This window comes from Halanaerobium saccharolyticum (genome assembly GCF_003259895.1).
Classification (GTDB): domain Bacteria; phylum Bacillota; class Halanaerobiia; order Halanaerobiales; family Halanaerobiaceae; genus Halanaerobium; species Halanaerobium saccharolyticum_A.
On the sequence record NZ_QLME01000012.1, the window covers coordinates 1 to 57,671 of the forward strand.

A 57,671-nucleotide genomic window follows, 5' to 3' on the forward strand; every position below is an offset into this window, starting at 1 on the left:
GATTCTATTTTTTTATTCAAAAAAATTTGAACTAGATTTACTGTTTAAAGACTATCATAACTGGATTCGGTATTTTTACTTGCCGAATTCAAGTTTAATAAGGTTGAATTAACTTTATGAATAGTGGTTAAGATAAAAAAATTAAGTTGATGTAATTAATTTTGGTTTGAAGGGAGTTAAAAAGATGAATTTAAAGCCAATGAAAGAACTTCTACAGGAAGCACACAAAAAGAATTATGCTGTAGGTGCATTTAATATCAATAATATGGAATTTTTACAGGCTTTTGTTGCTGGTGCAGAAAAAATGAATGCCCCTTTAATATTACAGGTAAGTGAAAGAATTATTCCTTACATAGGTCTGGATAATGTGAGCAAAATGACAGAAGCAATTATTAAAGATGTATCGATTCCAGTGGCTCTGCATTTAGATCATGGAAGTAAATTCACTACTATTATGGAGGCAATTAAAGTTGGATTTTCTTCTGTAATGATTGATGCTTCAACAAAAGAATTTAAGGAAAACATAAAACTAACTAAAAAAGTTGTAGAAGCAGCTCACAGTGTTGGAGTAAGTGTAGAGGCAGAACTTGGTACAATTGCTGGTACTGAAGATGGTCATACCATTGAGGAAAAAAATGCTATGTATACAAATCCTGATAAAGCAAAAGAATTTGTAGAGAAAACAGGTGTTGATGCTCTTGCAGTTGCAGTTGGTACAGCTCATGGAGTTTATAAGGGAAAGCCTGAATTAGATTTTGAACGACTTGAGAAAATAAAAAAGTTACTGGATATGCCTCTTGTTCTACATGGAGCTTCTGGGGTTTCTGATCAGGATTTAATGACAGCTGTTAAATGTGGTGTAAATAAAGTTAATTTTAATACTGATTTTCAGCAGGCATTCACTAAAAGAGTTAAAGAAATTTTGGCAGCAGACCCGGAAGTTTATGATGTTCATACTTATTGTGGACCGGGTAGAGATGCAGTAATTGAAAAAGTAAAAGAAAAAATAAGAATACTGGGTAGTTTTAATAAAAGTTATCTAAAATAATGAATTTAAGTATTTAATTTTTAGAGAATATAATCCAAAAATTATGTTTTTAAGTTTAAAGTATTATGTAAAGAAAACAATTTTAAGATAGTTATGGTAACAGTGCAGCAGCAGTTAAAAATTATTTTGTCGATATTCTACGGGTGAATAGCCAGTGTGCTTTTTAAATACCTGGCTAAAATAATTTGAACTTTTATAACCAATCTTTTCTGATATTTCATAAATCTTCAGTTGAGAATTTAGCAACAGTTCTTTAGCTTTTTTTATTCGAATTTCAGTTAAATAATTAAGAATTGTTTTATCCATTCTTTCTTTAAAAATATTGGCCAAATAATTTGGAGAAAGGTATACATGATCTGCAATTTCGTCTAAAGATAAGTCATTATAATAATTATTGTCGATATAATCACAAACACTTTTAATATAATTTTCTTTTTCAATTTTTTTTCTGCTGCTCACACTTTCGCTAATTTGCTCAATAAATTTCATTATATAATTTTCTAATTCATTTAAATTATTGCAGTTTTGAATTTTATTTTCAAGTTCTAAAATCTCTAAATGATAGTTCCATTCAACAGCCATTTTAGAAAGACTATATATTAGTTGAAGACAGGACCTTTTTAGAAAATCAGGATTTTTTTTATCCAAATTGTCATGAAATAAGAAGAATTTTTTTGTTTTTTGGTTTATATTCGAAGAATCCCCAATTTTTAAGGCAGTAATAATTTCTTCTTCAATCTTAAAAGGATAATTTAATTTCTTGTCTTTTTGGGGATTAAAATCTTTAAATAAATAAACTTCACCTGCTCCATAAAAAATTTGATATTCTAAAGCTTCTAGAGCTTCTTTATATGAACTAGAGATTTGCTCAGGGTCCTGATACAAATTACCTATCCCAATAGTTAGTTTTCTGTTGAAAATTTTCATTGAATAGATGATAATCCTCTTTGCAGCTTGAACTAATTCTCTATTCACAGCTGCTGAAGTTTTACTCTGATCATAATTTAAGATAATAATATATTTATCCGGATAACTATCAATAATTTCTTTTTTATATTCCTTTAATAGCTCATTTTTTAGAGTATCTTTAATTCCTAATCTTTCAATAGCTTTAATTTTACATTTAAATTCAATTGCAATTACTACAAAGTTATTATCATTTAGATTGAAATCCAGATAGTTATTTTCTGTTTTCATTTTTTGAAAACTTAAGCGTTTTGCCAGAAGATAATCTAAAAACCTTTCTTTAATCATTGGCTTGAATTGCTCTAATTGTTCTTGATAAACTTTGTAATTTTTTCTTTGTTCTCTCTCTTTTTTTATTTTTTCGGTTAGTTTAGTTAGTATTTCACTAAGTTTATCAAATTGAATAGGTTTTAATAGATAATCGAAAGCTTTATTTCTAATAGCTTTTTGTACATAATCAAAATCATCATAACCACTTAAGATAATTGATTTAACATGGGGAATGATTTTCTGAGCTTCCTTAATTAATTTGAGCCCATCAATTCTTGCCATATAAATATCAGTTATGATTATATCAACCGGATGTTTTTGAATTAATTCTAGAGCTATATCTCCATCTTCAGCTTCTGCAATAACCTGAATATTATATTTTTCCCAGTCGACACTCATTTTTAGAGCTTTTCTAACTCTTTTTTCGTCATCAACAATTATTAGATTATACATTTTAATTAACTCCTTTTTCAGTAATTGGTAAAGTGATTGTTACAATTGCTCCTCCGGTTTTTTGGGAATTATAAATTATAAGCCCATAATCTTTACCGTGATATAATTCGATTCTGCGTCTAACATTATTTAATCCATAGCCATTTTTGCTATTTCTGGTATTAAATTTTTTAATGAATTCATTTCTAAAACCACTTCCGTCATCTATTATCTGGAGAATTATTTTATTATTATCTTTAAAAGCTTTTATTAAGATATGTCCCTTTGATTTGTTAAATTTAAATCCATGTTTAAGTGAGTTTTCTATTAGAGGTTGAAGAATTATTTTAACACATCTATAATTATAGATGTTTTCATCTATTTCAAAACTATATTCAAATTTATCTGGAAATCTTAACTTTTGAATATTAATATAATTTTTAACATGATTAATTTCTTCTTTAATTGTATAGCATTCCTTACCTTTATTAAGGCCAAGCCTGAAAAATTGAGATAAAGAAATACACATTTCTGCAATCTCGTCATATTCACCAGTTTTTGTCATTAAAGAGATTGAATCCAGAGTATTATAAAGAAAATGGGGGTTAATCTGCTGCTGGAGAGCAGATAACTCAAGTTTTCTTATTTCTTCCTGATCTTCTTTTACTTTTCTCATTAATTTTTTAAGTTCAGCAATCATATTATTAAATTCTTTTGTTAGCACACCAATTTCATCATTTGCTTTGATTTCTAATTTTGTATCAAGATTACCATCCTTAATTTCCTGCATTTTATTTACCAGCTTATTTAATGGATGGAGCTGCCATCTCATTGTTATATAAATGATGAAGAAAGTTAAAATAATAGCTGCTATTAGAATAATAATATTGATAGTTCTAATTTTTTCAGCTGGAGCAAAAACATTACTTTTTTCCAGCTCTCCAACTAAATAAAGATTTTTATCAGCAATTTTATCTATAATTAAAAACTCTTCGTTATAAATATTATTAACAGGGAAAGTATTATTATTAATATTATTTATAATATTTTTATTATAATTAAATGTTGCCAGCTTATCAGAATTCTGATTGCTAATTATTCTTTTATTTTGATTTAATATTGAAACATTATCTGAATAAGCTCCTATATTAAAGTTGATTTGCTGATTAAACTTATCCAGGGAAAGGCCAACAACTAAATATCCAATAATATTATCATTATAATTATGAATGGTATTTTTTATTAATAAATAAGGAGAATTATTAAAATACTTGATTGAATTTAAATCTTTACCCCTGTAATCTTTCTCTGATAATTGAGTTCCTCGTTGTTTATTTGTGAAATTAGGAATGCTTTCTCTATAACTTTCTGCTACCACATAACCATTATTAAGAGTAATATAAAAAAAATCAACACTACTAACTGAATTTATTTCTGACCAACTAATGTTAGCAATATACCGTTCCAAATCGCTATTGATAATAGAATTTATTTTCAGTTGTTCTGAATTAACTTCAGAGATTAGATCTGAGTTATTAAGCAAATTTTGTGTTTTTATTAGCTGTTGGTAACGGAAATTTACAATTTCTAAGTATGTTATAACAGAATCATTATTGGTAATTTTATTAGTGTTTTTTTCAATTTCATCAAAAAAATTATTAACTCTAATATTAAATAACGAAAATGTTGTCTGTATATTTGAGGTAACTTCATCCCGGATTATATTAGTAGTTAAAAAATAATTAGAAGTACTAACTACTATCATAATTAGTAATAAAATAATTATAACTATAATTGTTATTTTCCATCTTAATTTTAAATGATTAATCATTTTCATCCTCCAAATTATTTCTTTGAATTTATAAGAAAATAATATTTTATTAGTTTGTCTATTAATATTTATTCAAGGAAAAAGACCCTTTCCCTTTTAAATAAGTAAAATATTAATAAAATTAAGTCATTTATATTTACAAATATATTATTTATTTTTTAGAATATTAAGATATATAACTTTTCATAAGAATTTGATATTTACCACAACATTTTTAATTGTTAGAATTATTAGTGTAATAACAATATTAGAAAAAAGGGGTGAATCGATTGTCATCATTTATTATTAGGAGATTAATTTATATGGTTCCAACCATTCTGGTCTTATCTATTGTTGTTTTTGTTATTATTCAACTGCCACCAGGTGACTGGCTAACTTCTTACGTTGCTGGTATGAGAGCTGCTGGAGACGAGGTATCTCCAGAAAGAATAGACATTTTAAGAGAAAGGTATGGATTTGATCAGCCAATGCATGTTAAGTATTTTAAGTGGATTACTGGAATATTCCGGGGAGATTTTGGATTTTCTTTTAGCTGGAATAAGCCTGTAGGCGAGTTAATTTGGAGTAGGATGGGACTTACTTTGCTGGTTTCTATTAGTACTTTAATTTTCACCTGGATAGTTTCTTTTGCTATCGGTCTCTATTCGGCAACTCATCAATACTCAATAGGAGATTATCTAGCTACTTTTATAGGTTTCATTGGTCTGGCAACTCCCAATTTTATGCTTGCTTTAATTTTGATGTATTTAAGTTTTGAATTTTTTGGCTATAGTATTTCCGGGCTGTTTTCATATGAGTATGCAAATGCTCCCTGGAGTATTGCTAAATTAATTGACTTATTAAAACATCTCTGGATTCCAATTATAGTTAGTGGAACGGCAGGTACAGCCGGTTTGATTAGAATATTGAGAGCGAATTTACTGGATGAACTTGGTAAACCATATGTAGTTACAGCTAAAACTAAAGGAGTTTCAAATCTAAAGATTTTATTTAAATATCCTGTTCGAATTGCACTAATTCCATTTATCAGTACTGTGGGCTGGACCTTTGCTTCTTTAATCTCGGGAAGTGTTATTACAGCAATTGTTCTTAACTTACCGACAGCAGGTCCAATGTTACTGCAGGCTTTAAAAACTCAGGATATGTATTTAGCTGGAAGCTTTATTTTCTTTTTAAGTATCTTAACTGTTATTGGAACTTTAGTATCAGATATTTTATTAGCTATAGTTGATCCACGGATTCGTTATAAATAAGCTGGAGAAGGAGGGAAAGAATTGGAAGAAAAAAAAGCAGTAGTAAATGGAGAATTATTAGAAGACGAAGAAATATATATGTCTTCACAATGGGAACTAGTCTGGAAAAGATTCAAAAAACATAGATTGGCTATGATTGCTGTTGGAGTACTGGCAGTAATATATATCCTTTCAATTTTTTGTGGTTTCTTTTCTCCCTATGATCCTCATAACTATGATAAAGGTTATATGAATGCACCACCACAGAGAGCGCGCTTTTTTGATGAGGGAGAATTTAATTTAAGACCATTTGTTTATGGATATCAATCTACTCGTGACCCTGAAACATTTCGCGAAACTTTTACAATTGATAAAAGTAAAAAGTATCCAATCTACTTTTTTTATCGAGGAGATACATATAAATTCTTGGGTTTTTTCGAAACTGATATACATTTATTTGGAGTTAAGGAAGGTAAAATATTTTTAATGGGGGCCGACCCCATGGGCAGGGATCTATTTTCTAGAATTTTATATGGAGCTAGAATTTCAACTTCTATCGGTTTTGTTGGAGTTTTCTTAAGCTTTACTTTAGGTATTACTCTTGGCGGTATTTCTGGTTATTATGGTGGTTGGATAGATATGTTAATTCAGAGAACCATTGAATTTTTGAAAAGTATTCCAGATATTCCGCTCTGGATGGGTCTGGGAGCGGCATTACCATCTGACTGGGGTGTAATTCAGGTTTATTTTGCCATTACTCTTATTTTATCTTTAAAAGGCTGGACCGGGATGGCAAGAGAAGTGCGAAGTAAATTTATGTCATTAAAAGAAGAGGATTTTGTTATGTCAGCTGAATTAATTGGAGCAAGCAAATTCAGGATTATTCTTCATCATATGCTACCTTCATTTCTAAGCCACATAATTGCAAGTTTGTCTTTAGCAATTCCAAGAATGATCTTAGGAGAAACTTCCTTAAGTTTCTTAGGATTGGGAATTAGACCACCTGCAATAAGTTGGGGATCTTTGTTACAGAGTGCTCAAAAGGTGAGAGTTATTTCGATGGCGCCGTGGCTGCTGCTTCCTGGAATTTTTGTAATTATTACTGTACTTGCCTTTAATTTTCTTGGTGATGGGCTTAGAGATGCAGCTGATCCTTATTCCTGATAAATATTTATTAAGAGAGTGGGTGGTGATAGTTTGAGTAAATTATTAGAAGTAAAAAATTTAACTGTGAATTTTAATACAGCAGAAGGTATAGTTCGTGCTGTCCGTGGTGTTGATTTTGAAGTTGATAAAAACCAGGTGCTGGGTATAGTTGGAGAAAGTGGATGTGGTAAAAGTGTTACTGCAAGAGCTGTTTTAAATGTTCTTGCTAGTAACTCAGAAATCATGAATGGTGAGGTAATTTATCATAAAAATAATGAAAAAATAGATTTATTAAAACTGGACAAAGATGGTAAAGAAATTAGAAAGATTAGAGGTAAAGAAATTTCTATGATTTTTCAGGAACCTATGACCTCTTTTTCTCCTGTGCATACTGTAGGAAATCAGATTATGGAGGCTATTTTATTACATACAGGGCTGGATAAAAAAGAAGCAAGACAACGAGCAATTTCCATCTTGGAAGAGGTTGGTATTCCAGAAGCACAGAGTAGAATTGATGATTATCCCTATCAGTTGAGTGGTGGCATGCGACAGAGAGCAATGATTGCAATGGCTCTTTCTTGTGAACCAAGTTTACTATTGGCAGATGAGCCGACAACTGCCTTAGATGTTACAATTCAGGCACAAATACTTGATCTGATGCGGGATATGAAAGAAGAATTTGGAATGTCAATAATAATTATTACTCATGACATTGGAGTAATTGCAGAAATAGCTGATCAGGTTGCAGTAATGTATTTAGGTAGAGTGGTGGAAGAGGCTTCAGTAGATGATATTTTCTATGATCCCAAACATCCTTATACTAGAGCCCTTTTAAAATCAATTCCTAAAATAACTAAGAAAGATCAAAAAGAAAAATTACTTTCAATTGAAGGGACTGTACCTGATGCTTATAATATCCCGAGTGGATGTACTTTTCATAATCGCTGTGAAGAATACATGGCAGGTAGATGCGATAAAATCCAGCCTGAGTTAATTGAAATCTCACCTTCCCATAAGGTTGCCTGTTTACTATATGAAAAAGAGGGTGATTAAAGTGAAAAGAAAAAAAATATTGAAAATAAAAAAGCTAAAAAAATATTTTCCTATAGAAAAAGGTTTTTTTAAGAAAACAGTTGCTCAGGTTAAGGCCGTAAATAATGTTAATCTTGATATATATGAAGGAGAAACTTTAGGATTAGTTGGAGAAAGCGGCTGTGGTAAGACAACATTTGGTAGAACAATTTTGCGCGCTATTGAACCAACAGCTGGTGAAATTGAATTTTTAAAAGATGGTGAATATGTAGATATCATAAAAGCTGATAAACAGCAGTTAAAAAAGTTGAGACGAGATATGCAGCTTATTTTTCAGGATCCATATTCCTCACTTAATCCAAGAATGACTGTTAAAGATTTAGTGGGGGAACCACTGGTGGTAAATAAATTAGCATCTGGTCAGGAACTTCAGGATAGGATTATTGATTTGCTGCGAAAAGTTGATTTAAGACCTGAATATATGGATCGATATCCACATGCATTTAGTGGGGGACAGAGACAGAGAATAGGAATTGCCAGGGTTTTATCTTTAAATCCTCGTTTTATAGTAGCAGATGAAGCAGTTTCTGCTCTTGATGTTTCTATTCAGGCCCAGATCATTAATCTACTGGAAGAACTTCAGCAGGAATTTAATTTAACTTATTTATTTATTGCTCATGACTTAAGTGTAGTTAAACATATCTGTGATAGAATTGCAGTAATGTATCTAGGTAGGGTTGTTGAAGTTGCAGAAAGTGATGAGCTATTTATGAATACTCTGCATCCATATACAGAGGCACTTTTATCGGCAGTACCGATTACTGATCCTAGAGCTCAAGGAAAAAAAATTAAATTGGAAGGTGAAGTGCCCAGTCCAATTAACATTCCCAGTGGGTGCAATTTCTATAACCGCTGTAATTATGCGGAAAAAAAATGTGAAAAAGAAGAGCCAGAATTGAAGAATTTAGGAAGTGAAGAAAATGAACATTATGTAGCCTGTCATTTTGCTTCTCAGCTTGATCTGAGAGAAGCTTTTGATTATTAAATTAAATTACTGTTAAGAAAGGAGGATGGATAGTTACCTTAGTTCGTTTATTACTAAAAATTATTAAGGGGGATATATTAATGAAAATGAGAAAAAGCTTAATTTTAGTTATGGTTTTATCTTTATTGATAGGTTTAACTGGTAGTGGCCAGGCTTCCTGGTATGGTTTGGAAGGAATGTATTCGGATTCTGCCGTTTTATTCAGTACACCTGAAGAATATGAAGAAGAAACAGGTAATCAAGTTGGGAATTATAATGAAGCGCCTATTTTAAAAGAAATGGTAGAAAATGGTGAAATTGACACTATTAAAGAGCGCTTACCAAAAGAACCAGCAGTATTTTTACCAGCTGAGTCAATAGGTAATTATGGGGGGACAATTAAAAGAACCTGGGCGGGTCCTTCCGATCACTGGGGTTTAAGAAAGCTGATTGGAGAAAGATTTGTAACAGGTGGTCCAGATGGATTAATTTATCCAAATGTGGCTAAAAGTTGGGAAATTATTGATGAGGGGAAAGCTTATATTTTTCATTTAAGAGAAGGAATGAAATGGTCTGACGGTGCCCCAGTTACAGCTGATGATGCTATGTTCTGGTGGGAAATTAATACTGATACAGATTTAGAGGGTCCTCCCCACAGCACATTCAGAGTTGGTGGTGAAACAGCTAAATGGGAAAAACTTGATGACTACAGTTTTAAAATAACTTTTGCCGAGCCAAATGCTACTTTTTTAGAGTTTCTTGCTTCTGAAGGTAGAGCTCGTTTATTGGCGCCAAAACATTATTTAAAACAATATTATCCAAGATATAATTCAGAAGAAGAAGTTAAAAAGTTGGTTGAAGAGGCCGGTTATGACAGCTGGCAGCAGTTATTTGATTTTAAATTTCAGTGGCCAGATAAAAATCCTGACCGTCCTGTTATTACTGCCTGGTATTCTACAAATGACCCAAGTTCAACATATTTTGAATTAAAAAGAAATCCATATTACTGGAAGGTTGATACTGAAGGAAACCAGCTTCCATATATTGATGAAATGGTACACGAGATTGTAACTGATCCTGAAATGGTAGTTATGAGAGCTATCAGTGGAGAAATTGATTTTCAGGGTAGAGGATTTGTATTTTCTGATTACCCGTTATTAATGGAAAATAGAGATAAGGGTGGTTATGAAGTAATGGCTTTAGATACACCTGATGGAGGAACAACAATATATTTAAATACTACTCTGCAGGATGATGAAGTTAAAAGAGAACTTTTTGATAATGATAAATTCAGAAAGGCTTTATCACTGGCAGTAAATAGAGAAGAAATTAATGATATGTATAGTTTTGGACAAGGGGTAGTTCGTCAATCGGCTTTTCCACAGGCGAGTCCATTTTATGATAATGAATGGGCAAAAGCTTATGCAAAATTTAATATTGATCAGGCAAATAAAATGTTGGATGAACTGGGACTAGAAAAAGGTGAAGATGGAATTAGAGAAATGTCAGATAGTAGAGACTTAACTATTAATCTACTTGATAGTGATGGTATGAATGTCCCGGTTTTAGAGTTAGTAAAAGGTTACTGGGACCAGATTGGTGTTGAACTTTTAATTAATACTCCTGAACGTTCTCTATTCGAGACTCGTTTAGAGAATGGTAATTATGAAGCGCTTGTCTGGCATTTTGACAGTAGGGATAGACCTGATATTATGGCCAAAGGTTGGTCTCCCGATGGTAATAACAGATGGGCTGCTCCCTGGGGTCCACAGTACAGCATCTGGCTGCAAACTGATGGTGAGCAGGGTATAGAGCCTCCTGCAGGTGTTAAACGGATGAATGAAATTTTAAAAGAATTACCAGAAGTTACAGATTTTGAAAAAAGAAAAGAATTAATGGCTGAGGTGTCTAAATTCCACAGAGAACAGCTGTATCTTATTGGACTATCTGGTCCTGTTCCTGCTGTCTTTGTTTATGATGAAAATCTTGGTAATGTTACAGAATTCCCAAGAGGAGTTTTCTCACGTGATGTTGGTCTTTCATTCCCACAGCAGATATATTATAAAAACCAATAGTAAGATTATCAAATTTAGTTATTTAACTGTACTTTTCAGGATTAATTTTCTGGGAAGTACAGTTTTATAAAAAATGAAAGAGAGGAAATGAAAAAATGCCTGACAGCTATGATTTGATACTAAGAAAAATAAAAGGATCAATTTATGATCTAGCTATTAATTTAGATCATTGGGACAAACAGGAAATAGAATACCTTGCACCAAATGAATATGAAAAGATAGGCAAGAAAGAAATTATAAATCTTGGAGATGAATGGGATAATAGTGGTAAAAACTTTTATTTTTCCAAAGAGGTAAATCTTCCTAAATCAATGAGAAGAAAAAAAGTGTTTCTTGAGTTTGATATTGGTGGTGAAAGTGCCATTTATGTTAATGGGAAGCTTAAACGTGGATTAAATGAAGAATTAATTTTATTATCCAAACAGGCAAAAAAAAGTTATTTTCTTCAAATCGAAGCTACTTATCATATTCATGACTATAATCGTCATCAGCGTAAAACAGGTGAAAAATATTACCGACACTATTTTAAAAAGGCTAGAGTGGTTTTAATAAATGAAGCTGTAAAAAAATATTATTATTTATTAAAAAATACAATTGATAGTTATAGATTTATTAAAGATGATAATTATAAATATTTGCTGGCACAGGCTATTGAAAACTCTATAATGGCTGTAGATTTTCATGTTAATGAAAGAAAAAACTATTTAAAAATGATTCAAAAAGCAGATCATATTTTGAATAAAAATTTATCCCAAATTAAAACTAGTTATCCGGGTAAAGTATATTTTACTGCTAATTCTCATCTTGACCTGGCTTTTAAATGGCCTATCAAGGAAACTATTCGTAAGTGTAAAAGAACATTTTCAACAGCAGTTGAACTTATGGATCAGTATGATGATCTTTTTTTTGTTCAAAGTCAACCTTTATTGTACAGTTTTGCAAAAGATTATTATCCAGAACTTTTTGAAAAAATTAAAGCTAGAGTAAAAGAAGGACGCTGGGAATTAATTGGTGGAATGTGGGTAGAGGCAGACGCAAATTTGCCGTCAGGCGAATCTTTTGTTAGACAGCTTTTATATGGCCAGAAATTTTATCAGACTGAATTTGATCAGATCCCCAAAATTTGTTGGCTGCCTGATACTTTTGGTTTTACAACTTCTCTACCCCAAATTTTAAAAAAATCAGGTATTAATTACTTTGCAACTGCTAAGATTAGACAGAATACTGTTAACGAATTTCCCTATAATGCTTTTAAATGGGAGGGACTGGACGGCAGCCAGGTTCTGGCTTACTTCAGCACTCAAAGCTCTACAGCTGACATTGAAGCAGAGAAAATATATCAGAGTTGGCATAATCTAAAAGAAAAAAATGAAATTAAAAAGTCTTATTATGCTTATGGATACGGGGATGGTGGGGGTGGTGCTACATCAGAGATGATGGAAAACTTAAGCGCCATCAGAAAGAATCCAATTCTGCCAGAGGTTGAAACAGGAAAGCTTGAATCAGATATTAATAATTTAGATGCTGTTGCTGACAGATTACCTTTATGGAATGGTGAAATATATTTTGAGCGCCATCGAGGAACTTATACTTCACAGGCTTTAATTAAAAAGTATAATCGTCGATTAGAATACTTATATCGAGAGGCAGAACTAATATCCTCACTGGCAGAATTATTGGGCGCAGAAATTGATTTATCGAATTTAGAGTCTGGCTGGAAAAAACTGCTTGCAAATCAATTTCATGATATACTACCTGGTTCCTGTATTAAGGAAGCTGTTAGTGATGCCTATCAATATTATCAGGAAGCAGAAAAAATAGTAGAAGAAGTTATTGAAGCCTCTTATAATTATTTGATATGTCATTCTGGTTCAGAAGAAGCAGAAAATGATTTATTTGTTTTTAATCCCTTCAGTTATTCCAGAAGTGATCTGATCGAATTTAACTTAACTGAAGTTCAGATGCGAAAAGATTTTGATGCATTAAAAAGTGAACTGGGCGAAATTGTGGAAGTTCAAAAAGATGGTAATAAATATTATTTTAAGGATACAGTTCCAGCACTGGGATATAAAAAATATAAATTTGTTAAAGTAGATATTCAGAATGAAATAGAAGATCCGAGAAAAGAGTTTGTTCTGGAGAATGAATTTTTGAAAGTTGTAATTAATGGTGAAGGAAATCTGGCCGGTATTTATGATAAAAGATTTAAGAGAGAAATTCTAGCAGCTAAAGAAGCAAATTTATTTGAGTTATTTAAAGAAACGCCCTGTTATTATGATGCCTGGGATCTTAATATAAAGGAATCAGATAAAGTAATTATTAATAATCTGGAAGAAATTAAATATCAGGTTCAGGGACCAGTTTATGATTCTATCTTAATCAAAAAGAGATATCAGGAAACTGTAATTGAACAGGAAATTATTTTAGCTAAAAAAAGCAGCCGGATTGATTTCAAAACAAAAGTAAACTGGCAGGAAAGACAAAAATTATTAAAAGTTTCTTTTCCACTTGCTCTGAATACTAATAAAGCAAATTATGATATTGCTTTTGGTAATCTGGAAAGATCAACCACAAATAATACAAAGTGGGAACAGGCTCAGTTTGAAGTTCCAGCTCATAAATGGGCAGATCTCTCAGAATATAATTATGGAGTTAGTTTATTAAATGATTGCAAATATGGTTATGATATAAAAAATAATATAATGAGATTAACTTTACTTAAAGGTGGAATTTATCCAGATCCAGAAGCAGATTTGGGAAAACATAAATTTGTTTATTCACTATATCTTCATCAGGGAGATTTTAGAAAGGGTAAGACCATTGAAGAAGCGACAAATATAAATACGCCTTTAAAAGCCAGGGTGATTGAGAATAGAATTAGTAATCAGCTTGCTGGTAATTCAACTTTAATTAAGATTAAAGGAGATAATTTAATTTTATCTGCTTTTAAAAAATCTGAATTTGATCAGGATTATATTTTAAGAGTTTATGATAGTTATGGACAGAGAAATAAGAGCACGGTTTCATTTTTTAAAGAATTGTGGCAGGTTAAAGAGGTTAATTTAATGGAAAGAGATATGAAAACAGATAATGAGATTATAATTAAAGATAGTAAAAGTTTTACTTTTGAAATTAAACCATATGAAATTAAAACATTTAAAATATCTTTCAAAAAATAATAGAGGTGAAAATATTGAAAAATATAAAAGCGATTTTCCTGGATTTAGGAGATGTCATAATGGAAGAAGCAACAGAAGTTAAGGATGAGAACGGGGTTACACTGAGTGCTGAATTAATTCCCGGAGCTAAAGAAGCAGTTAAGCAGATTAAAGAAATGGGTTATACTCTAGCTCTGGTAGCTGATACTTATGTTGGAACCTATAATAATGTGCTAAAAGCTCATGATCTTTTTGCTTATTTTGATGCTTTTGCGATCTCTGATGAAGTTGGATGTTTAAAACCTGATCCGCGAATGTTTAAAAAAGCTCTAGATGATTTAGAGATAACTGAAGCTGATTATAACAGGGTAATTATGGTGGGAAATAATTTAGAAAGAGATATTGCTGGAGCCAATCGGGTTGGACTGATAACTGTCTGGAGTAACTGGAATGATAATGATGGTTATAAAGAAAAACCTGAAAAAGAGTTGGAATTTCCAGATTATGAAATTGGAATCCTGACTGAAATTATTGCCCTGCTGCCAGAAATTGAAGAAAGTTTAGATCATGAAAAATAAAGAAGAATTAGAAATGGCAAAGAAATATGCGCCCAGAATATTTTTTGATACCAGGGAACCTTTTCTGCCAGAATTTGTGGGTTATACTGTAGTTAAAAATAATAATATTAAATCTCCTTCTTTTCAGCGGCAGTTAATAGCTGAAGAAAATAGTTTTATAATCGAATATGCAATTTACTGGGACTGGGATATTGGACATCATTATGATTTAGAACATCTCTGGGTTAAGGTGAATTCAAAGGGAGAAGTTACTGCTTTTGAAGGTAGTGCTCATGGTCTGTATATCAATCTCTGGCCTTCACCTCCGAAATTGGAAACTTTAGTAAAAGCTTTAAAAAATAAGGATGCTAATCATAGATACTGTTCGGCGGCAGAAGCATCTAATCTTCCTGAGATATATAAATCAGGAGAGGGACTGATCTGTTATTCACAGCCCGGAAAACATGCTTTTGCACCAACCGGGGACTGGTACAGAAAACAGAAACAATTTGTAATAAAAGAATGTACAGAGAGAAGTGGTCATTCTGCTTTGATAGGTGGAGTATATGGAGAGCAGATTTTAAATAAGTATTGTGATTATCAGGATTTAGCTAGAAAATATTTGAAAGAAGCTTCTTTTACACCAACTTTAGAGTTTAACAATTTAGTAGATTTAAATAAAGATGTAGAGTTGATACCCTGGAATAAATTATATCAACTAATTCCAGAGCGTATAGATTACTGGATGCATAGGCTTAAAATTTTATATAAGTAGTGTATATTTAATTATGATTTTAATACATAAAAAGAGGTGTTAACTTTGATCAATCATTATCAGAAAGTACTAAAAAATGCGGAAGAACTTGTAGCAGATCTACTTAAAATGCAGGTTTTAGAAGCAAATAAAAGAGATCACGGTGGATTACAGAACTTGGAAAACAAAATTGTTTCTCCTAAGTTCTCAATTTATGGACTAAAAACAATGAGTTCAGTTTATTATAATCAGGATTCAATTTATTATAAAGATCAAGACTTATTTAATTCTATCAAAATACTTTTAAATTATATTGAGAATGTTCAGCGGGAAGATGGAACATTTGATTATTTATCTGTTAATTTTTATTCTAGTCCAGATACAGCATTTATGGTCCAGAGACTCTGTATGTCTTATAAAATTATCGCTAAATTTTCTGTTACAGGTGCCGAACAACTAAAAAACATATTGGAAAGAGTTATTAAAAAAGCGGCTTTTGGCATGGCAGAGGGAGGTTTTCATACCCCCAATCACCGCTGGGTAATCTCCTCTGCTTTGATGATGGCTTATAATATATTAAAAATCGATGACTTTAAAATTAATGCTGAAAAATATTTGGGTGAGGGAATAGACTGTAATCAGGATGGTGAATTTACAGAAAGATCCACCGGTATTTATAATGTAGTAAATGATAACGCTTTAATTATTTTGGCAGAAGAAACAAAAGATTGGACCTTATTAGAACATGTTAAGAGAAATTTAAAAATGATGTTAAAATTTATTGAGCCTGATGGTACAATCTATACCGGAAATTCTACCCGCCAGGATAAAGGAGAAAAATATTATCCAGACAATTATTATCACTTATATTTATATATGGCAGATAAATTAAAAGATAAAGAGTTTTCGTATATGGCTCAAAAAATTATTGAAAGACCAAATAGAAATACAGATGTACAGTCTTTTGCTCAATCATTATATTTATTTATGCTTAATCCGGAATTAAAAGATTTTGATGTTCCAAATCAAGAAATAGAGAATAATTATGAAAAATTTTATCAGCAATCCGGGGTTTTACGGGTTAGAAGAGACAAGATGAGTTTTACTTTAAGTGAAAACAGTACTCAATTCTTTGAGTTTAAAGCGTTTTCTTTATCTTTAGCCTTAAAAATAAGTACTTCATTTTTTGAAATTGGTCAATTTAATCTAAATAAGGTTGATCAACAATGGCAGCGGGAGTCTAAAACCAGCAAAATTGTTAAAAAGGATGATATTTATCAGATGAGGTTTCATTCACATGGCACCTATTATCTTCCTTTTGAAAAAGGAAAAGAAGTCGAATGGGGAGAAATGAATTATGAACAGCGAAAAATAGGAAGAGAAGTTGATTTATATATAAATCTTAATTTTAAAGAAATTGAAAATGGTGTTGAAGTGAGTCTTAAGACTGAAGGATGTGATAGAGTTCCTCTTAAAGTGGAATTTGTGGTACCAGCGAATTCGGTTATTGAAGGAGACTCTTTTCTACTTAAAGGCAAGGCCGGGAATAGTCTGGCTGCTAAAAATGGAGAAATTAAAATTACTAAAGGAACAGATACTATAAAACTTGATTCTGCATTTGCAGAACATCTTTATACAGAAGACATGAGAGGAACTGAAAAGATGAGTGAACATCACTTCACCATTTTTTATACAGACTTTACTAATCTTGAAAAGAGTTTTTCTATAAAAAAGGTATAGTATGAATAATTTTAATTTTATGGACTTTAAAATAATAGAAAAATAGCTAACCGTTTAGCTATTTACCCTATGGAAGGAGCAGATGCAAATATAGATGGAACTCCCGGAGAGCTAACAAAAAGAAGATATTTAAACTTTTCCAGGGGTGGAGCTGGCTTGATTTGGATGGAAGCAATTGCAGTTAATGAAAGTGGTAGATCAAATAATAAACAATACCTGGATCGGCTTAGCTTTTCTGATAACGATTTCCATATGCTCAGTGATAATGAATTAGAAGATTTAAAATATGATTTTTTAAACGCGGCCAAACTGGCAAAAAAAGCTGGTTTAGAAAACAGGCCCCTGGTTATGATAGAGAAAAATTGAATAACTATGGCTGGTTTTGGGAGATTAGCTTTTGCATATCCAGATTTTGCAAATGATATAATTAACAAAGCTGGGTTAGATGCTAAAAAAGTATGTATTACTTGCAGTAAATGTGCAGAACTAAAAGGTGCTGGCAAAAATGTTGGTTGTGTTATCAGAGATCAGCAAATATATCTTCCACTTTATAAAAATTAACTAAAATAACTAATAAATAAAATGTTAATAATAAAAGTGCAGTCTCCTTTATTTGCGGGGAGGAGCTGCACTTTTTTATTAAACTAAAAAATCTCCACTTAAAACAATTACAGCATAAACTGTAGGACCAACATGACATCCCAGAGTAGCACTAATGCGGCTGTTAAAAGTTTTAAGATTCAAATTGTTGTCTTGTTTGATCATTTCTATTAATTTATCTTTTGTGTCTATAAGATCAGATTCTCGGTCTCCATGAGCAAATCCAAACCAGATATTTTTGTCATCGCCTATTTTTTCTTCAATTTCTTCAATAATTTTATCCTGAGCTCTATGTTGACCTCTAACTTTCGCAATTGGTTTAACTTTTCCGGTTTCAGTACTAATTGAAATTACAGGGTTAATACTAAAAATAGAACCTAAGAATGAACTGGCTTTGCCGATGCGGCCGCCCTTTTCCATAAAAGTTAGGTCTTTAACAGTAAAATATAAATACAAGTTATCTTTTGCTTTCTTAATAGTTTTTATTACCTCATCCATTTTTTTATCTTTTTCAATTAATTTAGCGGCGAGAGTAACCAACATTCCCAGACCCAGAGAAATAGTGGAGGAATCAAGAACGGTGATTTTTTCAGCTGCTACCTCGCGAGCTGCTAATTTTGCTGATTCAAAAGTACCACTTAAGGCAGCAGAGACATGAATAGAAAGCAGCTGATCATGTTTTTGCAGCATTTTTTTATATTTTTTCATAAAAAGAGCTGGGGCAGGTCTTGAGGTATGTGGTAATTCTTTATTCTGATCAAGTTTTTTAAAGAAAGTTTCTGGATTGATATCAACCCCATCCTGAAACTCTTCTTCTCCAAAATGGACTGAGAGAGGTATAACCTCAATCTCATATTTTTCTAGTACTTCCTGATTTAAATCACAGGTACTGTCAGTTATAATACCAATACTCATTTTTCTGCTCCTTTCCTTAATTAAAAATTAAATTGCAGTGGTGACAAATACATTTCTGACTAAATTACAAAATTATTCTTTTAATTAATTTTAGCATCTAAAATTAGATTTGTCCATTTTTATACAGACTGGGGGATTTACCCATTATTTTTTTAAAAATTTTGGAGAAACTAAAGGGATCTTCATAGCCGACACTCAAAGCAGCAGATCGGACCTTTAGATTATAATTTTTTAATAGCAGCGCAGCCTTTTCCATCCTAAATTCAATTAAATACTGCTGGGGTGAGACATTGAGGAGTTCATCAAATAACTGCCAGAGATAAGAGCGATTCAAATTCAAATAGCTGGCAATATCTGATATTTTTAAATCAGGCCTGGAATAATTGCGGTCAATATAATTAACAGCTTTTTTGAGATATTCCCCCTTTAAATTTTCATTTCTATTTACCCGCTGTTTATTATCTTCAATTATTTCAGCAAAAAAGAAGTACAGCAGACCCAGTAATTTAATTTCTTTAGATTTTTTTAAATTACCTGTCTGACTCATCTCCAAAAATATATTTGACATTTTTTCAGGATTCTGAGCTCTAAAATATGGTTTTTCTCTGCTGATTCCAGCTTCTTTTAGATAATCTTCGGCCTTTAAGCCAGTAAAACCGATCCAGGAATACTGCCAGGGATTATTCTGGTCAGCCTGATAGTAAGAGAGAAGATGGGGCCAGATTACAAATCCCTGACCTCTATTTAACTCAAATTTATTATCATCAACTTTAAAGATACCTTTACCTCGATGAATATAGTGAATTAGAAAATAATCTCTAACTGCTGGTCCGTAACTGTGACTTTTACCACACTGCTGTGAACCACAGATATGGATTTCCATATCAGTTAAATGAAGCCGATCAATATCCAAATCCTGTTCTTTAGCCATAATATCCTCCCTGAAAAAAATATTTAAAATTAAAAACTAACATTAGGACATGTATTTTTGACATAAAACCATTTATATAAACATAGTACTATGGATATAATAAAATTACAAACTAAATTTAGAAGGAGAGACAATAATGACTAAAATTACTTTTATGGGAGCAGGGAGTACTGTTTTTGCAAAAAATGTTCTGGGGGACTGTATTTTAACTTCGGCTTTAAGGGAGTCCGAATTTGCTTTATATGATATTGATCAGCAGCGTTTAAAAGATTCTAAAATGATGCTTAAAAATATCAACAGCAATCATGGGGATTATGCTGAAATAAATGCTTATACAGACCGCCGGGCTGCTCTTGAAGATGCAGATTATGTAATCAATGCAATTCAGGTAGGTGGGTATGAACCTTCAACAGTTATTGACTTTGAAATTCCAAAAAAATATGGACTGAGCCAGACAATAGGTGATACACTGGGTATTGGTGGAATATTTAGAGCTTTAAGGACTATACCGGTTATGCTGGATTTTGCTCGTGATATTGAAGAAGTTGCTCCAGATGCCTGGTTTTTAAATTACACTAATCCAATGTCGATTTTAACTGGAGCCATGCTCAGAGCAACTAATGTTAAAACAGTCGGCTTATGTCACAGTGTTCAGATCTGTCATGAACAGCTGCTGGAGCCGCTTGGGATGAGTACTGAGAATCTGCAGTATAAAATTGCAGGGATTAATCATATGTCCTGGCTGCTGGAAATAACCCGGGAGGGGAAAGATCTTTATCCTGAGATTAAAAAGAAAGCATTAAATAGGGAAATTCCACATGATGACATGGTTCGTTATGAATTGATGAAGCGCTTTGGTTATTACATAACTGAATCAAGTGAACATAATGCAGAATATCATCCTTATTTTATTAAATCTAAGTATCCAGAGCTAATAGAAAAGTTTAATATCCCGCTTGATGAATATCCGCGGCGCTGTGAAAAACAGATTGCAGATTGGGAAGAGATGCGGGATGAGCTGGTTAAAAATGAAGAATTAGAACATGAGCGGACTCACGAATATGCCTCTTATATTATGGAAGCGATAGAAACTGGCAATCCATATAAAATTGGGGGAAATGTTTTGAATACAGGTTTGATTGAAAACTTACCCCGGAAAGCAGTTGTTGAAGTTCCCTGTCTGGTTGACCGCAGTGGAATATCCCCCTGCTATGTAGGAGAACTGCCAGAACAGCTGGCTGCACTAAATAGAACAAATATAAATGTTCATCTAATGACAATCAAAGCAGCCTTAGAAAAAAAGAAAGAATATATTTATCAGGCTGCACTACTTGATCCCCATACTGCTTCTGAATTATCTATTGACGATACGATTAATTTATGTGATGATTTAATAGAGGCTCATGGTGATTGGCTGCCCGAATATAAATAAAAATTAGCTGGGGTGAGGTTTAAAGAATGAGTAATAATAAAAAAAAAATAATAATACTTTCATTTACAATAATGTTTATGATAGGAGTTGTTAATAATATTCGAGGCCAGGTGGGACCCTATATTATGGATGACTTTGGCCTGAACTACAGCAGGCTAGGTTTTTTGCTTTCCTTTATCTCAATTGGATCAATGATAGTATATTTTATCAGTGGTAAATTAATTGAAAAGTTTGGACTTTTAAAAATCATTTTTTATGGGATAATTCATAATATATTGGCCTTAATATTTGTTTTTTTATCAGCTAATTATTATGCATTAATATTCTCACTATTTTTAGTTGGAGCAGGTGTTACAATTTTAAGTATTTCTGCTATTAATCTCACTTCAATTTCTTACAGTAAAAAAAGGGGTAAAATGATCAACTTACTCCATCTTTTTTATGGGGCAGGTGGGATGATCGCCCCTTATTTTGTAACTTTAGTTTTAAAATTAGGTTTTAGCTGGAATTATTCGTTTTTGTTTTCAATAATTTTACTATTAATTATCTTTTTTGAATTTAATTCAGCTTCACTGCCAGAAATAGAATCTGGTGGAGAAACGGTTATGAGAGCAACATCAGATTTGATTAAGGAGAAAAAAGTAATTTTATTTTCATTAATTGTATTTTTTCAGGTAGGAGTAGAATTTTCTCTGGTTACCTGGCTGGCCCCATTTTTAAAAGATGTAGAGGAGAGGACAGATTTGATGGTAAGTTTTTATCTTTCTCTCTTTTTTATAACCTTCACTTTAGGTAGATTTTTGGCCAGTTTTATTGTTGAAAAAATTGGCTATTATAATTATTTAATCTATACTGGAGGCACTGCCGCTCTCTTAATTTCTTTTGCTTTAATTGGTGGTTATAGCTTTACTATTCTAATACCGCTTTCAGGTTTATTTTTAGCCGGTCAGGTCCCCACACTTCAGGCTGCTATTCTAGATAGTTTTGGCGGCAGTGGTATAAAAGTGGTTGGTTTTGCCCAGACTGCAGGCATGGTTGGACTAACAGTTCTTTCTAACTGGGTAGTTGGTTTCATTAATGATTTTATTGCTATTGAGGCAGGTTTTATCTTTTTAGTTATAATCTTAACTATAGCAATGACAATTACATACTATTTGAAAAAAATAACTCAACATGAGACAGCAGAGTATAAAAGTTAAATAAAAAAACACTGCTTATTTTAGTTCAGCAGTGTTTTTAATTTCTATTAAATTTTATTAAGCTGCAAAACCCTGATTAGAAGATATTTCTCTGCTGGAGTTTTGATAAGAACTTTCTCTTTTGTTGATTAAATATTTATTTTCAAAAATAGAATCTTCATTTTTATTTATTTCCTGAGAACTTTCAGTTTCTTCATTTTCACCACTGATTTCATTTTGATTTAATTCTGACTGAGCTTCCATTTTCATTCTGGTAGCCTTTGCAGCAATCTGTAAGTCAGCCCCGGAGGGTTGTGCTGGAGCTGTTGCAGCACGTTTAATCTGATCTGCTTTTTTAACGGTCTCTTCAGGTGTTTTTGCCGGTGAGGTTTCAATATCAACTGAACCTCCAACTGCATAACGTCTATTATCCGGACCAGTAGTATAACTATATGAGGCTGAGCCAGCATACTGTCCACCTGCAGATTGATGAGCCATCTCATGAGCTCTAACTTCCCGATCTCGGCGTTTTAATTTTTCTATTTCTCGCTGTTCAGCTTTACTAAATTCATTTTCAGTTTGAGTTTCATTCTTGTTTTCATAATTTTTGTTTTGTCCTTCAGCAGAGCTAGAGGAGTTATCTACAGCATTATTAAAACTATTATTTTGATTACTTTTGTCTTCAGAAGTATTTAATCCTAAGTCAATATCTTTTGACTGAGAATTGCTGTTATTAATATTTGATTTAATTGCCCAACCTGGAACCGGCTGGCTGTTTAATGATGACAGAGCCAACATTTTGCTCACCTCTTTATTATCTTTTTTCTTATTATACTATATTTATAATTTTCAAGCAAATAATATTAAAAAAATTTCAAAATTTATTTCAGTGAAAACATTGGGCAGCTGCTTTACTAAATAAAAAAATAGTGTTATAATTAACTTTGTTAATTTAATAAATTAACAAAGAAACGGGAGTGAGAAGATGGAAAAAGGCAGTTTTAAAAATATGAAAAAACAAAATCAAAAAAATATACTTACTTTAATTAAAAATGAAAAGGGTATTTCTCGAGCTCAGATAGCAGATCAACTCGAAGTCTCTCGAGCAACGGTTACCAATATAGTCAGAGAATTGATTAAACTGAAACTAGTCAGAGAGTCTAAGATGGGTATGTCCAGAGGTGGCAGGAGACCAATGCTGCTTAAATTAAACTCTGAGGGAGCTTATGTAATTGGTATTGAATGGGGGATTGAAGCAATTAGGGCTGTTTTGTTAGATTTTGAAGCAGAAATAATTGAAGAAGATCAAATTAATACTGAAAAATATACACTGGCTGAATATAAAAATCATACTTTTTCTTTGATCAAAAAATATAAAGATCAGCTCAAAGACAGTAATAAAATAATTGGTATTGGTCTTGGAATTCATGGACTGGTTGATCCGGAAGCGGGAAAATCAATTTTTACACCTCATTTTGACTGGGGGGAAGTTGATATCAAAAGTATTCTGGCTGAAAAATATGATTATCCAATTTTTATTGATAATGATGTCCGGATGATGGCTGCCGGAGAAATCTGGCAGGATAGAGAGGATTTTATCTTTATCAATACCGGATCTGGTATTGGTGCAGCTTTAGTTTTTAAAGCTGAGCTTCACTATGGAAATAATTATGCAGCTGGAGAATTTGGACATATGAAAATCACTGATGATGGACCAATCTGCCACTGTGGTAAAAAAGGATGTCTGGAGGCACTTTCTTCTAAGGAAAGTATTATTGAACGCTATCACAAACTTAAAGATTTAAAAAGTGAGATAAATTTTGATCAGATAATGATAAATTTCCAAAAAGAAGAGAATGAAGCTCTAATTGTAATCAATGATGCCTTGAAATATTTTGGTCGTGCTATTTCTGATCTGGTAAATATTTTAAATCCAGAAGCAGTTATAATTGGTGGTTTATTTGCTGAATATGAAGAAACGCTAATTAAACCTCTTTATCAAATAGTTAAGGAAGAATCACTGGCCCAGGCGGTTAAAGATTTAAAAATAAGTACAGCCTATTACCAGGAGTTTGCTGGTGCTGCTGGGGCAGCAGAAAAAGTTTTGAATAATTTTTTTGAGCTTAAAATCTAAATTTAATAAAAACAATTAAATTTTAATTAAATTAGTGATAAATATTCAATATCACTAAGTATATTATACGAGGAGGAGAAAAGATGAATATTTTAGTAACAGGAGGAGCAGGTTATATCGGCAGTCATGTTCTCAAAGCACTGCTTAAAGAAGGACATCAGGTTGTTACCCTTGATAATTTACAAAAAGGGCACAAAAAAGCTGTAAAAGGAGGTAAATTTGTTAAGGGAGACCTGGCAGATAAAGAGCTTTTAAATCAGGTGATGGAAGAAAATCAGATTGAAGGTGTAATCCATCTGGCTGCAGACAGCCTGGTTGGAGAATCAATGGAGAACCCGGGTAAATATTATCGAAACAATTTTGCCAATGGGATTAACCTGTTAGAGGCCATGGTTAAGAACGGAGTTCAAAACATTGTTTTTTCTTCAACTGCAGCTGTTTATGGAGAACCAGATCAGATTCCCATCAAAGAAGATAATCAGACTGAGCCGACAAGCACCTATGGAGAAAGTAAGCTGTTTTTTGAAAAAGCATTGAAACGCTATGATGAAATTCATAACATAAAATATGTTTCTTTACGCTATTTTAATGCAGCTGGTGCAGATCCAGAGGGAGAGATCGGAGAGGCGCATGATCCGGAAACACATTTAATCCCGATTGTTTTGCAGACAGCTTTAGGTATCAGAGATAAGATTTATATTTTTGGTGATGATTATCCAACTCGTGATGGCAGCTGTATTAGAGATTATATTCATGTTACTGATCTGGCAGCAGCTCATGTGCTGGCAGTAGAAGCTCTGGCTGATGGTAAAGAGAGTTCAATCTATAATCTTGGTAATGGAGAAGGTTATTCTGTTAAGGAAGTTATCGATACAGTTAAAGAAGTTACAGGCCGTGATTTTGAGATTGAGGTCTCCGAGAGAAGAGCAGGAGATCCTGCAGTATTAATTGCAAGTTCTGATAAAATTCAAAAAGAGTTGGACTGGCAGCCTCAATATACTGAACTAGAAAAGATAATATCCACAGCCTGGCAGTGGCATAAATCAGGTGGCTTTGAGGTAATTTATTAAGCGGTGAACGTCTAATACGTAGGCTTTAAGAAAAGTAATGATTACCTAACCTAAAAGCAAAATTAATTTTTATTAGTTAAATTAATATTTTAAAAGAGGTGTAATTATGAATAAACAGGAGTTGTGGGATAACTTTGGAAGAACTTTTAGAGATTTTGATTTAGAAAGTGGAATTTATAAAGCTCCAGGGCGGGTTAATTTAATCGGTGAACATACAGATTATAATGATGGTTTTGTAATGCCAATGGCGATTGAAAAAGAGATTACAATGTTGGCCCAGCTGCGGCCAGATAGAAAAGTTAAGTTTTATTCCCTGGATTATGATCAGATGGTGGAATATAACCTGGACAGCTTAGAATATGATGAGGAAAATATCTGGGCAAATTATATAATGGGAGTTATTGATGAAATTCAAAAATTGGGATCAAGTCTGCAGGGATTCAATTTAATGTTTACCGGTAATATTCCTCAGGGTTCGGGATTAAGTTCTTCAGCTGCTCTGGAGGTAGTTACTGCTATGACAGTTGTTGATCTGCATAAAATAAAAATAGATGGAATAGAAATGGCTCTGCTTGCTCAGAGAGCAGAAAATAATTTTGTTGGAGTTCAGTGTGGAATTATGGACCAGTATATTTCCCGCCTGGGTCAAAAAGGCCACGCTTTGTTAATTGACTGTCGAACAAACGATTACCAGTTGGTACCATTTAAAGATGAAAATTATCAAATTGTGATCTGTAATTCCAGAGTGGAAAGAGGACTTGTAGATTCTAAATATAATGAGCGTCGGAGTGAATGTGAGCAGGCTGTAGAATTCTTTGCAGAAAAAGAAGCCAGTGAAATTACTGCTTTAAGAGATCTTGATCTGGAAACAGTAGAAAAATATAAAGATGAACTGGCAGAAAATGTTTACAAAAGAGCTCACCATGTAGTCAGCGAAAATGCAAGGGTGATAGAAAGTCAAAAAGCCTTAGAAGCTGATGAGCTTAAGAAATTTGGTGATTTAATGTATGCTTCTCATAAAAGCTTAAGTGAAGACTATGAGGTTAGCTGTGAAGAACTAGATATTTTAGTTAGCTTGGCAGCAGAAGCCGGTGTTGAAGGAGCCAGAATGACCGGAGCTGGTTTTGGAGGCTGTACGGTTAATTTAGTCAAAAAAGACCGTACAGAACAGTTTATTAAAATAATTAAAGAAAAATACAAAAAAGAAACCGATATAGATGCTGAAGTTTATATCAGTAATCCAGCTGCAGGTGCTAGAAAAATTTAGATAAATCTATTTAGTTCAATCAATTTGAGGTGATATTATGTCAGAATCATTTTTTGAAATCATAAATCTTAATACTCCTAAGCAAAAAAATTCTAAACTAAATAATTTTAACTTAGAATTAAAAAGAGGAGAAGTGCATGCAGTTATTGGACTTGAAGGTTCTGGCAAAAAAAATTTAACAAAAGCATTAGCAGGATTAATAGATGTAAAAGGGACTCTTTATTTAAACAGCAAAATGTTAGAAAACAAAATATCTTTTTTAAGAGATAATGGAATTGATTTTCTTTTTAATAGTTCTTCATTAGTTGAACAATTAACTATAGAAGATAATATTTGTTTAAATAATTATCCTAAATTAAAAATTTTACCATTTATTAATAAAATAAAAGCTAGAAGGAAAGCTGAAAAAATTATAAGTTTTATGGATTTAGATTTAAAACTCAAAAAAACTGTTTCAAATCTTTCTAAAGATGAAAAAAAACAGCTTTCTCTAGCAAAAATTCTTTATAATAAACCTAAAGTAGTTATAATGCACGAACCTACAGATGGTTTAAGTGTTGAGTCGATCAAAAAATTCTATGATAAAATTTATGAATATAAATCTACCGGAGGCTCCATTATATATATAACTAAACAATGGAAAGATGCTTTGAAAATTGCAGATAGAATATCAGTAATCTATATGGGTTCAATAATAGGAACTATTTCTAAATCAGAGGCTAATTTAAATCAGAATAAAATTTTGAATTTGATGCTAGGAAATTATGATAATGAAAAAGATAATTCATTTTTAGAAGATGAGACTCAGAAAATATTAAATACTGTTTTTAAAGCTACAGAATTTTTAACTTCAAATTATGAGTTGAAAGATGTGCTTAAACTACTTGCTGAATACAGTAGTGATTTTACAAAAGCAGATAACTGTATAATTAAGTTAATAGATGAGAATACTAAAACTTTTATTGATACTTTTAAATATGAAAAAGAAAGCGGTTTGGAAAGTGAAATAAAAAAAGAAAAATTATTTGCAATTACCAAAGATGAAAAAATATTTTTTTCAACTATTGATGATTCTGAGTTTAATGATATTTTTGTTAAAAAAAGTAGAGATGTCAAGTCAGTGATTATTATTCCCGTATTGATTAGATCTCAGGTTAGTGGAGTAATTCAGCTGTCATTTAGTTATAAGAAATCATATAATTATTCCAAAAAAGAAAGTATCTATCTTAATACTTTAGCTAAGCAGGCAGCTATTGCCATTGAGGACACAAGATTAATGGGGAGATCAACACTTCTTCAGGAGAGTCATCACAGAATTAAAAACAACCTGCAGTATATTATAAGCTTAATCAGCTTACAGAAAGATTTTATTAATAAAAACCCTAAAAATACAGATGAAATTTTAACTAATATTATCTGTAGAATTAAAAGTATAGCTGCAGTTCATGATTTATTATCAAAAGATAGTTTAGGCAGGAGTATCATTAATCTGCATGATATATTTGATGTAATTATTAAATTCTTAAACAGCAGCAAGATAGAGTTTAAAGTTAAAATTGATGATATTTTTATTTCATATGCAAAAGCCTCGGCAATTGCTTTAGTTTTTAATGAAATATTAAGTAACTGTATTGAACATGCTTTTCAAAATAAAGACACTGGAATTATAGAAATTTCATCCTATAAAAAGAATAATGAAATAAAATTAATTGTTAAAGATAATGGTAAGGGAATAGAAAAAGACTTTAAGATAGAAGAACAGGACAGCCTTGGCCTTTCAATAGTATATTCGATTATAAAACAGCAGTTTAAAGGGGAGATAAGTTTAAAAAGAAATATAAAAGGACCTGGTACTATTGTAGAAATTACTATACCTGAATAAGAGAGGTGAATTAATTTTAATGAAGAAATCATTAAATATTATATTAGCAGAAGATGAATCAATTATTTTAATGGGTATTAAATCAAATATTGAAAGTCTTGGCCATCAGGTCATAGCTCAGGCCTATGATGGTGTAGAAGCTGTTAAACTAGCTTTAGAAAAAGAAGTAGATTTAATAATTATAGATATTAATATGCCTAAGATGGATGGTATAGCGGCAATTGAAAAAATAAATAAAGAAAAGTTTGTGCCAGCAATAATAGTAACCGGCTATAATGATGAAAAATTAATTAATAGAGCTTCTAGAGCTGGGGCATTTGCTTATTTAATCAAACCAGTTGACGTTAATGATATTAAACCAGCAATCAATATTGCCTGGGCCAGATTTGAAGAGTTCCAAAAAGTCTTATCAGAATTAGACAGCAGCCAAAAAGCCTTAGAAGCCCGCAAAATTATCGAAAAGGCAAAAGGAATAGTTATGGATCGGAAAAGTATCAAAGAAAGTAAAGCAATGAAATTTTTACAAAAAAAGAGCAATGATACTAATAAAAAAATGATAGTAATAGCTAAAGAGATAATTGAAGCTGATCAAAAGTTTAAATAATATTGAAATTTTTGTTTAATATTCCAGCACAAAAAAACAATATTATGAAAATAGCAAAATATTTGACTTTTGCAAAAGTTGATGATATACTTAAAAAAATTAAAATATTATTCTGCTGATGGTTGGCAGAATAAATTGTGGTCATGAAGGCCCCCTTTAAACAGTTATGCTGTTTAGAGGGGGTTTTATGTCTTTTTCAAGCAAAATTTCAAGAAGGAGGTGAAATTAGAACTGTAATTCCATTTCAATTTCCAAAAAATTTAAGGAGGAGAGAAATTTGAAAAAAACAATTATTTTAATGTTAACTCTGTTTATGGTTTTGAGTATGGTTGCTGTTACAGCAGCTCAGGATGTAAAAATTGGATTTTTGGTAAAACAGCCAGAAGAATCTTGGTTCCAAGACGAATGGAACTTTGCTGAACAAGCTGCAGATGACTATGGTTTTGAACTAGTTAGAATTGGTGGTACAGATGGGGAGAAAGTTTTATCCGCCATTGATAATTTAGCTTCTCAGGGTGCTCAGGGATTTATTATTTGTACACCTGATGTTAAATTAGGTCCAGCAATCAAAGCCAAAGCAGATATGAATGGTTTAAAAGTTATGTCTGTTGATGATAGATTTGTTGGTTCAGATGGTGAAGTAATGGAAGAAGTTCCACATATGGGAATTTCAGCTTATAATATAGGACAATTAGTAGGAGAAACTTTAGTCGAGCAAATAGATCAAAGAGGCTGGAATCATGAAGAGGTTGGTTATTTAGTAATGACTTTTGATCAGCTTCCAACAATAACTGAAAGAACACAGGGTGCAACAGATGTTTTATTAGAAAATGGATTTCCTGAAGATCAGGTTTTTGAAAGTCCAATGCAGACTTTAGATACTGAAGGATCATTTAATGCAGCTAACTTTGCTTTAACAAAACATCCAGAATTCGAAAAATGGATAGTTGCTGGAGGTAATGATTCTTCTGTAATTGGAGCAGTTAGAGCACTTGAAGGTCAGGGCTTTGGTGCAGACAATGTTATTGGTATTGGAATTAATGGTTCTAGTTTTGTGATTAACGAATTTCAGAAAGAAGAAGACACTGGATTTTATGCTTCAGTTAAACTTAGTGCAAAAAGACATGGCTATGAAACTGCAGAGTTAATGTATAACTGGATAAAAAATGGAGAAGAACCTCCAAAAGTTACCTGGACAGCAGGTCAAATTATGACAAGAGAAAATTATAAAGAGCTAGAATAAATTGATTTACAATAGAGGGGATTTTTCCCCTCTATTACTCTAGATTATTTAGAGAGGAGATAAATCTATGAGTTATTATTTAGAATTCAAAAATATTACTAAAACCTTTCCCGGGGTAAAAGCACTTGATCAAATTTCTTTTGGAGTTAAAAGTGGTAGTATTCATGGCCTGGTTGGAGAAAATGGAGCTGGTAAATCAACCCTTCTACATACACTAAGTGGGGCTTTAGTTCCTAACCAGGGAGAAATATTGATTGATAATCAAAATATGAATTTTTCTAATACAAAAGATGCCTTAGATGCTGGGGTTGCAGTCATTTATCAGGAATTAAATTTGGTGCCTGATATGACAGTTGCAGAAAATTTAATGATCGGCAATTATCCAAATAAGAAAGGTTTTGTCGACCACAAAGAATTAAGAAAAAAAGCTGAGGCCCAGATTAAAATGCTGATGGAAGATTTTGATCCTAAAGTTAAGGTAAAAAAACTATCTATCGCTCAAAAACAGATGATAGAGATAGGTAAAGCTTTAATGCAGGATGCAAAAATTATTGCTTTTGATGAACCAACAAGTTCTCTATCTGATAGAGAAATAAAACATCTATTTGAAATAATAGAAAAGCTTAGAAATGACGGAAAAGCAATAATATATGTATCACATAGAATGGAAGAAATATTTGAAATTTGTGATACTTGTACTGTTTTTAGAGACGGAAAACATATAGAGACATTTAGAAAAATGGAAGAGGTTAATCACGATTTAATTGTTAAGAAAATGGTTGGAAGAGAATTAAATGATATTTATGGCTATGAAGAAAGAGATAAAGGGAAAGAAATATTTAGAGTTGAAAATATTAGGGGTAAAGGAGTTAAAAGAAATATTAATTTAACTGTCCAGGAGGGAGAAGTTGTTGGTATCTTTGGCTTAGTAGGAGCAGGTAGAACTGAACTCTTTAAACTGATCTATGGTTTAGAAAATATAGAAGCCGGAAAGATAGAAGTTAGGGGTCAGGAAGTTTCCTTAAACAGTCCCAAAGAATCTATAAGAAATAAAATTTGCTTACTACCTGAAGATCGAAAAGATGAGGGGATAATTGGAATTAGATCAGTTAGTGAAAATATAAATGTTAGCAGCCGCAGACATCATTTAAAATATAATTTCCTTTTAGACAAAAAAGCTGAGAAAGAAACAGCAGATAAGTTCATCAATGATTTAGACATAAAAACCCCCTCTAGAGAACAGCTGACAGAAAATCTGTCTGGTGGTAATCAGCAAAAGGTAATTTTATCTAGATGGTTAAGTGAAGATATTGATGTATTTTTAATGGATGAGCCGACTCGGGGAATTGATGTTGGGGCAAAATATGAAATTTATAAAATAATGTATAATTTAGCTTCAAAAGGTAAGGGGATTATATTTATTTCCAGTGATTTACCAGAGGTAATGGGAGTTTCCGATAGACTGGTTGTTATGAGATCTGGAGAAATAATTGGAATATTAGATCGAGAAGAATTTACAGAAGAAAAAATATTATCAATGGCATTACCAGTTTCTTAATTATGGATAGGAGGATATTATATCATGACAGATACTACAAAAAGTAAAATAAAATATTTATATACTAATTACAGCATAATTTTGATATTTTTAATTATGTTTGTTTTACTCTCAATTTTTGTTCCATATTTTTTCACCTGGCGTAATATGGTTGGGCTTGCTCTTTCAGTTGTAACAATTGGTTTAATTGCTAATACAATGATGTTTGCCTTAGCAAGTGGAGATTTTGATCTATCTGTAAGTTCAACAGTAGCTTTTTCAGGTATTACTGCAGCAGTGATAATCAATAATACCGGAAGTGTAGGGCTTGGGATTTTAGTTGGAGTTTTAGCTGGTGGTTTAGTTGGTCTGATTAATGGATTTTCAATTGCTAAATTAGGATTAAATGCTTTAATTACAACACTGGCAACTCAGATGATTTTTAGAGGAATGGCTTTTATATTTTCTAATGGTAGAGCAGTCGGTATTTCTCAGGCTGGATTTTTCACTCTTGGAAACAGTATGGTTTTTGGTATCCCGACACCAATTGTAATCATGGTAATCTTTTTTGCTTTGTTCGGTATTTTATTAAATAATACAGTTTTTGGGAAAAACACTTTAGCTATCGGTGGAAATACCAAAGCTGCTGAACTTGCTGGTATAAATGTTGATCTAACAAAAATTATTATCTTTACTGCTCAGGGATTTATGGCAGGTTTTGCCGGTGTAATATTAGCTTCAAGAATGACAAGTGGTCAGCCAAATGCAGCTCAAGGACTGGAGCTTGATGTAATTTCTGCCTGTGTTCTTGGTGGTGTTTCTTTAAATGGTGGTATAGCAACAATGAGTGGAGTAGTTGTTGGTGTTTTAATTATGGGAATGATTTCTAATGCATTGAATTTACTTAATGTAGCAACCTTTTATCAGTATGTTGTTAGAGGGTCAGTTTTATTAATTGCGATTTACTTAGATATCCTTAAACAGCGCAGTAAGTAGTCTATTTAAAGGAGTTATCAGATGGAATTTAAAGAATTTAAATTTAAAAATACAGCTGCAGTTAAAGTTGAAAATGAATATTTTTCAATTATAATTCTTCCAAAAATAGGATCAAAAATAGCTTCTATTTTTAGTAAGAAAAAAGACTTTGAATTTCTTTTCCAAAATAAAGCAGATAAATACCAAAAAGCAGAATTTGGAGCTGACTTTGCAGCTTATGATTGTTCCGGTTTTGATGACTGTTTCCCCAATATAGATGCTTCCAGGCTAAATTATAATGACAGAGAAATTATATATCCTGATCATGGAGAAATTTGGTCTGCTAAATTTGATTATAAAATAGCTGCAGGAAAAGTGGTTTTAAATTATTACAGTAGTTATTTAGATTATAATTATCAAAAAGAGATCTATTTAGAAAATAATAAATTAAAAATAGATTATAAAATTAAAAATGAATCTCAAAAAGAGCTGCCAGCAATCTGGGCAATGCACTGTTTAATAAAATATAGTCAGAATATGGAACTTCAATTTCCAGAAGGAGTAGAAAAAATTGAAAATGTAATGGACAGCAAATATTTGGGCGAAAAAGGTGAAGTTCATCAGTTTCCAGTTACAAAAGATAAATCTAATAATTCTTATCGTTTAGACAGGGTTAATAATAAAAAAGAAAAAAACTGTGAAAAATATTATGTTTTTGGTGAAATGAATGCTGGCAGCTGTTCAGTGTTTTATCCTGAAAAAAATATAGAATTTAAGATTAATTTTGACAGAGAAAAACTACCTTACCTTGGCTTCTGGCTGACAGAGGGAGGATTTAAAGGGGATTATAATTGTGCCTTTGAACCTGCAGACGGCTATTATGATTCAGTAAATAAAGCTATAAAAAATAATAAAATTAATATAATTAAAGCAGGAGATATTTATGAATTTTCTTTAGAGCTTGAATTAATAATTAATTCAAGCTCTAAAATGTAAATTACTTTCATCATAAAAATTTATTTTATAGATAACAAATTAACCTTTCTCAACTTTTCTATATTTGCTTGGAGCTAAACCCATGATTTTTTTAAAAATTCTAGAAAAATAATATTGATCATTATAATTTAATTTTTGCGATATTTCTTTAACTGTTAGCTGCGTGAGATCAAGCAGCTGACAGGCTTTTTTTATTTTTAAATGGATAAAAAAATCTATTGGTGAATAAGCAGTTTTTTCATTAAAAACATTGGTTAATTGACTTTTAGATAAATTATTCAGATCAGCAAGTTCCTGCAGGCTTAAATTTTTTTCAAGGTTCTGCTGCATATAATCAATAGTTTTCTCAACATAAGCACTCTGCTGATCAACTCTTATTTTAGCATTATCAGAAAAATAAATAACAGCAAGCAGATGTCCTAAGGTTTGCGATGCATAAATTAAGTTTTTTTGGGTAAAACCTCTATTAAAAGTCCCAAGTAAAATATTAAATAATTTTAAAATAAGTGGAAACTTATCAAGGTCTGGTGAAGTTATAATAATCTCCTCTGGTTTATCTTCAAAATAGCAGGCTGCATTTTCACCAGCAAAATGAAGCCAGTAAATATCCCAGCTGTTATCAGCTAAAGACCCATAGTTGTGGGGCAAATTAGCTGGAATAAATAAAATATCCCCTTTATTAATATTTTGCTGTCTTTTTTCAGTTTTAATAAAGCCCTTTCCAGCTTTACAGTAAATAAGTATATGAGTTTTGCTGCCCTCCTCTCTTTTTCGATAATGATATTTTGCATTGGGAAAAAAGCCAATGTCTGTAATATAAAGATTTTTAATCAGTGGATTGGTAGATAAATTCTCGATTATCTTTTTCGGAATCACAGTAATTATTTCATTTTTAAAGCCTTCCTGTTTTCTTTTATTCATCATAAATATATTATATTTCATTTTTCTTAATATTTCAAACAAAATACGAATATAGTGCATCTTTTTAAGAGTTAAGTCCATTGTCCCAGTAGTTAAATTTAGATAAAATTAGAATATAATAATTAATCAGAGGAGATGATCAAATTGTCTAAAAAATTTAGTGTTAAAGTGTGGGAGGAAATTGTAGAAATTGAAACATATCCTGTAGGAAATGCTGATAAAAATCCAATGTTTCTAGATAAAAGGGTTTATCAGGGGAGTTCAGGTAAAGTTTATCCTCTTCCAGTTACTGAAAAAATTTATGATAATAAAATCATGAAAGAATATAAGATGATTTATTTAGAAAATGATTATTTAAAAATAGAAATTCTACCTGAATTAGGTGGCAGAATCCAAAGGGCTTATGATAAAACAAATGGTTACGATTTTGTATACTATAATCCTGTGATTAAACCAGCTTTGGTTGGGCTTACAGGGCCCTGGATTGCAGGAGGGATTGAGTTCAACTGGCCCCAGCATCACCGACCTTCAACTTATAGTCCTGCAGAATATTCATATGAAACCAATGAGGATGGTAGTGCAGTTGTCTGGGTCAGTGAAATTGATAGGATGTATGGAACAAAAGGAATGGCGGGTTTTAAGCTCTACCCTGATAAGGCCTACTTGGAAATAATTGGCCAACTTTATAACAAAACTGAACTTCCACAGACATTTCTCTGGTGGGCAAACCCAGCTGTTGCTGTAAATGAAGATTACAAATCAATTTTTCCGCCTGATGTTAAGGCAGTTTTTGACCATGGTAAAAGAGATGTTTCAAAATTTCCAATTGCAACAGGAGAATATTATAAAGTAGATTATTCTGCTGGGGTAGATATTTCAAAATATAAAAACATTCCTGTGCCTACTTCTTACATGGCCTACCATTCTGACTATAATTTTGTCGGAGGTTATGATTACTCGGAAGAGGCTGGAATATTGCATGTAGCAAATCATCATATATCCCCCGGTAAAAAACAGTGGACCTGGGGAACCGGAGATTTTGGCCAGAGGTGGTATCAGAATTTAAGTGATTACAGTAGTGGTGAATACATTGAGCTTATGACAGGTGTTTATACAGATAATCAGCCTGATTTTACCTGGATTCAGCCTCACGAAGAAAAGACATTTAAACAGTATTTCTTACCTTATAAAGGTTTGGGCCAGGTCAAAAATGCAAGTAAAGATTTCTTGATTAATTTAGAATTTAAAAATGATAAAGCAGAGATTTCTATCTATGCAACTTCTAAATACAATGATGTGAAAGTTATTTTAAAAGAAGCTAATCAAATCATATTAAATGAAGCAGTTGATATAGATCCACTAGATATCTACAGCCAGAAGTTAAAGATAGATAAAAAATTGAATGAATCAAATTATACTTTAAAAGTATTAGATAGCTCTGGCTCTCTGTTATTATCATACTCACCTGCTGCAGAGAGTTTATTAAAGACACCTGATCCAGCAGAGGCTGCCGAAAAACCTGAAGCAGTACAAACAAATGAAGAACTATATTTAACAGCTCTTCATTTAGAGCAGTACAGACATGCTACCTATGATCCGGATCCATATTATCTAGAAGGATTAAAAAGAGATCCCGGTGATATTAGAATTAATAATGCTTATGGAAGATTATTAATGAGGAGAGGGAATTTTCCTGAAAGTGAAAAATATTTTAGAAGAGCTATTGAGAGGTTAACAGAAAAAAATCAGAACCCCTATGATATTGAAGCATATTATAATTTAGGTTTATCTCTAAAATACCAAGAACAATATGATCAGGCTTTTTCAGCTTTTCATAAAGCAATTTGGTCTGGTGAATTTCACGATCGAGGTTATTATGAACTTGCAGCTTTAGCTTATAGAAAAGGTGAAATTGTAGATGCTTTAGAATATATCGAAAAAGCTATAATAAAAAATTATCACAGCTCTAAATCCAGAAATTTAAAAACAGCTATTTTAAGAAAAATGAAGAAGTTCAAAAAAGCTGAAAATCTGGTAGAAGAAACTCTAAAAATTGATAAATTAGATTTTGCTGCTAGAAGTGAACTATATTTTATCAAAGAAAATATTGGTCAAAGTAAAACGGCAGCAGAATTAAAACAAAAAATGGTTGAAGTTTTAAGAAATGATCAGCATAACTTTTTAGAATTAGCTGTTGATTATGGTAATGCCTTTTTATATCAAGAAGCAGTAGACGTTTTAGAAATTTATTTATCAAATAATCAAGATGATGAGTTTGCAATATATCCGATGATTTATTATTATTTAGCTTATTATTATTTAAAAATGAAAAATGAAACTAAGGCTAAAAAATATTTCAGAAAAGCAGCTGCAGCAAATTCTGACTATTGTTTTCCAAATAAATTAACTTCAATAAATGTGCTGCAGTCAGCTATAAATAAAGATCCTCAAGATTCAAAAGCACCTTATTATCTCGGGAACTTATTATATGATAAAAAGCAGTATCAAAAAGCAGTTAAACTATGGGAAAAATCTACTGAAATCGATAGTTCATTTCCCACAGTACAGCGAAATCTCGCGCTGGCTTATTACAATAAATTATCAAATAAGGGAAAAAGCAAAAAACTTTTAGAAAGATCCTATAAGCTTAATCCAAAAGACAGCAGAGTTTTATTTGAACTAGATCAACTATATAAAAAATTAGGATATTCAAATCAAAAAAGAAAAGAATTTTTGGATGATAAATTTGAGATTGTTAAAGAAAGAGATGATCTCTATACAGAATATATCACCTTAGAAAATAATCTTGGTCATCATGAAGATGCATTAAAGCTATTGTCTGAACGTAATTTTCATCCCTGGGAAGGGGGAGAGGGTAAGGTTACTTCTCAATATAAGTTTGCTAACTTAGAACTTGCTAAAGAAAAAATAGAATCTGGTGAATATCAAAAAGCACTTGATTTAATTAATGCTGCCAGAACTTACCCCAAGAATTTAGGTGAAGGAAAACTTCCAATAGCAAAAGAAAATGATCTTGATTATTATACAGCTGCTGTCTATAGAGAACTTGGTCAGAATGATAAAGCAGAGAAATATTTCAAAAAAGCAGCGGCAGGTTCTGAAGATATGTCAGATACTCTTTATTATAATGATCAGCCTGCTCATATGATATTTTATCAGGGAGTTGCATTAAGAGAACTTGGAGAAAAAAAAGAGGCTAAGTCTAAGTTTAATGCACTATATGATTATGGAGAAAAACATTTCTTTGATGAAGTAGAAATTGATTATTTTGCAGTTTCATTACCTGATTTTCTTGTTTTTGATGCCGATTTAGAAGAAAAAAATAAAATTCACTGCAAATATTTAATGGGCTTATCATTAATAGCTAAAGGCAAAAACAAAGAAGCTGAAGCTTTATTTAACTACATTAAAAAAAGAGCTCCCTACCATCAGGGAATAAAAAGAAAATATTTATTAAACTAAAATTAAAAACTCCACAAAAATGTGGAGTTTTTTTTCGATTGGTCGGGATGATTTTCTCTGACTTCTAAAATAACTTCCTTAAGTTCTTGATTTAAAACACATCTTTTACTTCAGTCATTACTTTACTCATTATTTTACAATTAAAGTGCCATAAAACATTGATTAAAGTGATCTTGGTACTCTATTGAGAGTATCTGAGCGTCCGAGCTCCAAATCATTTTAATTAATTTTGTGGCTTTTTATTCTTGCTAATTTAAAGAGGGAGTGATTAATTTGATAGATAAAAGATTGAATTTTAAAAATAATTGATTAATTAAATAAATTATGTTATTATATTATTATGATAATTTAAATCGATTTAAATATTAATTTATGAAAGAGGTTTTGTTATGATTAGATTAAAAGATGTTGCAGAAAAAGCAAATGTCTCACCAGCGACTGCTTCTTTAGCTTTAAATGATAATGAACTTGTAAATGATAAGACTAAAGAACGGGTAAAACAGATAGCCAAGGAAATGAACTATATCCCGGATGCCAGAGCAAAGGCTTTAAAAACTAAAGAGACAAAGATAATTGGGCTTGTCATTCCAGAGATAGATAATCCATTTTTCTCCGAGATTGCCAAAGAGGTAAAAACTGTTGCAAAAAAAAATGGTTACAATATTATTTACTGTGGTGTGGAAAGCAAAGAAGACGAATTAGATTATATTACTCTTTTTAGAGGTATGCAGGTAGATGGTGCTATTTTTGCTTCTTCAGTTGGTGATTCCGACTCAAATCTAGATTTAATTAAAGAACTTGCTGATAATTTTATTCCGGTAGTTTTTATTGATCGTCTTTTAGATGCTGGCAGTAAAATTGATTCTGTCAATTCTGATCTAGAAAAAGCAGCTTCTATTGCAGCAGAACATCTGGTCAATTTAGGTCACAAAAAAATAGCTTTTGCTGGTAAGGAAAAGGAATTTAGAATGACCGGTTATATAGAAGTGTTAAAAAAATATAATATTAATTACGATAATAAATATTTATTTAAAAACATACTTTCATTTGAAGACGGGTATAAATTAGGGAAAAAAATTGCCTCGCAAAAGGATAGACCAACAGCTATTTTATCTCATAATGATGAAGTTGCTATCGGGTTGATTCAGTCCCTGGTCAGCTCGGGAATCAGTGTTCCCGGGGAACTATCAATTTGTGGTATTGATAATATTCGCTTATCTCATTTTTATAATCCAGCTTTAACTACTGTTGATATTCCTAATATAAAAATGGCCAGAAAAGCCATTCAGTTATTACTTAAAAAAATAAAAAATGAAAATAAGTCAAAAACAGAGCATATTCAGTTCGATGTTTCTTTAATTGAACGAGAAACAACTCAAAAACTCCTGTGATTTATTTAAATAGAAAATATATTTTAACTATAATTTAAATCGATTTAAATATATTTAATATTCATACTTTAAATCGATTTAAAGATAAATCTCTTTCCAAAATCTGTACAATAAAAGCAAAAGGGGGGATCTTTAAAGAAGGGTTAAATTTACTTAAAGCTTTATGATCAATCAAAATTATTAGGAGGAGAAAAATGAATAAAAAATTAACTGTATTATTTTTTATGGTTTTAATGGTGGCTGGATTTACTACAATGACTTTTGCCCAGGAAGAGACAACAATCACAGTCTGGTGCTGGGATCCTAACTTTAATATTTATGCAATGGAAGAGGCAGCAGCTATTTATGGGGATCTTAATCCCGATGTAAATATCGACATTAAAGAAGTAGCCTGGGAAGATCTTCAAACTCAGCTAAGTACTTCTTTAAGTGCAAATCAGACAGACAATTTACCTGATATTATTTTAATGCAGGATACTGCTCTGGCAAAGAATGTAAATAGTTTTCCCAATGCTTTCTATGATTTATCAGATAGTGGTATAGAATTTGATAACTTTGCTAACTTTAAAGTTGAATTAACTAAAGTAGATGGCAAAAATTATGCAGTACCTTTTGATAACGGAGCAGCAATTAATGCGATGAGAGTTGATGTTTTAGAAGAAGCAGGTTATACTATTGAAGATTTTACAGATATCAGCTGGGAAGAGTTTATCGAAAAAGGTGCCGATGTTAAAGAGAAAACTGGAAAACCATTACTTTCCGCTATCGCAGGACAATCTGACTTACTGATGATTATGATGCAGAGTACAGGCAACTGGTTCTTTGATCAGAATGGTGAGCCAAATATCGCTGATAATGAGCCTTTAAAAGAAATCATTCGAGTTTATCAGGAACTATTAGAAAAAGAAATTCTAGTTCAAATTAATGACTGGAATCAGTATATTAGTACTTTTCAGAGTGGTACAGTTGCTGGAACTATGAATGGAGCCTGGATTATCGGTTCTATTGTTCCTGTAGAAGAACAGGCTGGCGACTGGAGAATTACTAATCTTCCAAGACTTGCAAATATTGAAGGATCATCTAATTACAGTAATCAGGGTGGTTCTAGCTGGATGGTAATGGCTAACTCTGAAAAGCCAGAAGTTGCTGCAGATTTCTTAGATAAGACTTTTGGCGGCAGCAAAGAATTATATGAGATAATACTTCCTTCCTCTGGAGCTATAGCTACCTATTTACCTGCAGGTGACAGTGAAGTATATAATATGCCGCATCCATTCTTTGGCGACCAGAAGATTTATACAGAAATAATTGATTATGCTGCTAATGTACCAGAAGTAGACTACGGAATTTACAATTATGAAGCAAGAGATACTATCAGCACTGCAATTACTCAAATAATGTCCGGACAGGATATTCAGAGTGCTCTTGATGAAGCACAGTCTACTCTAGAATTTCAGATGTGGTAAAAATTAATTAGAATATCTGAGGGGGAGGTTTTCCTTCCCCTCAGGTAATTAAAGGAGGTCAGTATGTTTAATTCAACTATCGAAAAACTTAAAGCTTTTAAACGCGGATATTCAGTAAATAGAAAACATAAAATGATTGGCTGGTTTTTTGTCATCCCAGGAGCTTTGCTGATTTTTTCATTTTATTTTTATCCAATTATTAGAGCTTTTCTGCTTTCTATGCAGGGAGGAGTTGGTAATAACTTAAGATTTGCAGGAGCTGCCAATTATCAGAGATTATTTGCAGATACTCTTTTTAAAAAATCACTATTTAATGTATTTGTTTATTTAATTTTACAGGTTCCAATCATGCTAACTCTGGCTTTGATTTTAGCAGGAATCTTAAATGATAAAACTTTAAAATTCAGATCTTTTTTCAGAACAGCAATTTTTGTTCCCTGTGCAACCTCACTTGTCTCATATGCAATTATTTTTCGTTCTATGTTTGCACTGGATGGTTTTGTTAATACAGTTTTAATGAATCTGAATCTGATGGCTGAACCTATAAACTGGCTTGGTGGTCCCTGGACTGCAAGATTATTAATTGTGATTGGGCTGACCTGGCGCTGGACCGGTTATAATATGATATTTTATCTGGCAGGTTTACAGAATATTGATCCTGCAATTTACGAAGCTGCAAAAATTGATGGGGCCAGTGCTTTTGATCGTTTGACTAAAATTACAATCCCGATGCTAAAACCAATTATTCTGCTGACAACAATTATGTCTACTAATGGTACCTTACAGATTTTTGATGAAACTAAGAATTTAACCAATGGTGGACCGGCTAATTCAACTCTTTCGGTGTCCCAGTATATTTATCGATTATCATTTGAGTATGTACCCCGATTTGGTTATGCAGCAGCAGTTGCATTTGTAGTATTTATCATAGTAGCTATTTTATCCTTTTTCCAGATGAAAGTTGGTGATGAAAGATGAATAAGCAAAAATTATTTAGAGCCAGCAAGTATGGTTTTTTAATTCTAATCTCTTTTTGCTCTTTGTTTCCATTATTCTGGATGTTTGTTGCCGCGACCAATACAAGTGTTGATGTGCTTGGAGGTACTTTAATTCCTGGATTTAATTTAAAAGAAAACTTTAATGTTTTAACCTCAAATACAAATTTTTATCGAGCAATGTGGAACTCATTTAAATATGCAGCAGTAACTACCCTGGCCAGTTTGTTGGTTTCATCTTTAGCTGGTTATGGTTTTGAAATTTATCATGACCGGGGCAAAGACATGCTAATGAAAATTTTACTACTATCGCTGATGGTACCTTTTGCGGTGATTATGGTTCCACTATATATGTTTTTTGGTAATTTAGGTCTTTTAAATACAACTGCAGGTTTTGCGCTGCCTACTGTTTCTACAGCCTTTTTGATTTTCCTCTTCAGACAGAGCAGCCGCAATTTTCCCCATGAAGTTATTGAAGCTTCAAGGCTGGATGGATTGACTGAAATTGGAATTTTCTTTAGAATGTTTATTCCCATAATGCGTTCTACCTATGCAGCTGCAGCAGTAATTACTTTTATGAATGCCTGGAATAATTATTTATGGCCTTTAATAATTATGCAGAAAGACAGTGCCAAGACAATGCCGCTTTTAATTTCAAATTTAACGGCTGGTTATACAACAGATTATGGTGTTTTAATGCTGGCGGTTGGAATTAGTATTTTACCAACTCTAGTTTTATTTTTGGCTCTGCAGAAAAACTTTGCCGAAGGGGTTACTGGATCAGCAAAATAATGATAAACTAATTTATACTATAATATTTACACAAATCATTAAAATTTCGAGCTAATAATTATTGATATTTTTAAGGAAGAAAGGAAGAAGAGAATGCAAAAATATGATTTATTCAATGGTAAAGTTAACAATATGCTGCATGGAGCAGATTATAATCCGGACCAGTGGCTGCACCGACCTGATATTTTAGAAAAAGATATAGAATTGATGAAAAAAGCAAACTGCAATGTGATGAGTCTGGGGATTTTTTCCTGGTCCACCCTTGAGCCAAAGGAGGGTGATTTTCAATTTGAATGGCTTGATCAGATAATTGATAATTTATATCAAAATGGAATAAGTGTAATTCTGGCTACTCCCAGTGGAGCCAGACCGGACTGGCTGGCGGCAAAATATCCAGAAGTTTTGAGAGTTAATGCTGACCGCAGCCATAACCTATTTGGTGAAAGACATAATCACTGTTATACATCTCCAGTTTATAGAGAAAAGATTAAAATTATTAATAGAAAATTAGCAGAAAGATATGGTGAACACCCGGCAGTAATTATGTGGCATGTTTCCAATGAATACGGAGGAGACTGTCATTGTGAACTCTGTCAGCAGGATTTTAGAAAATGGCTGCAGAATAAATATGGCAGTCTGGAAAATTTAAATCGATCCTGGTGGAGTTCTTTTTGGAGCCATACTTACACTAACTGGGAAAATATTGAATCACCTGCACCTCAGGGAATGCAGTCGGTTCACGGGCTAGCCCTGGACTGGAAGCGTTTTTCTTCAGATCAGACAATAGAATTTTATAAAAATGAGATTGAACCTTTAAGAGAAATAACTCCTCAAATTCCGATTACTACAAATTTTATGTATAAATACATAGGTCTCAATTACTGGAAATTTGCTCAGGAAGTAGATGTTGTTTCCTGGGATAGTTATCCCAGCTGGCACAGTGATTATGAAACCGATATTGATAGAGCAGTTGATACTGCTTTTATGCATGATATGTTTAGATCTCTTAAAGATGGTAAGCCTTTTTTATTGATGGAAAGTACCCCCAGTAAAACTAACTGGCAGCCGGTTGCAAAATTAAAGCGGCCCGGGATGCACAAACTTTCCTCGCTGCAGGCAGTGGCTCACGGTTCTGATTCTGTTCAGTATTTTCAGTGGCGGAAAAGTAGAGGGGGAGTGGAAAAGTTTCACGGCTCTGTAGTGGGTCATGCTGGTCATGAAAACACAAGGGTTTTTAAAGATGTAGCTGCTCTTGGTGCTGAACTGCAAAAACTTAATTCAATTACTGGAACCACTGTCAAAGCTGAAGTTGCAGTAGTCTTTGATCAGGAAAACCGGTGGGCAATTAATGAAGCTTCTGGTCCACGGCAGGAGAAGAAAGATTATTTAAAGACCTGTCTTAGTCATTACAAAAATTTCTGGCAGCAGGGAGTTTCAGTTGATATTATCAATCAGGAAAAAGATTTCTCTCAGTATAAATTGGTAATTGCTCCTATGCTCTATCTTCTAAAAGAGAATACTGCAGCCAGATTAAAAAAATTCGTAAAAAATGGAGGAACCGTGGTTTCTACTTACTGGACAGGAATAGTTAACGAAAATGATCTCTGTTTTTTAGGTGGATTTCCGGGTCCTTTAAGAGATTTATTTGGTATCTGGTCAGAGGAATTAGATGCCCTCTATGATCAGGACAGCAATCAGATAGTGATTAAGAATAATACAGGCTTAAAAGCTGGTCAAGAATATGAAGCTAAGATATTCTGTGACTTAATTCAACTTGAGGGAGCAGAAGCACTGGCTGAATATAAAAGTGATTTTTATGCCGGTCAACCTGCTTTAACTGTTAATAATTATGGAAAGGGAAAAGCTTACTATATCGCTTCCCGTAATGAAGATGATTTTTTAAAGGATTTTTATTATAATTTAATCATCAAACTTAATTTAACAAAAATCATTTTGGCTCAGCTACCTGAAGGAGTAACAGCCCAAAAAAGATCTGATGCAAATAATGATTATATTTTTCTGATGAATTTTAGTGAAGATGAGAAGAAAATAGAACTAAGAGAAGAATTATCGGAGATTATTGATGAAAATGTTATTAAAGATAATATTATTTTAAAAAAATATGAAGTTAAAATATTTAAAAAAAAAATTCTTTGACTTAAGAGACTCCTTTTAATATAATGTAGTTAGAATTATCAAACAATTTTAAAAGGAGGTATCATTATGGCGGATTTAGCAAACAGAGTTGATGAAAATGTTGAAGGGGAATATTATGTAGATACTCAGTGTATAGCCTGTGGAGTTTGTGTTAGTGAGGCTCCTGATAATTTTGAGATGGAGGCGGAGTATGCTTATGTTTATAAGCAGCCGGAAGATGAAGCAGAAAGAGAAGCTTGTGAGAGTGCGCTGGAAGCCTGTCCTGTAGATGCAATTGGAAACGACGGTTAAATTTGTCTAACACTTATAGTTGTTTTTTCTAAACTAAATATTAATTTATCTGGAAACGGGCGGGAGCTGTTGAGCTCCCGTTTTTTTTTGTGCTCCGTAAATTATTCTGATCGTAGGTGAAAGTCCTATCTATGTTGTGGCATGTATCATGTAGAAGTTAACAGTGACAGGGTTTTCACTGCTCACTACTTACTAGATTGTCCTAGAGGACTAAAATATACAGCTGTGGTAACACAGTGACGAAGACTTATTTCTTGAGATGGGGCAACGACTGACGGAAAGCTGTATACGGGAGAACCGTACGTGCAGTTTGACGAGGGGTCCCAGCTGAAAAGCTGGTCCTACTCTATAATCAGTTTGCTGAATTATTGATTATTTATCTTTAATTTATTGTAATTTAAAATTTAATTAGGTATAATAGTTCCAGTATTACCTTAATCTTATGGAAATATTATAAAAAATTAGGAGGAAAATTTGTGAGAAAAATCCCATTAGTTTTAAGACTGTTGATTGGTATTATCTCGGGTATAATAATTGGATTATTTTTTCCAGAAAGTATTGCTAGATTACTATATACTTTTACCCATATTTTTGGTAAATTTCTAAATTACATAGTTCCTTTAGTTATTTTAGCATTCATAATACCAGGAATTGCTGATTTAGGGGATAAAGCCGGGAGATTATTAGCAACAACTGTTTTGGCCGCCTACGTCTCTACTGTAGTGGCAGGAACAGCAGCTTATTTAGTAGCGAGCAGAATTGTTCCTACTATTGTACAGGCGGCAGATGTTGCCAACCCGGAAGAAGGTGGTTTGGAAGCTTTTTTAAGTCTTGAAATTTCTCCCTTATTAGGAATTATGGCTGCCTTAGTAACAGCCTTTATTTTTGGATTGGGAATAAATTATTTACTTAGAAATACAGGTGATAACAAGTTATATCAATTAACAAATGAATTCAGAGACATTATTGTTTTAGTAATTGAAAAAGTAATTATTCCATTTTTACCATTACATATTGCCGGTGTTTTTGCCAATATGGCTTTTAGTGGAAGAGCCTTTGAGACTCTCAGGGTTTTCAGTCAGGTTTTTGCTCTTATTATTTTAATGCATTTATTTTATTTGCTTATTCAGTACTATATAGCTGGGACAGTGGCCGGTAAGAGTCCACTTAAAAGTTTAAAAAATATGATTCCAGCCTATACCACAGCAATTGGAACTATGTCTAGTGCAGCAACTATTCCGGTTACTTTAAAAAGTGCCAAGAAAAATAAAATCAACGAAGATATTGCAGATTTTGTAATTCCTTTGGGAGCTACTGTTCATCTGGCAGGGAGTACTATTACTATAACAACCTGTGCAGTTGCAGTTGCTTTAATCCAGGGAATACCACTGGAATTTGGAGTCTTTTTTCATTTTATTGCTTTACTTGGGGTGACAATGGTAGCGGCTCCTGGAGTTCCAGGTGGTGCAGTGATGGCAGCCTTAGGTCTTTTGAGTAGTATTTTAGGATTTGGAGAAGGTGCAACCGCTTTAATGATTGGTCTTTATTTAGCTCAGGATAGTTTTGGTACTGCCTGTAATGTAACAGGAGATGGAGCTATTGCAATGTTTATTGATGGAATAAGAGAAAAATTTGCAGATACTGCCGAAAACATATAATGATTATAGATTATAGAAGAAATTAGATTATTAAACAAGAGATCAAGATTAGTATTATAGTTAGATAAAACTAATTTGAAGATGGGATTCAGAGTTTGAAAATTAAAGATATTAAGGCTTATTTTCCTTATGATAAACAGATAAAAAGACGGAATCTGTTCTATCATAAGGATATTTTTTTGTTTTAACCGAAAAAATATTTCATAATTATTATAAATACTTGAAATGATATTTCAAAAATGTTAAACTCTTATTAAGAAATGAAAGAATATTTCGAATGGAGGCTAAAATATGAATAATGATTTAGACAAATTGGTTACAGAATCTGTTAATGAAAAGTCCAGAAACATTGATAGAGTAAGTACAGAAAAAATGATAGAAATTATTAACAAGGAAGACAAAAAAGTAGCATTGGCTGTAGAAAAAGAAAAGTATAAGATAGCTGAAGCTGTTGATTTAATTACTACAGCGTTAAAAAATGGTGGAAGATTAATCTACATGGGAGCAGGAACAAGTGGTAGGTTGGGGATTTTAGATGCTTCTGAATGCCCTCCAACTTATGGTGTTAGCAGTGATTTAGTACAGGGCTTAATTGCCGGTGGAGAAAAAGCAATTAGAAATTCGATAGAAAATGCAGAAGATAGTAAGGAAGAAGCCGCAGCACATCTTCAGGATATTAATTTTACTAAGAATGACTTTTTAGTCGGTATAGCTGCAAGTGGAAGTACTCCTTATGTAATAGGGGGATTGGAATACGCCAAATCAAAGGGAGCAAAAACAGCAGCGTTGAGCTGTAATCCTGATTCTAAAATTGCTGAAGTTGCTGATGTTTCTATAGCACCGGTTGTTGGTCCTGAAGTTGTAACAGGATCTACCAGGATGAAAGCAGGTACTGCTCAAAAAATGGTATTAAATATGTTAAGTACAGCCACAATGATCAAGCTGGGAAAAGTTTATAAGAATTATATGGTTGATCTACAGGTTAAAAATAATAAATTAGCTGAAAGAGCTAAAAATATGATCATGGAAGTAAGTGAGGTGAGTTATAAAAAGGCAGAAAAATACCTTAAGAAAACAGATTATAATGTTAAACTTGCAATTATGATGCTTAATTCTGGTCTGGAGAAACGGGAGGCTGAACAGGAATTAGAAAAATATGAAGGCCGTTTAGCCGATGCGATTGAAAATAATAGGTAATTATATATATTTTGATTACAATATGTTTAAAAAATTAGAATAAGAAAACAGGAGGGGTACAATGAATAATCAAGATTTGGTTAAGAAAATTGTACAAAAATTAGGTGGGAAAGAAAACATACTTGCAGCTTCAAATTGTATGACAAGATTGAGAGTTGATCTTAAGGATGACTCTATAGTTAATATTAAAGATTTAAAGGCTGTAGAAGGTGTTATGGGAGTTGTTGAAGATGAGACTCTGCAGATAGTTGTTGGCCCAGGAAAAGCAAAAAAATGTCTTGATATTCTAAAAAGCGATTATAATATTTCATCTGATTTAGAAGTTGGAGATGACTGGGAGAAAAATAAAGCAGCTGTTAAGAGTGGACAAAAGCAGAGTAAATTGAAAAGAGGTTTGAAGACAATCGGTAAAATTTTCATACCACTTATTCCAGCTATTATTGCAGCCGGTATTTTTAATGGATTTGCCGGTTTAATTACCAATCTTCAAAATACAGGTAGTCTACCAACAACTGATTTTTGGAATTTCACCCAACTTCTTTTATCTCTACTTGGAGGTTCATTCCTTGGCTATTTAGCAATTTTTACAGGGATCAATGCTGCCAAACAGTTTGGAGCAACTGAGGGCTTAGGTGGTATGTTAGGTGCCTTAACAATAATGAGTCAGATAACCGAAATTTCTCAGATTTTTGGAATGTATGATGCAGAAGTGCCTTTAAACTCAATTTTGACAACAGGTAAAGGTGGAATAATCGGTGTTATTATTGGTGTTTATATCCTTTCAATAATTGAAAAGAAAATCAGAAAATCAATTCCAGATGTTTTAGATTTAATAGTTACTCCGGTAGTAACAATGCTGATTATGGCCCTGGGAATGATCTTTGTGATCATGCCGCTGTCAGGTGTGCTTTCTGACTGGTTAGTAGGAGCTTTAACTCTGCTTGTAGCTTCAGAAAATCCAATTATTAGCGTAATTTCCGGTTATGTCCTGGCAGCTGTGTTTTTACCAATGGTATTACTCGGTTTGCATCATGGATTAATTCCATTATATGCTATTCAGCTGGAAAATATGGGCGGAGTTTCCTTATTCCCAGTTTTAGCGATGGCAGGAGCAGGCCAGGTAGGGGCTGCAATTGCTATTTATCTTAAAGCTAAAAAGACTAATAATATGAAGTTGAAACAAATTATTTCCGGTGCCCTGCCAGCAGGGATTCTGGGTATAGGTGAGCCTTTAATTTATGGTGTTACCTTACCATTAGGCAAGCCCTTTATAACAGCTGGATTGGGAGCAGGTTTTGGTGGAGCTTTTGTCATGCTGCAGAATGTAATGGCAGGTGCCTGGGGCCCTTCTGGTATAACAGCTATTCCTCTAATGCAGCCTGGATCAATGCTTAGTTATTTTATAGGACTTGTTATTGCCTATATTGGTGGATTTGTTGTTACTCATTTCTTTATTAAGGACGAAGAAGTTGCCCAATTACAGTAGAAATAAATTATGGCTCCCATATTCAATTTTTGGGAGCCTTTAAATTTATAATAACTTAAAAAGGAGCAAAAAAATGTTAGGAATATCAGTTTACGCAGGTCTGGATTTAAGTTTAGAAGAAAACATTAAATATTTAGAAGAAGCTAAGCAGCTGGGAATTGAAAATGTATTTTTATCACTACATATACCTGAGGTGAATAATAATTTTCTGACTGAAGTTAAAGAGCTGCTTTTAACTATTAATCGACTTAATTTAAATTTAACAGCAGATATTTCAAAAAAATATTTTGAAAACATTAATTTAAATAAATTTAACTTTGATGCTTTAAGACTGGATTTCGGTTTTAATACTCAAGAAATTTCTGAACTTAGTCAGAATAAAGATTATAAAATCAACCTTAATGCCAGTACTTTGACAGAGTCTGATTTAAAATCTATAATTTTCCATGGTGGCAATTTAGATAATTTTGAAGCCTCTCATAATTATTATCCACGCGAAGAAACAGGGTTATCTAAAGAATTATTGCTTAAAAAAAATAATGTTTTGAAGAAATATGGTATAGAAGTGGCAGCCTTTGTACCGGCCAAATATAAAAAGAGACCTCCTATTAAAGCTGGACTTCCAACCCTGGAAAAACATAGATTTTTAACACCGCAGACAGCAGCTCAAGATTTATTAAAGTTAGGAATTGATAAAGTTTATATAGGAGACAGCAGAGCCTCGACAGATGAATTAGAAGATTTTACTGCAGTGAATAAAGATATAACTATTATACCTGTTAAAGTTTTTGAGAGTATAAGTCAAGAAGAAAAAAGATTGTTAAACTTAGTTCATAAAAATCGTCAGGATCCTGGAGAATATATTATTAGGTCTGAAACCGCAAGAAAAAGCAAAAAAAATAAAATAATTCCAAATAATAATATAAAAAGATTTAAACATGCTGTGACGATTGATAATTGTAATTATCAAAGATATGAAGGAGATCTGCAGATCTTAAAAAAAGGATATCCTGCAGATAAAAGAATAAATGTAGTTGCTGATGCAGGAGATTCGGCAGTGCTTATTGAAAAAATAAAAGAAGGAGATAAATTTAAATTTAAAATTAAAGGTGAGTAATAATGAAAGTTATATTAAAAATAAAAGCTATGTTTAAAGATTTTACAGCAACAGAAAAAAAGATTGCTGATTATATTTTAAATAATAAAGAAGAGGTTAGTCAATTATCAGTTAAAGAGCTTGCTCAGTCTGCAGACAGCAGTCCAGCTTCAGTTGTTAGATTTTCTAAGAAGATTGGCTATCAGGGCTTTCAGGACTTTAAAATCTCTTTGATTAAAGACTTGCAGGAAGTTGAAAATGAAGAAAAGGTAAAAGTTTATGAAGATATAGCGGTAGACGACGAAATCGAAGATATAATGGAAAAACTTGCGCATGACAATGTAAAGGTTATAAATAATACAATTAACTTATTATCTGTTAGAGAATTAAAAAAAGCAGTTAAGGCAATTGAAACTGCAGAAAATATTTATATTTTTGGGATTGGTGCTTCTGGTCTTGTTGCAAAAGATTTAGAGTATAAATTAATGCGAATTAAGAAAACAGTTATCAATTATGCAGATACGCATGCCCAATTAGCTTCAGCGGCTAATATAGAAAGTACAGACCTAGCAATAGCGATTTCCTATAGCGGAGAGAGTTTAGAAGTATATGAAGCTTTAAAAACAGCAAAAGAAAGAGGTGCTGAAACTATTTCTATCACAAAATACGGCGAAAATCCTTTGAATAAAATTGCTAATATTAAGCTTCAGGTGGCAGGCAGTGAGAAAAATATGCGTCTGGGGGCTATCACTTCCAGAATAGCACAGTTAACTGCGGTAGATATTTTATTTGTGGCTTTTGCTAAAAATGATTTTAGCAAAATAAGTACTTACTTAAAAAACACTCGTGAAAGTGTAGAGCAATTTAAAATAATTTAATAGAGGAAAGGTACAATAAATGAAAAAAAATATAAGTTTAGTTTTATTAATTTTTATTATATTATCTTTCTCGTTTATAGCAAAAGCAAATAATTTTCAGCAAAAATTTAATTTTTATAAATTTTTGGACTCTGGAGGTGAATATTTAATGGAATATAAGTTAGAAAATATGTCCTTAGAAGAAAAAGTGGGTCAGTTATTTCAGATTGGCTTTTCGACTTCAGCAGTTAGTGATCAGGTGAGAGATATGATAGAAAATTATCATGTTGGTGGAGTGATATATTTCAGCAGGAACATAGAAAATCCTGCCCAGACTGCAGAGCTATCAAATAAACTGCAGCAGCTGGCTGTAAATTCAGGATCTGAAATTCCTTTGTTTATTTCTGCCGATCAGGAAGGTGGAACAGTTACCAGATTAAATGGTGCAACTCATTTTCCAGGGAATATGGCCCTGGGAGCAGCCAATGATCAGAATTTAACTGAGGATGTGGCTAAATTTACTGCAGTAGAACTTAGAAATTTAGGTATAAATGTTAATCTGGCTCCAGTACTTGATGTTAACAATAATCCTGAAAACCCGGTAATTGGAGTTCGTTCATTTGGGGAAGATCCTGAGCTAGTAGCAGAATTAGGAGCAGCCTACATAAAAGGTCTGCAGTCAAAAGGAGTTATTGCTACCGCTAAACATTTTCCGGGACATGGAGATACAGATACAGATTCCCACCTTGATTTGCCAATTATAAAACATCAGCGTTCAAGATTGGATAGAGTAGAATTATATCCATTTAAAAAGGCAATTGAGGCTGGAGTAGACAGTATAATGACTGCTCATGTATATTTTCCGGCTATCGAAAATAACCAGGGTATCCCTGCTACACTTTCAAAATCGGTATTAACCGGTCTATTAAGAAATGAGCTAAACTTTGAGGGCTTAATAATTACTGATTGTATGGAAATGGATGCAATAGTTAAAACATTTGGTACAGTAGAAGGAGCAGTCAAAACAATTGAAGCAGGTAGTGATACAGTTTTAGTTTCACACAGCTATCAGCGGCAAAAAAATGCAATTGAGGCTGTAATAGAGGCTGTAAAATCGGGTAGGATTAGCGAAAAAAGAATTGATGCTTCTGTAAAAAGAATATTAACACTTAAAGGGAAAATAATTAACCTGGAGCAGATTGATCAAGCCAATCCGGATCAAATTGATTTTAAAAAACACCAGAAGACAGCTCAGAAGCTTGCAGAAAAAGCACTGACTTTAGTCAAGGATGAAGGTGTTTTTCCTATAAAGAATATTGAGCAAAAGAAGGTCAGTGTAATTGATTTTAAGATGGAAAGAGTTTCTCTGACAGAAGATGAAGGCAAAAAAAGCAATCTATTTGTTGACTATTTGAGTCAGGAAATTAACAAATTTGAGTATATTAGACTGCAGAATATGACTTTAAGCACAGCAGCAAAACAAAAGTTGGAGGACAGTGATTTAATTATTGTTTGTACCTATAATGCCACTGCAAATAGATATCAAGCAGAACTGGCAGAAAAATTGGCTGAAAACAATAAAGTTCTAGTACTTGCACTTCGTAATCCGTATGACTATCAATTTATAGAGAAAACTCAAGCTTTTATAACAACTTACGATCACAGCCCGGCCAATCAGAGAGCAGCTGCGGATTTTATTTTAGGAAAAATAGAGGCTGAAGGAAAACTGCCAGTTAATTTTAATTGAATCTTTTCTTGACAGAATTACTTATCTATGTTAAAGTTATAAAAAACAATAAAACTTATCTAGAGAGGTGGAGGGACTGGCCCTTTGAAACCCGGCAACCAGCAGTTAGTTACTGCCCGGTGCTAATTCCAGCAGGAAAATTCCTGAAAGATAAGGAGTTAATTTATTACCCACTCCTACTTTTAGGAAGTGGGATTTTTTGATTTAAGAGCAGGACATTTTATTTTTAAAATGAGTAGTACAGGTAGTAGTAATTAGTAGGTTGATCATCTAGTTTTATTGTTTTTAATTTGAGAAGAGAATATTAGAGGAGGAAATTAAATGAGTTTAAAATTTGACACTTTAGCATTACATGCAGGTTATGAAGCAGGAGAGAATAAGAAATCAGCGGCGGTTCCTATTTATCAGACAACATCCTATTTATTTGATGACACAGATCATGCAGCAGATTTATTTGCCTTAAAAAAGCCAGGTAATATTTATACCAGAATTATGAATCCAACCAATTCGGTCCTGGAAAAGAGAATTGCTGCCCTTGAAGGTGGAGTGGGGGCTCTTGCTGTTTCTTCAGGTCAGGCAGCGGAAGTAACTGCACTTTTAACTATTTGTAATAATGGTGATCATATAGTAAGCGGAAGCTCAATTTATGGTGGTACTCACAATTTATTTAAACATACTTTTAAAAATATGGGAATAGATGTTAGTTTTGTTGATTCTGAAGACCCAGAAAGTTTTAAAGAGGAAATTAATGAGCAGACAAAGGCCTTATATCTAGAGACAATTGGTAATCCAGCTTTGTCTGTACCCGATTTTGAGAGACTGGCAGAAATTGCTCATCAGTCAGGCATTCCTTTAATAGTTGATAATACTTTTGCTACTCCCTATTTGTGTAATCCATTTAAATATGGGGCAGATATTGTAGTTCATTCAACCACTAAATATATAGCCGGTCACGGTAATTCTATTGGTGGTGTTATCGTTGACAGCGGTAATTTTGACTGGGATACAGGCAGGTTTCCTGGCTTAGTTGAACCTGACCCAAGTTATCATGGAGTTAAATTTCAGGAGGAGTTTGGCGAAGCAGCTTTTATCACTAAAGCTAGAGTTCAGCTCTTAAGAGATTTAGGTAGTGCTCCCAGTCCCTTTAATTCGTTTTTGACGATTACCGGACTGGAAACTTTAGGCTTAAGAATGCAGAGACATTCCGAAAATGCTCAGGCAGCAGCAGAATTTTTAGAGGCGGACAGCAGAGTGGAATGGGTAAGTTATCCCGGTTTAAAGAGCCACGATTCACATCAGAATGCTGAGAAATACTTAGAAAATGGAAATGGAGGGATGATTGCCTTTGGCATTAAAGGAGGTAAAGCTGCAGCTGAGAAATTTATTAACCAGCTTGATTTATTTCTCCATTTAGCCAATGTTGGTGATGCAAAATCACTGGCTATTCATCCGGCAAGTACAACTCATCAGCAGTTAAGTGATGAAGATTTAAAGAAAACTGGAATTTCACCGGAGTTAATTAGATTATCCATTGGTATTGAGGATATAGAAGACATTAAAGGAGATTTAGATCAGGCTCTTGCAGCAGCACAAAAATAGGAAAATTTTTTTGAGATAAATACTTAATAAAAGAAGGAGAAAGTTTCTGATTTTAATATTTTTTTAAAAGAAGCTTTTTCCCTAAACAAAAATTATAAATTTTATTAGATTTTAAGAAGCCAGGAGTGAGAAAAGATGCCAATTAAAATACAGGACGAATTACCAGCAGTAGAAACCCTTGAAAATGAAAATATATTTGTAATGAAAGAATCACGAGCAACCCATCAGGATATACGTTCGTTAAAGATCTTAATCTTAAATTTAATGCCCACCAAAATCAAAACAGAAACTCAGATTTTACGTTTAATTGGTAATTCCCCACTGCAGGTTGATGTTGATCTGATGCATCCGGAGAGTCATAATTCTAAAAATACTTCCGAGGAACATCTGATAAAGTTTTATAATACTTTTGAAGAGATTAAAGATAATAATTATGATGGTATGATAATCACCGGTGCTCCGGTTGAAACCTTGGATTTTGAAGAAGTAGATTACTGGGAAGAACTGCAGAAGATTATGGACTGGAGTCTGCATCATGTTTTTTCTACCCTTCATATATGCTGGGGAAGTCAGGCAGGTCTTTATCATCATTATGGGATTCCAAAATATCCTTTAGCTGAAAAAATGTTTGGAGTTTTCCTTCATTATAAGACTAAAAAACATGTTAAATTAATGCGTGGTTTTGATGACTTATTCTATGTTCCCCAATCACGGCATACAGAAATCAGAAGAGAAGATATTACAGAGATTGAAGAGCTGGAAGTTCTTTCGGAATCAGAAGAATCGGGTATTTATCTTGTAGCCAGCAAAAATGGTCGTCAGGTTTTTGCAACCGGCCACTCGGAGTATGATCGAGAAAGTCTGGAGGAAGAATACTTAAGAGATATTAATAAAGGAATGAAGATTGAGCCTCCTCAAAATTATTATAAAGATGATGATCCTGACAAGGAAATTATTATGCGCTGGCGTAGTCATGCCAATCTATTGTTTGTTAACTGGTTGAACTATTATGTCTATCAGGAAACTCCATTTGACTTAAGTAAACTAAAATAAAAATTAAATAAAAAAGATAAAATAAAAACCCTTCAGTTTTTTTCTGAAGGGTTTTTACAATTTAAGAAGATTTAATTTTTTTAACTGATTCTCTTTCAATTAATTCAGTGGTGATTACTGATTTAGTAGATTTTTTTTCTGGATTCTGGATCCTGTCAAATAATTTACGGGCTGCTTCCTGGCCCATTCCTTCTTTGTCAATGGAGATTGTTGTAATTTTGGGAGTAGTAAAAGCAGTTAATTCAATATTATCAAACCCTATAATTGAAATGTCAGCAGGAACCTTAACTCCATATTTATTAAAAGTCTGGAGTAAGCCAATGGCGGTAGCATCATTGGCAGCAAAAATTGCAGTGGGCAGCTGTTTTTCTTTTAAAAATTCTTTTGCCAGTTCTTTTCCCATATCCTGACTGAAATCTTCCTTAATTTTAATAAAATTCTCCTGGATTTCCAAATCGCTTTCCAGCATCTCCATTTTATAAGCTCGGTAACGTTCTTCAAAACTGGGATGGCTGTTGGGACCACCAGCATAGGCAATTTTATGATGCCCCATTCTAATTAAATAATCTACTGCCTGCATAGCCCCATTAAAATTATCAGAAACAATAGAATCCATAATTGGAGATCGCAGATAATTATCTACAAGTACTGTAGGAAATTTTAGTTCTTCAATCGCTCTGATCATATTTTTATTAATGTCAGCCCCAGCAAGAATCAGACCATCAACTTTATTTTGACTGATTATTGAAGGGACTTTTTTGCTCTGTAACGCATCTAATTTAATAGTCGAAAAAAGGAGATTATAATCATAATTTTCTACTTCAATTTCGACACCAGCTATAACTCTTGTATAAAAAGGGTTATTAAAAATAGGAATATGTCTGCGGCTCATAATGAATGCAATATTATGGGTTTTTAAACCTGCCTGAGAACGAAAAGAAAAATAACCCATTTCCTTAGCAATATTTAGTACTTTTTGTCTGGTAACAGGAGAGACTCCCCCTTTATCATTTAAAGATTTAGAGACTGTAGAGATTGAAACATCTGCTTTTTCTGCTATGTCTTTAATTGTCACATTCATTTAAAAGCATCCTTTCTTCAAAAAGATTAAGATTATTATAGAAATTGAAATAAATTTTCAAAAGTAATGAAAACTTTTTTCTTAGTATATCATATCATAAAAAACAAATAAAATTAAATTATTTTTAAAAATTGTTTGAAAATATGAAAAAACAATGCTATAATTAAAGAAAGTTATTTCGCAATTAACGAAAATATTTTTAAAATAATGATAAAAAAATTTATGAACCTTGAAAAAATAATAAAAAAATCAAAAATACTGCTTGAATTGTCTGCAAATTTGCGCTATAATTAAGTCAAGAAATCGTTTTAGTAAATTTTAGCGCAGTTTTCACTGGATTGCTGGTATTTCTCTAGCATTAAATTGATTTAA

General features: G+C 32.5%; 45 protein-coding genes and 1 riboswitch. Of the genes, 38 read left to right on the forward strand and 7 right to left on the reverse strand.

Annotated elements, in window-relative coordinates; translation table 11 throughout:
- Positions 1 to 184: 184 nt before the first annotated feature.
- Positions 185 to 1,048, forward strand: a complete 864-nt coding sequence (gene fba, locus C7958_RS08830) for a class II fructose-1,6-bisphosphate aldolase (RefSeq protein ID WP_111572317.1) — start codon at positions 185 to 187, stop codon at positions 1,046 to 1,048.
- A gap of 114 nt (positions 1,049 to 1,162) precedes the next feature.
- On the opposite strand, the gene C7958_RS08835 is transcribed toward fba, so the two are convergent.
- Together C7958_RS08835 and C7958_RS08840 are read right to left on the reverse strand one after the other, a co-directional pair.
- Entirely contained in the window at positions 1,163 to 2,737 is a 1,575-nt protein-coding gene (locus C7958_RS08835; RefSeq protein ID WP_111572318.1) for a response regulator, read from the reverse strand.
- Between the two features lies 1 nt (position 2,738).
- Complete coding sequence (locus tag C7958_RS08840) at positions 2,739 to 4,547, reverse strand: cache domain-containing sensor histidine kinase (protein ID WP_166668499.1); 1,809 nt, start codon at positions 4,545 to 4,547, stop codon at positions 2,739 to 2,741.
- A gap of 269 nt (positions 4,548 to 4,816) precedes the next feature.
- On the opposite strand from C7958_RS08840, the gene C7958_RS08845 reads away from it, so the two are divergent.
- From C7958_RS08845 to C7958_RS15770, 11 genes are all read left to right on the forward strand, one after another.
- Positions 4,817 to 5,800, forward strand: a complete 984-nt coding sequence (locus C7958_RS08845) for an ABC transporter permease subunit (RefSeq protein WP_111572320.1) — start codon at positions 4,817 to 4,819, stop codon at positions 5,798 to 5,800.
- Between the two features lie 78 nt (positions 5,801 to 5,878).
- Positions 5,879 to 6,943 (forward strand): ABC transporter permease subunit, encoded by a 1,065-nt coding sequence (locus C7958_RS08850; RefSeq protein WP_111572385.1) that lies wholly within the window; start codon positions 5,879 to 5,881, stop codon positions 6,941 to 6,943.
- Between the two features lie 33 nt (positions 6,944 to 6,976).
- Positions 6,977 to 7,978, forward strand: coding sequence for an ABC transporter ATP-binding protein (locus C7958_RS08855; protein ID WP_111572321.1), 1,002 nt, complete (start codon positions 6,977 to 6,979; stop codon positions 7,976 to 7,978).
- Position 7,979: 1 nt separating this feature from the next.
- Positions 7,980 to 9,002, forward strand: coding sequence for an ABC transporter ATP-binding protein (locus C7958_RS08860; protein WP_309250759.1), 1,023 nt, complete (start codon positions 7,980 to 7,982; stop codon positions 9,000 to 9,002).
- A gap of 80 nt (positions 9,003 to 9,082) precedes the next feature.
- The gene (locus tag C7958_RS08865) at positions 9,083 to 11,056 is read left to right on the forward strand and encodes an ABC transporter substrate-binding protein (protein ID WP_111572323.1); all 1,974 of its coding nucleotides are present in this window, start codon (positions 9,083 to 9,085) and stop codon (positions 11,054 to 11,056) included.
- 95 nt (positions 11,057 to 11,151) lie between these two features.
- Positions 11,152 to 14,235, forward strand: coding sequence for an alpha-mannosidase (locus tag C7958_RS08870; RefSeq protein ID WP_111572324.1), 3,084 nt, complete (start codon positions 11,152 to 11,154; stop codon positions 14,233 to 14,235).
- Positions 14,236 to 14,240: 5 nt separating this feature from the next.
- Complete coding sequence (locus C7958_RS08875; protein ID WP_258394135.1) at positions 14,241 to 14,792, forward strand: HAD family hydrolase; 552 nt, start codon at positions 14,241 to 14,243, stop codon at positions 14,790 to 14,792.
- The gene (locus C7958_RS08880; protein WP_111572326.1) at positions 14,782 to 15,546 is read left to right on the forward strand and encodes a hypothetical protein; all 765 of its coding nucleotides are present in this window, start codon (positions 14,782 to 14,784) and stop codon (positions 15,544 to 15,546) included. The genes C7958_RS08875 and C7958_RS08880 overlap by 11 nt, the downstream gene beginning before the upstream one ends.
- 45 nt (positions 15,547 to 15,591) lie before the next feature.
- On the forward strand, positions 15,592 to 17,265 hold the full coding sequence (locus tag C7958_RS08885) for a hypothetical protein (protein WP_111572327.1): 1,674 nt from the start codon (positions 15,592 to 15,594) through the stop codon (positions 17,263 to 17,265).
- Positions 17,266 to 17,334: 69 nt separating this feature from the next.
- Positions 17,335 to 17,631, forward strand: a complete 297-nt coding sequence (locus tag C7958_RS08890; protein WP_111572328.1) for a hypothetical protein — start codon at positions 17,335 to 17,337, stop codon at positions 17,629 to 17,631.
- A gap of 6 nt (positions 17,632 to 17,637) precedes the next feature.
- The gene (locus C7958_RS15770; protein WP_111572329.1) at positions 17,638 to 17,826 is read left to right on the forward strand and encodes a hypothetical protein; all 189 of its coding nucleotides are present in this window, start codon (positions 17,638 to 17,640) and stop codon (positions 17,824 to 17,826) included.
- Between the two features lie 78 nt (positions 17,827 to 17,904).
- Here C7958_RS15770 and C7958_RS08900 read toward each other — a convergent pair whose 3' ends face one another.
- Positions 17,905 to 18,780, reverse strand: coding sequence for a DegV family protein (locus C7958_RS08900; protein ID WP_111572330.1), 876 nt, complete (start codon positions 18,778 to 18,780; stop codon positions 17,905 to 17,907).
- Positions 18,781 to 18,883: 103 nt separating this feature from the next.
- Positions 18,884 to 19,711, reverse strand: a complete 828-nt coding sequence (locus C7958_RS08905) for an AraC family transcriptional regulator (RefSeq protein WP_111572331.1) — start codon at positions 19,709 to 19,711, stop codon at positions 18,884 to 18,886.
- A 136-nt stretch (positions 19,712 to 19,847) separates the two neighbouring features.
- Here C7958_RS08905 and melA point away from each other — a divergent pair, with 136 nt between their 5' ends.
- Positions 19,848 to 21,143, forward strand: coding sequence for an alpha-glucosidase/alpha-galactosidase (gene melA / locus C7958_RS08910; RefSeq protein WP_111572332.1), 1,296 nt, complete (start codon positions 19,848 to 19,850; stop codon positions 21,141 to 21,143).
- A gap of 26 nt (positions 21,144 to 21,169) precedes the next feature.
- Positions 21,170 to 22,342, forward strand: a complete 1,173-nt coding sequence (locus C7958_RS08915; protein ID WP_111572333.1) for an MFS transporter — start codon at positions 21,170 to 21,172, stop codon at positions 22,340 to 22,342.
- 57 nt (positions 22,343 to 22,399) lie between these two features.
- On the opposite strand, the gene C7958_RS08920 is transcribed toward C7958_RS08915, so the two are convergent.
- Positions 22,400 to 23,119 carry a putative metalloprotease CJM1_0395 family protein gene (locus C7958_RS08920; RefSeq protein ID WP_111572334.1) on the reverse strand — a complete coding sequence of 240 codons (720 nt, stop codon included), beginning with the start codon at positions 23,117 to 23,119 and terminating at the stop codon, positions 22,400 to 22,402.
- 187 nt (positions 23,120 to 23,306) lie between these two features.
- Here C7958_RS08920 and C7958_RS08925 point away from each other — a divergent pair, with 187 nt between their 5' ends.
- The 9 genes from C7958_RS08925 (at position 23,307) to C7958_RS08965 (ending at position 34,029) form a co-directional block, all read left to right on the forward strand.
- Positions 23,307 to 24,455, forward strand: a complete 1,149-nt coding sequence (locus C7958_RS08925; RefSeq protein WP_111572335.1) for an ROK family transcriptional regulator — start codon at positions 23,307 to 23,309, stop codon at positions 24,453 to 24,455.
- An 83-nt stretch (positions 24,456 to 24,538) separates the two neighbouring features.
- Positions 24,539 to 25,525, forward strand: a complete 987-nt coding sequence (gene galE, locus C7958_RS08930) for a UDP-glucose 4-epimerase GalE (protein ID WP_111572336.1) — start codon at positions 24,539 to 24,541, stop codon at positions 25,523 to 25,525.
- 106 nt (positions 25,526 to 25,631) lie between these two features.
- Complete coding sequence (locus C7958_RS08935; protein ID WP_111572337.1) at positions 25,632 to 26,792, forward strand: galactokinase; 1,161 nt, start codon at positions 25,632 to 25,634, stop codon at positions 26,790 to 26,792.
- A gap of 37 nt (positions 26,793 to 26,829) precedes the next feature.
- A complete protein-coding gene (locus C7958_RS08940) occupies positions 26,830 to 28,674 on the forward strand; it encodes an ATP-binding cassette domain-containing protein (RefSeq protein ID WP_111572338.1) in 1,845 nt (614 codons plus the stop codon).
- 19 nt (positions 28,675 to 28,693) lie between these two features.
- Positions 28,694 to 29,278 (forward strand): ANTAR domain-containing response regulator, encoded by a 585-nt coding sequence (locus C7958_RS08945; protein ID WP_111572339.1) that lies wholly within the window; start codon positions 28,694 to 28,696, stop codon positions 29,276 to 29,278.
- 277 nt (positions 29,279 to 29,555) lie between these two features.
- Positions 29,556 to 30,521 (forward strand): arabinose ABC transporter substrate-binding protein, encoded by a 966-nt coding sequence (locus tag C7958_RS08950; RefSeq protein WP_208320746.1) that lies wholly within the window; start codon positions 29,556 to 29,558, stop codon positions 30,519 to 30,521.
- 67 nt (positions 30,522 to 30,588) lie between these two features.
- Positions 30,589 to 32,079 (forward strand): L-arabinose ABC transporter ATP-binding protein AraG, encoded by a 1,491-nt coding sequence (araG, locus tag C7958_RS08955; RefSeq protein ID WP_111572340.1) that lies wholly within the window; start codon positions 30,589 to 30,591, stop codon positions 32,077 to 32,079.
- Positions 32,080 to 32,103: 24 nt separating this feature from the next.
- The gene (gene araH / locus C7958_RS08960) at positions 32,104 to 33,054 is read left to right on the forward strand and encodes an L-arabinose ABC transporter permease AraH (RefSeq protein ID WP_111572341.1); all 951 of its coding nucleotides are present in this window, start codon (positions 32,104 to 32,106) and stop codon (positions 33,052 to 33,054) included.
- Positions 33,055 to 33,075: 21 nt separating this feature from the next.
- Positions 33,076 to 34,029: a DUF5107 domain-containing protein gene (locus C7958_RS08965; RefSeq protein ID WP_111572342.1), complete on the forward strand. Its 954-nt coding sequence runs from the start codon at positions 33,076 to 33,078 to the stop codon at positions 34,027 to 34,029.
- 39 nt (positions 34,030 to 34,068) lie between these two features.
- On the opposite strand, the gene C7958_RS08970 is transcribed toward C7958_RS08965, so the two are convergent.
- Positions 34,069 to 34,971, reverse strand: coding sequence for a helix-turn-helix domain-containing protein (locus C7958_RS08970; protein WP_166668500.1), 903 nt, complete (start codon positions 34,969 to 34,971; stop codon positions 34,069 to 34,071).
- 123 nt (positions 34,972 to 35,094) lie between these two features.
- Between C7958_RS08970 and C7958_RS08975 the strand changes: the two genes are divergently transcribed.
- From C7958_RS08975 to metA, 15 genes are all read left to right on the forward strand, one after another.
- A complete protein-coding gene (locus tag C7958_RS08975; RefSeq protein WP_111572344.1) occupies positions 35,095 to 38,433 on the forward strand; it encodes a DUF5107 domain-containing protein in 3,339 nt (1,112 codons plus the stop codon).
- 389 nt (positions 38,434 to 38,822) lie between these two features.
- On the forward strand, positions 38,823 to 39,824 hold the full coding sequence (locus tag C7958_RS08980) for a LacI family DNA-binding transcriptional regulator (protein ID WP_111572345.1): 1,002 nt from the start codon (positions 38,823 to 38,825) through the stop codon (positions 39,822 to 39,824).
- Between the two features lie 194 nt (positions 39,825 to 40,018).
- A complete protein-coding gene (locus C7958_RS08985) occupies positions 40,019 to 41,290 on the forward strand; it encodes an ABC transporter substrate-binding protein (RefSeq protein ID WP_111572346.1) in 1,272 nt (423 codons plus the stop codon).
- 63 nt (positions 41,291 to 41,353) lie between these two features.
- Positions 41,354 to 42,268 (forward strand): carbohydrate ABC transporter permease, encoded by a 915-nt coding sequence (locus tag C7958_RS08990; protein WP_111572347.1) that lies wholly within the window; start codon positions 41,354 to 41,356, stop codon positions 42,266 to 42,268.
- The gene (locus tag C7958_RS08995; protein WP_111572348.1) at positions 42,265 to 43,077 is read left to right on the forward strand and encodes a carbohydrate ABC transporter permease; all 813 of its coding nucleotides are present in this window, start codon (positions 42,265 to 42,267) and stop codon (positions 43,075 to 43,077) included. Before C7958_RS08990 ends, C7958_RS08995 begins: the two co-directional genes overlap by 4 nt.
- A gap of 93 nt (positions 43,078 to 43,170) precedes the next feature.
- Positions 43,171 to 45,234, forward strand: a complete 2,064-nt coding sequence (locus C7958_RS09000; RefSeq protein WP_111572349.1) for a beta-galactosidase — start codon at positions 43,171 to 43,173, stop codon at positions 45,232 to 45,234.
- A gap of 66 nt (positions 45,235 to 45,300) precedes the next feature.
- Positions 45,301 to 45,525, forward strand: coding sequence for a ferredoxin (locus C7958_RS09005; protein WP_111572350.1), 225 nt, complete (start codon positions 45,301 to 45,303; stop codon positions 45,523 to 45,525).
- A 476-nt stretch (positions 45,526 to 46,001) separates the two neighbouring features.
- Positions 46,002 to 47,183 carry a dicarboxylate/amino acid:cation symporter gene (locus tag C7958_RS09010; protein ID WP_111572351.1) on the forward strand — a complete coding sequence of 394 codons (1,182 nt, stop codon included), beginning with the start codon at positions 46,002 to 46,004 and terminating at the stop codon, positions 47,181 to 47,183.
- 291 nt (positions 47,184 to 47,474) lie between these two features.
- The gene (gene murQ / locus C7958_RS09015) at positions 47,475 to 48,380 is read left to right on the forward strand and encodes an N-acetylmuramic acid 6-phosphate etherase (protein WP_111572352.1); all 906 of its coding nucleotides are present in this window, start codon (positions 47,475 to 47,477) and stop codon (positions 48,378 to 48,380) included.
- 61 nt (positions 48,381 to 48,441) lie between these two features.
- The gene (locus C7958_RS09020) at positions 48,442 to 49,866 is read left to right on the forward strand and encodes a PTS transporter subunit EIIC (RefSeq protein WP_111572353.1); all 1,425 of its coding nucleotides are present in this window, start codon (positions 48,442 to 48,444) and stop codon (positions 49,864 to 49,866) included.
- Between the two features lie 73 nt (positions 49,867 to 49,939).
- Entirely contained in the window at positions 49,940 to 50,983 is a 1,044-nt protein-coding gene (locus C7958_RS09025) for a MupG family TIM beta-alpha barrel fold protein (protein ID WP_111572354.1), read from the forward strand.
- A gap of 2 nt (positions 50,984 to 50,985) precedes the next feature.
- Positions 50,986 to 51,840, forward strand: a complete 855-nt coding sequence (locus C7958_RS09030; protein ID WP_111572355.1) for a MurR/RpiR family transcriptional regulator — start codon at positions 50,986 to 50,988, stop codon at positions 51,838 to 51,840.
- A 148-nt stretch (positions 51,841 to 51,988) separates the two neighbouring features.
- On the forward strand, positions 51,989 to 53,566 hold the full coding sequence (nagZ, locus tag C7958_RS09035; protein ID WP_166668501.1) for a beta-N-acetylhexosaminidase: 1,578 nt from the start codon (positions 51,989 to 51,991) through the stop codon (positions 53,564 to 53,566).
- A gap of 52 nt (positions 53,567 to 53,618) precedes the next feature.
- Positions 53,619 to 53,723: riboswitch (SAM riboswitch) on the forward strand.
- Positions 53,724 to 53,887: 164 nt separating this feature from the next.
- A complete protein-coding gene (locus C7958_RS09040; protein WP_111572357.1) occupies positions 53,888 to 55,165 on the forward strand; it encodes an O-acetylhomoserine aminocarboxypropyltransferase/cysteine synthase family protein in 1,278 nt (425 codons plus the stop codon).
- A 135-nt stretch (positions 55,166 to 55,300) separates the two neighbouring features.
- On the forward strand, positions 55,301 to 56,218 hold the full coding sequence (gene metA, locus C7958_RS09045) for a homoserine O-acetyltransferase MetA (RefSeq protein WP_111572358.1): 918 nt from the start codon (positions 55,301 to 55,303) through the stop codon (positions 56,216 to 56,218).
- Positions 56,219 to 56,279: 61 nt separating this feature from the next.
- Here the strand turns inward: metA and C7958_RS09050 are convergent, their stop codons facing one another.
- Positions 56,280 to 57,299: a LacI family DNA-binding transcriptional regulator gene (locus tag C7958_RS09050; RefSeq protein WP_111572359.1), complete on the reverse strand. Its 1,020-nt coding sequence runs from the start codon at positions 57,297 to 57,299 to the stop codon at positions 56,280 to 56,282.
- Positions 57,300 to 57,671 lie beyond the last annotated feature (372 nt).

Bases quoted from the DNA above. Each gene is read 5' to 3' on its own strand.
- C7958_RS08970 (WP_166668500.1), bottom strand. From the start codon at position 34,971: ATGAAATATAATATATTTATGATGAATAAAAGAAAACAGGAAGGCTTT.
- C7958_RS08940 (WP_111572338.1), top strand. From the start codon at position 26,830: ATGTCAGAATCATTTTTTGAAATCATAAATCTTAATACTCCTAAGCAA.
- C7958_RS08840 (WP_166668499.1), bottom strand. From the start codon at position 4,547: ATGATTAATCATTTAAAATTAAGATGGAAAATAACAATTATAGTTATA.
- C7958_RS08985 (WP_111572346.1), top strand. From the start codon at position 40,019: ATGAATAAAAAATTAACTGTATTATTTTTTATGGTTTTAATGGTGGCT.
- C7958_RS08865 (WP_111572323.1), top strand. From the start codon at position 9,083: ATGAAAATGAGAAAAAGCTTAATTTTAGTTATGGTTTTATCTTTATTG.
- C7958_RS09005 (WP_111572350.1), top strand. From the start codon at position 45,301: ATGGCGGATTTAGCAAACAGAGTTGATGAAAATGTTGAAGGGGAATAT.
- C7958_RS08835 (WP_111572318.1), bottom strand. From the start codon at position 2,737: ATGTATAATCTAATAATTGTTGATGACGAAAAAAGAGTTAGAAAAGCT.
- C7958_RS09030 (WP_111572355.1), top strand. From the start codon at position 50,986: ATGAAAGTTATATTAAAAATAAAAGCTATGTTTAAAGATTTTACAGCA.
- araH (WP_111572341.1), top strand. From the start codon at position 32,104: ATGACAGATACTACAAAAAGTAAAATAAAATATTTATATACTAATTAC.
- C7958_RS08920 (WP_111572334.1), bottom strand. From the start codon at position 23,119: ATGTTGGCTCTGTCATCATTAAACAGCCAGCCGGTTCCAGGTTGGGCA.
- galE (WP_111572336.1), top strand. From the start codon at position 24,539: ATGAATATTTTAGTAACAGGAGGAGCAGGTTATATCGGCAGTCATGTT.
- C7958_RS08870 (WP_111572324.1), top strand. From the start codon at position 11,152: ATGCCTGACAGCTATGATTTGATACTAAGAAAAATAAAAGGATCAATT.
- melA (WP_111572332.1), top strand. From the start codon at position 19,848: ATGACTAAAATTACTTTTATGGGAGCAGGGAGTACTGTTTTTGCAAAA.
- C7958_RS09000 (WP_111572349.1), top strand. From the start codon at position 43,171: ATGCAAAAATATGATTTATTCAATGGTAAAGTTAACAATATGCTGCAT.
- C7958_RS08890 (WP_111572328.1), top strand. From the start codon at position 17,335: ATGGAAGGAGCAGATGCAAATATAGATGGAACTCCCGGAGAGCTAACA.
- C7958_RS08990 (WP_111572347.1), top strand. From the start codon at position 41,354: ATGTTTAATTCAACTATCGAAAAACTTAAAGCTTTTAAACGCGGATAT.
- C7958_RS09050 (WP_111572359.1), bottom strand. From the start codon at position 57,299: ATGAATGTGACAATTAAAGACATAGCAGAAAAAGCAGATGTTTCAATC.
- C7958_RS08915 (WP_111572333.1), top strand. From the start codon at position 21,170: ATGAGTAATAATAAAAAAAAAATAATAATACTTTCATTTACAATAATG.
- C7958_RS08965 (WP_111572342.1), top strand. From the start codon at position 33,076: ATGGAATTTAAAGAATTTAAATTTAAAAATACAGCTGCAGTTAAAGTT.
- C7958_RS09020 (WP_111572353.1), top strand. From the start codon at position 48,442: ATGAATAATCAAGATTTGGTTAAGAAAATTGTACAAAAATTAGGTGGG.
- nagZ (WP_166668501.1), top strand. From the start codon at position 51,989: ATGGAATATAAGTTAGAAAATATGTCCTTAGAAGAAAAAGTGGGTCAG.
- C7958_RS08880 (WP_111572326.1), top strand. From the start codon at position 14,782: ATGAAAAATAAAGAAGAATTAGAAATGGCAAAGAAATATGCGCCCAGA.
- C7958_RS09040 (WP_111572357.1), top strand. From the start codon at position 53,888: ATGAGTTTAAAATTTGACACTTTAGCATTACATGCAGGTTATGAAGCA.
- murQ (WP_111572352.1), top strand. From the start codon at position 47,475: ATGAATAATGATTTAGACAAATTGGTTACAGAATCTGTTAATGAAAAG.
- C7958_RS08980 (WP_111572345.1), top strand. From the start codon at position 38,823: ATGATTAGATTAAAAGATGTTGCAGAAAAAGCAAATGTCTCACCAGCG.
- C7958_RS08850 (WP_111572385.1), top strand. From the start codon at position 5,879: ATGTCTTCACAATGGGAACTAGTCTGGAAAAGATTCAAAAAACATAGA.
- C7958_RS08935 (WP_111572337.1), top strand. From the start codon at position 25,632: ATGAATAAACAGGAGTTGTGGGATAACTTTGGAAGAACTTTTAGAGAT.
- C7958_RS08925 (WP_111572335.1), top strand. From the start codon at position 23,307: ATGGAAAAAGGCAGTTTTAAAAATATGAAAAAACAAAATCAAAAAAAT.
- metA (WP_111572358.1), top strand. From the start codon at position 55,301: ATGCCAATTAAAATACAGGACGAATTACCAGCAGTAGAAACCCTTGAA.
- C7958_RS08905 (WP_111572331.1), bottom strand. From the start codon at position 19,711: ATGGCTAAAGAACAGGATTTGGATATTGATCGGCTTCATTTAACTGAT.
- C7958_RS09025 (WP_111572354.1), top strand. From the start codon at position 49,940: ATGTTAGGAATATCAGTTTACGCAGGTCTGGATTTAAGTTTAGAAGAA.
- C7958_RS08995 (WP_111572348.1), top strand. From the start codon at position 42,265: ATGAATAAGCAAAAATTATTTAGAGCCAGCAAGTATGGTTTTTTAATT.
- fba (WP_111572317.1), top strand. From the start codon at position 185: ATGAATTTAAAGCCAATGAAAGAACTTCTACAGGAAGCACACAAAAAG.
- araG (WP_111572340.1), top strand. From the start codon at position 30,589: ATGAGTTATTATTTAGAATTCAAAAATATTACTAAAACCTTTCCCGGG.
- C7958_RS15770 (WP_111572329.1), top strand. From the start codon at position 17,638: ATGGCTGGTTTTGGGAGATTAGCTTTTGCATATCCAGATTTTGCAAAT.
- C7958_RS08900 (WP_111572330.1), bottom strand. From the start codon at position 18,780: ATGAGTATTGGTATTATAACTGACAGTACCTGTGATTTAAATCAGGAA.
- C7958_RS08945 (WP_111572339.1), top strand. From the start codon at position 28,694: ATGAAGAAATCATTAAATATTATATTAGCAGAAGATGAATCAATTATT.